The 42735-nt window shown below is 57.2% G+C and carries 29 protein-coding genes and 5 pseudogenes; 5 read left to right on the top strand and 29 right to left on the bottom strand.

What is annotated here, in order from left to right:
* Together EN780_RS38615 and EN780_RS01580 are read left to right on the top strand one after the other, a co-directional pair.
* Positions 1-359, top strand: a pseudogene (locus EN780_RS38615) (ABC transporter substrate-binding protein); the annotation flags it as partial.
* A gap of 240 nt (positions 360-599) precedes the next feature.
* Positions 600-1648, top strand: a pseudogene (locus tag EN780_RS01580) (IS5 family transposase).
* Positions 1649-1684: 36 nt separating this feature from the next.
* Here the strand turns inward: EN780_RS01580 and EN780_RS01575 are convergent.
* From EN780_RS01575 to EN780_RS01555, 5 genes are all read right to left on the bottom strand, one after another.
* Positions 1685-2956 carry an aminotransferase class I/II-fold pyridoxal phosphate-dependent enzyme gene (locus EN780_RS01575; protein WP_126080648.1) on the bottom strand — a complete coding sequence of 424 codons (1272 nt, stop codon included), beginning with the start codon at positions 2954-2956 and terminating at the stop codon, positions 1685-1687.
* Between the two features lie 524 nt (positions 2957-3480).
* A complete protein-coding gene (locus EN780_RS01570) occupies positions 3481-4320 on the bottom strand; it encodes a hypothetical protein (RefSeq protein WP_126080647.1) in 840 nt (279 codons plus the stop codon).
* Positions 4313-5569, bottom strand: a complete 1257-nt coding sequence (ectB, locus tag EN780_RS01565; RefSeq protein WP_126080646.1) for a diaminobutyrate--2-oxoglutarate transaminase — start codon at positions 5567-5569, stop codon at positions 4313-4315. Before ectB ends, EN780_RS01570 begins: the two co-directional genes overlap by 8 nt.
* An 870-nt stretch (positions 5570-6439) precedes the next feature.
* Positions 6440-7321 carry an SPASM domain-containing protein gene (locus EN780_RS01560; protein WP_245466457.1) on the bottom strand — a complete coding sequence of 294 codons (882 nt, stop codon included), beginning with the start codon at positions 7319-7321 and terminating at the stop codon, positions 6440-6442.
* 969 nt (positions 7322-8290) lie between these two features.
* The gene (locus tag EN780_RS01555) at positions 8291-9034 is read right to left on the bottom strand and encodes a LuxR family transcriptional regulator (RefSeq protein ID WP_126080645.1); all 744 of its coding nucleotides are present in this window, start codon (positions 9032-9034) and stop codon (positions 8291-8293) included.
* A 676-nt stretch (positions 9035-9710) separates the two neighbouring features.
* On the opposite strand from EN780_RS01555, the gene EN780_RS01550 reads away from it, so the two are divergent.
* Positions 9711-11513, top strand: coding sequence for an ABC transporter ATP-binding protein (locus EN780_RS01550; protein WP_126080644.1), 1803 nt, complete (start codon positions 9711-9713; stop codon positions 11511-11513).
* A 387-nt stretch (positions 11514-11900) separates the two neighbouring features.
* Here EN780_RS01550 and EN780_RS01545 read toward each other — a convergent pair whose 3' ends face one another.
* From EN780_RS01545 to EN780_RS38610, 6 genes are all read right to left on the bottom strand, one after another.
* Positions 11901-12608: an SDR family oxidoreductase gene (locus EN780_RS01545; protein WP_245468328.1), complete on the bottom strand. Its 708-nt coding sequence runs from the start codon at positions 12606-12608 to the stop codon at positions 11901-11903.
* Between the two features lie 1604 nt (positions 12609-14212).
* The gene (locus EN780_RS01540) at positions 14213-15421 is read right to left on the bottom strand and encodes an acetyl-CoA carboxylase biotin carboxylase subunit family protein (RefSeq protein WP_126080642.1); all 1209 of its coding nucleotides are present in this window, start codon (positions 15419-15421) and stop codon (positions 14213-14215) included.
* A gap of 591 nt (positions 15422-16012) precedes the next feature.
* Positions 16013-16774 (bottom strand): SDR family oxidoreductase, encoded by a 762-nt coding sequence (locus EN780_RS01535; RefSeq protein ID WP_245466459.1) that lies wholly within the window; start codon positions 16772-16774, stop codon positions 16013-16015.
* Positions 16775-16915: 141 nt separating this feature from the next.
* The gene (locus EN780_RS01530) at positions 16916-17923 is read right to left on the bottom strand and encodes a pyruvate dehydrogenase complex E1 component subunit beta (protein ID WP_126080641.1); all 1008 of its coding nucleotides are present in this window, start codon (positions 17921-17923) and stop codon (positions 16916-16918) included.
* 19 nt (positions 17924-17942) lie between these two features.
* Positions 17943-18926, bottom strand: coding sequence for a thiamine pyrophosphate-dependent dehydrogenase E1 component subunit alpha (locus EN780_RS01525; RefSeq protein WP_126080640.1), 984 nt, complete (start codon positions 18924-18926; stop codon positions 17943-17945).
* Positions 18917-19090 carry a hypothetical protein gene (locus EN780_RS38610; RefSeq protein WP_189343319.1) on the bottom strand — a complete coding sequence of 58 codons (174 nt, stop codon included), beginning with the start codon at positions 19088-19090 and terminating at the stop codon, positions 18917-18919. Before EN780_RS38610 ends, EN780_RS01525 begins: the two co-directional genes overlap by 10 nt.
* A 224-nt stretch (positions 19091-19314) precedes the next feature.
* Between EN780_RS38610 and EN780_RS40345 the strand changes: the two are divergent.
* Positions 19315-19942, top strand: a pseudogene (locus EN780_RS40345) (transposase); the annotation flags it as partial.
* Positions 19943-20096: 154 nt separating this feature from the next.
* On the opposite strand, the gene EN780_RS01515 reads toward EN780_RS40345, so the two are convergent.
* From EN780_RS01515 to dddP, 5 genes are all read right to left on the bottom strand, one after another.
* Entirely contained in the window at positions 20097-20315 is a 219-nt protein-coding gene (locus tag EN780_RS01515; protein ID WP_245466460.1) for a transposase zinc-binding domain-containing protein, read from the bottom strand.
* A gap of 364 nt (positions 20316-20679) precedes the next feature.
* Complete coding sequence (locus EN780_RS40340) at positions 20680-20904, bottom strand: tyrosine-type recombinase/integrase (RefSeq protein WP_245466461.1); 225 nt, start codon at positions 20902-20904, stop codon at positions 20680-20682.
* Between the two features lie 16 nt (positions 20905-20920).
* The gene (locus EN780_RS40335) at positions 20921-21118 is read right to left on the bottom strand and encodes a hypothetical protein (protein ID WP_245466462.1); all 198 of its coding nucleotides are present in this window, start codon (positions 21116-21118) and stop codon (positions 20921-20923) included.
* Positions 21106-21309, bottom strand: a complete 204-nt coding sequence (locus EN780_RS40330) for a hypothetical protein (RefSeq protein ID WP_245466463.1) — start codon at positions 21307-21309, stop codon at positions 21106-21108. The genes EN780_RS40335 and EN780_RS40330 overlap by 13 nt, the downstream gene beginning before the upstream one ends.
* 1114 nt (positions 21310-22423) lie before the next feature.
* On the bottom strand, positions 22424-23755 hold the full coding sequence (dddP, locus tag EN780_RS01505) for a dimethylsulfonioproprionate lyase DddP (protein WP_126080638.1): 1332 nt from the start codon (positions 23753-23755) through the stop codon (positions 22424-22426).
* A 283-nt stretch (positions 23756-24038) separates the two neighbouring features.
* Between dddP and EN780_RS01500 the strand changes: the two are divergent.
* Positions 24039-24650: pseudogene (locus EN780_RS01500) on the top strand (hypothetical protein); the annotation flags it as partial.
* A 1227-nt stretch (positions 24651-25877) separates the two neighbouring features.
* Here the strand turns inward: EN780_RS01500 and EN780_RS01495 are convergent.
* From EN780_RS01495 to EN780_RS01430, 13 genes and pseudogenes are all read right to left on the bottom strand, one after another.
* Entirely contained in the window at positions 25878-26882 is a 1005-nt protein-coding gene (locus EN780_RS01495) for an ABC transporter ATP-binding protein (RefSeq protein WP_126080637.1), read from the bottom strand.
* Complete coding sequence (locus EN780_RS01490; protein WP_126080636.1) at positions 26879-27892, bottom strand: ABC transporter ATP-binding protein; 1014 nt, start codon at positions 27890-27892, stop codon at positions 26879-26881. The genes EN780_RS01495 and EN780_RS01490 overlap by 4 nt, the downstream gene beginning before the upstream one ends.
* Positions 27889-28782: an ABC transporter permease gene (locus EN780_RS01485; protein ID WP_126080635.1), complete on the bottom strand. Its 894-nt coding sequence runs from the start codon at positions 28780-28782 to the stop codon at positions 27889-27891. The genes EN780_RS01490 and EN780_RS01485 overlap by 4 nt, the downstream gene beginning before the upstream one ends.
* Before the next feature lies 1 nt (position 28783).
* Entirely contained in the window at positions 28784-29722 is a 939-nt protein-coding gene (locus tag EN780_RS01480; protein ID WP_126080634.1) for an ABC transporter permease, read from the bottom strand.
* Positions 29723-29737: 15 nt separating this feature from the next.
* Positions 29738-31321, bottom strand: coding sequence for an ABC transporter substrate-binding protein (locus tag EN780_RS01475; protein WP_126080633.1), 1584 nt, complete (start codon positions 31319-31321; stop codon positions 29738-29740).
* Positions 31322-31627: 306 nt separating this feature from the next.
* Positions 31628-33655 carry a CocE/NonD family hydrolase gene (locus EN780_RS01470; protein ID WP_126080632.1) on the bottom strand — a complete coding sequence of 676 codons (2028 nt, stop codon included), beginning with the start codon at positions 33653-33655 and terminating at the stop codon, positions 31628-31630.
* An 818-nt stretch (positions 33656-34473) separates the two neighbouring features.
* The gene (locus EN780_RS01465) at positions 34474-35247 is read right to left on the bottom strand and encodes an SDR family oxidoreductase (RefSeq protein WP_126080631.1); all 774 of its coding nucleotides are present in this window, start codon (positions 35245-35247) and stop codon (positions 34474-34476) included.
* Between the two features lie 391 nt (positions 35248-35638).
* Positions 35639-36709 (bottom strand): 2-oxo acid dehydrogenase subunit E2, encoded by a 1071-nt coding sequence (locus EN780_RS01460; protein ID WP_126080630.1) that lies wholly within the window; start codon positions 36707-36709, stop codon positions 35639-35641.
* A 128-nt stretch (positions 36710-36837) separates the two neighbouring features.
* On the bottom strand, positions 36838-37581 hold the full coding sequence (locus EN780_RS01455) for an SDR family oxidoreductase (RefSeq protein ID WP_126080629.1): 744 nt from the start codon (positions 37579-37581) through the stop codon (positions 36838-36840).
* A 135-nt stretch (positions 37582-37716) separates the two neighbouring features.
* The gene (locus EN780_RS01450; RefSeq protein WP_164762741.1) at positions 37717-37956 is read right to left on the bottom strand and encodes a biotin/lipoyl-containing protein; all 240 of its coding nucleotides are present in this window, start codon (positions 37954-37956) and stop codon (positions 37717-37719) included.
* Positions 37949-38905, bottom strand: a complete 957-nt coding sequence (locus tag EN780_RS01445; RefSeq protein WP_206516850.1) for a transketolase C-terminal domain-containing protein — start codon at positions 38903-38905, stop codon at positions 37949-37951. Before EN780_RS01445 ends, EN780_RS01450 begins: the two co-directional genes overlap by 8 nt.
* A gap of 23 nt (positions 38906-38928) precedes the next feature.
* Positions 38929-39963 (bottom strand): thiamine pyrophosphate-dependent dehydrogenase E1 component subunit alpha, encoded by a 1035-nt coding sequence (locus EN780_RS01440; RefSeq protein ID WP_206516851.1) that lies wholly within the window; start codon positions 39961-39963, stop codon positions 38929-38931.
* 1651 nt (positions 39964-41614) lie between these two features.
* A pseudogene (locus EN780_RS01430) lies at positions 41615-42541 on the bottom strand (IS630 family transposase).
* Positions 42542-42735: the final 194 nt, after the last annotated feature.

Genomic DNA, 42735 nt, shown 5'->3' with positions numbered 1-42735 from the left:
GCCAAGAAGTGCTATCCTTCAACATCGAGCAGGTGCTGGCCTGGAACCCCGATATAATCTTGGTCCCCCAACTGAAAAATGTCGAGAAGGTCTTCGGCAACCCGCTGCTAAAGGACGTTCGCGCGGTGGTGACCCGGCGCGTCTTTCCGCTTCCTGTAGTCGCGCATACATGGGGCAATCGCACGGCGGAGCAGCCGCTGACCGTGCTGTGGGCGGCAAGGACGATCAACCCGGAGGTTTTTGGTGAGATCGACCTAAAGGCCGAAGTGGAGCGCTTCTACGTTACTATCTTCGCCCATCCGCTCGACGATGAGATCGTCGCGGCCATTCTGGATCCAACGACCGAGCCACCCCACTAAGCGGTTGGAAACGAGCTGGTTAGCTCAGACCGTATGTTCTCGGCGTGAATGTGGCCTCCCTGTCGGCCGGGAAGAATACGGAAGCCGCTGATATCGTATAGGAATAGTCTACTTTTTAGGCTTCCGAATTGCAGGTAAAGGCCAGTTTGTGGATAGTTTTCTTGCAATTCCAGTTTGCGATTTCGCCGCCTGGCGTAGCGTGATTCACTGCTTTCATCGCAGTGAATCGGGAGCCAGGCGATGGGCAGACCACGCGAGCGGCGCGAGACTGGAGAACAGGGATCTTTTCCGCGCTCGCCTTGATGATGGCGGGGCTCCATATCCTCAAGCACACCTTCAACCTGTCGGACGAGGCGCTGTGCGCACGCTGGATCGAGAACTCGTATTTCCAGTATTTGTGCGGCGAGGAGTTCTTCCGCCATGACCTGCCGTTCGACCGCTCGTTGATGACGCGTTGGCGCAGCCGCATGGGCGAGGAGCGGATCGTGGCGCTGTTGCAGGCGAGACTCAGCCTTGCGGTCAAGACCGGGGCGATGAAGCCGGCCGACACGCGCCAGGTGATCCCCGGATCAGTCCGAGGACCGACACCACCGTGCAGCCGAAGAACGTCATGTTCCCGACCGACGCCAAGCTCATCCACCGGGCGCGCGAGCGGCTGGTGCGGCTGGCCAAGAGGACGGGCCTCCATTTGCGCCAGAGCTATGTGCGGGTCGGCAAGCTGGCGCTGATCAGCCACCAGCGCTATGCCCACGCCAAGCAGTTCAAGCGGGCCAACAAGGCGCTGCGCAGGCTCAAGACTATGTCGGCCGGACCATTCGCGACATTGGTCGCCAGATCGCCGGCAATGCGGGGCTGGACGCGCTCTTCAAATGGCCGCTCTACCAGGCCGCCACCGTTCTCCAGCAACGTCAGCGCCAGCGCGTCCGCAAGATCTACTGCCTGCACGCGCACGAGGTGGAATGCATTGGCAAGGGAAGGCGCATATGCCCTACGAGTTCGGGGGGAAGGTGTCGGTGGCCACCACGCTGAAGCGTCCGGGCGGCCAGTTCGCCCTGCATGCAAAAAGCGCTGCCCGGCAATCCCTATGGCGGCCACACGCTCGCAAGCCCATAGAGCATCGGCCACATCAAGGCTGAGCACCGGATGAGCCGCAACTCCTCGCCGGCCAGCAGGGCGACGCCCTCAACGCCGCCGCCGGCTACAACTTCTCCCTCCTGCTCAACTGGTTCACAGGTTTTGTGGCTTCTCATCGCAGCCCAGTCAGCCGAGAGGACTCGAAGCCTGACTAATCTCGTTGTTCACGGACGACTGACAATTCTTGGTGTTCAGTGAGGCTCCTCTGTTGCGGTAAACACGGATTGTCCGTGGATCTGAATCTTATTACAGAGCCGCGCCAAGTCTGACAGATCGTGACTCGCTGTAAGACAGATGCGTATGCCCGCATGGCCCCGAGCGACCGTCGGAAAGAACGTGACGGAAGTGTAAAAGCCATCATCGAATAGGCGTGCTGCGAAATCAATAGCCGCAAATTCATCGCCCACATTAATCATGCGAATTGGCAGAGGAGCGCCTCGCTGATCTGTGTTGATGAGATCGTCGAACAGGGCGATGCGGTCGATCAATTGATCTCGGCGAACCCTGAGCTCGCTCGTGCGGTGGATTTTCGCCGAGGCCATAGCGGCACCGACAGCTGCAACGTTGGGCGAAGCCGAGAAGGCATGCGGAATGGAGTAGCAACGAAATAGCTCTTCTTGATATGCCGTTCCCAGCATGAGCATGCCGCCCGACGCGCCGAAGCCCTTGGCGAGGGACGCCGCGACGATCGTGCGCTCACCTAGCTCGTTGGGTAATTGCGAGCGCGCAAAACCTTCGCCACTTTCGCCAAATAGTGAAATTCCGTGTGCGTCGTCGATGTAAAGAAAAAGGCCATACTTTTCCTGCAACTCAAGAAGCCCTTCGATCGGCGCGAAGCCGCCCATCGAATAGACGCCATCGCAGACGTAAGCGACGATTGGATGCTTGCGGCAAAGCTGCTCCAAAGCATCGAGGTCATTGTGAGGAATTGTCTCGACTTGGGTCTCCTCGGCCACAACTGGCTTATGAAAGGCAAGCGAGGCATGTGCCAGACGGTCGAACACCATGACAGGTCTTTGACCTCCCGTTAAATGTCCGGAGGCGATGATTGGCAGTGCGCCCATGTTGGCAATCATAACCGTCGAGTAAGTAATAATCCGCGCCCCAAAGAGTTGGGAAAGCAATCCCTCAAGTTCACCAACGAGTCCGAAATTCAGGCGCGTGCGTGCACAAGACCAGTGGAGTGATCCGTATTCCTTTATCGCGGCAACCGCGCCTGCAACGATAGCTGGATGATTGTCCAAGCCGAGGTAGCAACAACGTACGTAGTCGGCCATGGTATCGCCTCGACGCTCGCCCTCCGTGATCATGACCGCCCTCCCCTCTAAAGACCGCCCGTAAACACCCATGAGACCACGTTGGTGAGCCCGTTCGAAATGCATTCGCGTCCGATCAATGACCGAAGCGGTGTTGCGGAAATGACTGGCGTTTGCAGCGCCCGCTGTGAATTCCACCGGAGACATTTGGACGTCCTTTCAAAAGTGCATATTTGCGGTAAATTGGCTCCCCAGTCTCACGTGATCCAAATTGCGAACCGCCGAATTCCGATGCGGCTGATGGCCGTCTGATATGATCCCGAAGACACCTTCAGTCTGTCGGATGAGGAGCTGGCGCGCCCTGGGTGGAGAGACCCGAATACCCAGTTCTGGGGTGAAGAGTTCTTCTGCCCTGAGTAGCCGGCGCATCCTGGCACAACGTGCCGCAAAGCCCAGGTTGGAGTTTTCAGCACTAGGTGGAACATGACACCGGAAATGAATCGCGAGACAAGGGAACCGCCACGCGGTCGAGCCCGTCATCGGCACAATCAAAGCTGAACACCGGAGGGGCGGCACCTGTATCGCCCACAATCAGGACGACGTCGGCGGCGCCTCCCTGGCCACCGCCGACTACTTCCCGCTCCTGCTAGACGGTTCAGGAGCTTTTGTGGCTTCTGTTCGCCGCGGCGCTCCCACTCAGGCCGATATGACCCGCGGTCGGGGACATCCACTCAGGTCCACCAGAGAACAAGATCTGGCCGCGCAAATCCGAAAAAGCAATTCAGCAGCACGCGACGCTTTCCGTTGCCTGATTGACCGGTAACCCCGTGAACGAAGCCGCCATCGATTAGGGCGATATCCCCAGTTTTGAGCTCGAACTCGCGGCAAGGGACGGCCTCCAGATAGGCTGCCGAATAGGGGTATCCAGTGGTCTCCACACCTTGCGATATCCGGTCCGCAACCGTCGGCTTGTGGCTCCAGAGCTTCAGATTGCCGCCTTCCTCAGGCATGCTGGGATAGAGGTTGAGCGCTGCGACCGTATTGTGCGCCACCGCAGAAAGCTCGTAATCATCGCCAGCACGTAAGACTTGAGCGACGTCGTCGTGGGGATCCAAGGAAAACGTGCCTGTGCCCGACCAACTGAGGCCGCGACAAACATTGGCCTGGCCGTGTTCGGAACGCGCTAGCCGCAATTCGATTCCCTGGTTGTGAAGCTCTCGCTTCAACGCCCCGAATACTGCTCGAACCGGGTCAACCAAATTCTTAAAAAGGGCATCGACGTACGGCCGCGCGTTTTCGGCGTCTGCGAAATAGGTGGCTGCATCCTTTCTGTAGTGAGATGCACCGACATATTGTCCGGGCACACCATCTTTACGCTCTCTGAGACCGGAGCTTCCAATAAAGTTCGTAGTGATCTCCTCTGCTACTTCGGTGCTGAAAGCTTGCTTGATGTGCAGAGCGGTGAGCTCACCTTTCAGGACCGAGATGATCTCCGCCGTGTTGATCGACCCGGTCCGTTCTTTGATCGAAACCGGCGAGATGGCTGGCACTTGAGATATCTGACTAGGCATTGTCTTGCTCCTGTAGTGCGTGTTCAAGGATGGTGATGCCACGATCGAGTTCGGCATCGGTGATGGTTATCGGCGGGAGGACTTTGATAACGTCGCGATTTGGCCCCGAGGATTCGATAAGAAGGCCATTTTCGAATGCGACATCGTGCACGCGGCCGACAACTGCCGGTGAACGGCATTTCAGGCCGGCCATCAGACCGCGGCCGCGCTTCTGTTCGATGTATCTTGGAAATTTCGCAACCAGGCGATCGAGGTGCGTTTGCAGCCTGACGGCTGTCCGCTCGACACCTGCAGTAAATTTCCTATCCGACCACATCTTGCACATGGCTCCTGCCGTCACGAAGGCGAAATTGTTTCCTCTGAAGGTCCCGCTATGTTCTCCGGGCTTCCATATATCCAAGTCGGGTCGAATCAGAACGATGGACAACGGACTACCTGAACCGCTAAGGGACTTAGAAAGACAAACAATATCCGGTTCGATTTTTGCAGACTCGAATGAGAAGAAGTCGCCAGTTCGGCCCGCACCTGCCTGGATGTCGTCGACGATAAAAACAATGCCATGCGTGCGGCAAATGCGCTGAATTTCCGTGAGCCACGCTGCGGATGCGGCGTTCATGCCGCCCTCTGCCTGGATGGTCTCCAGAATGATTGCGGCAGGCTTTTCTATGCCGCTCCCCGGGTCGCTCAAAACGCTGTCGATGTAACTGGCGGAATCGAAAGCTTGGCTCGGATAGCCGTCATAGGGAACACGGATCACATCGTGGCGAGCGACGCCTCCCAGTTCCCTGGTTGAGGCCGAGCCCGACACCGCTAGAGAGCCGAGCGACATGCCGTGGAACGCATTCGTAAAGGCCATGACGCTCGAGCGGCCGGTGTATTTTCGCGCCAGCGCCAGAGCCGCTTCGTTGGCGTTCGTGCCGGTCGGCCCAGGAAACTGAATCTTGTATGAAAGGCCTCTGGGTTTCAGGATCCAATCGACGAACCCTTCAATGAAGTCACGCTTTGCCGCCGTATGCATATCAAGCGACAGAAGAATGTTCTCACCGACGAGATATTCAATCGCCGGCGCCATAATATCCGGATTGTTGTGCCCGTAGTTGAGTGCGCCGGAACCCACCAGGAAATCGATAAAGGGCTTACCCGTCTCGTCCCAGATCGTCGCCCCAAGGGCCTTCGTAAAGACGGTGGGGAACGCCCGGCAATAACGACGAACGCTAGATTCATGAGCCGTGAAAGCGTCGGTGTCCATATTAAGTCCTCTGCACATAGTCGTCAAAGAAGAGAGCTGTTTAATGGCTAGTGGTTTGCGGCATATGTTCGTCGTTTAACATTGAAGCAGAATGCCGGAGGCAGCTTTGTTTGGTCTGGGTTTGGTCTGGTGGTGCCGGGATCCTCATTGAATATTGTTGGTTGCGTTGCCCTCCATTCGGATGTCTTCGGGGAATGTGCTGCAACAAGATGGCTTCTAAACCTTCCGCGAAAGCACCGATACTATGGCATCAGGTAGTTGACGTACCCACCCATCGCTGCCCATAGCGCCTCCGCACAAATGAATGGGTCCAAGGAGATCAGCAGGGTCGCGTCGCCAGAGGTTGTGTCGCTCGGCGGTAGCGAAGCCGCTCGCGAGCGCGCTCCTCGATGGCGCCGTAGCGAGCGAGCGGCTTCGCGGCGGTCATCAATATTCGCCGTTCAACCTCGGGCTGCGGACACCAACCTGATTCAAGAAACTATTTGATGACCGATGACACAGCGAAAGCCACGCTCTCTTTGAGAAGAATGCGGATTCCGATCTCTTGCGCGATAACTGGCCCGAGCCGCCGGATCAAAAGGGCGGGGCCGCCGTGGACCCCCTTGACGGAAAGCCCGTTCGTAGGCCAGGCGGAAGCAACCGGGAGACGCGCTGGCGAAGGGCCGCATCGGTTTCGAGAGCGTCAACTACCGCGACGGCAACCATCCCCGGCCGCAGCTGGGGCTGCTGCCTTCAGGCGAGTCGAACAGGAGATCGTCTGGGAGGCTGAAGGCGTTGACGAGGTGGGCCGTGAGTAAGTAATCAAGCGCTGATCGGGATCGACGAACGCTGTTTCCGTCCGACCGAGGTTGACCTGTGATCGGCGTTACCTCAAGGCAGGCAGGCCGACAAGCTCGGTTGGAAGCCGAAGACCCCTTTCGATGTGGTCGAGGCCCACTGCCGCGCCTCACGCGAAAACACGATGGCGTCGCGAGCAGGTGCATTTGTCGTGGGGCCATCCGCATTGCCAGGCACGCCCTCTCGGCCGGCATCCGCCCAGGTCCGGTCGTTTGGATCGGCGAATTCACACATTCTGCAAAGCAGAAAACCATCCGCTCCATTCATGCGGTCGACGATTTCGCGAAAAACTGGCTTTTCAAACAGATCGGAGTAACCCTCATATAGAAGGTTGCCCAATACGTGACTCCGTTCAAAATCCATGGAGCACAGGGTGACGTCGCCGTTTGGAAGAAGAACATTCCGATACTGTCGTTCGTCCACGCAGGTTAGGGCTCCGAGCACTGGCTGACGTGGTGCAACGATCTTAGGGTCGACGCTTCCACCCCTACTGCTCACCGGCCGCGCTTTTATCAGTGCTTCGGTAGGAATAATGTCGGCTATATCTGGGTGGGGCTCGCCCAAGGCCACGAATCGGATCAAGGGGATGTCCGCGTCGACGAGTTGACGAACCAGATCGCGATACTTGTCTCCGACCAGGCGGCTGTTCATGTAGGTGCCGTCATCGAAAACATGGACCACGAATACGCCCAAGCGCAAGGCTTGCAATCGCTGCAGGTCCTGCCCGTTCATTCCCACCAGCGTCGTAAAAATCCTGATGCCATGGCCTTTGGCGAAGGCGTGCTCCACCATTTCGGTGCAGTCCGGATTGAGCCAAGGTTCGGAGTATCCCGCAAAACCAATGTCGACGGAAGTCGGTACGCGGGCCAGACACCGCTTGAAATCTTCAAGACCCAGATGACTCGCATGAGACACTTTTCTTTGCCGGACCGCGAACTTGTCCTGGGGACAATATGAACATCCTACGACACATCCCGTGGTCGTCGTTATCTCCAAAACCCTGCCGGCTGTGTTTGCTGAGCGAAGTTCCGGTAAAATCACTGGTGATTACTCCCATCTACCTCCTGCGAAGCGCCACGATAGTGTACGTGTGCCTTTGGCTTTCTGACACCGCCTGTTGATCCACCGCGGCAACGCGGCCATCTACCCTTTTTCGCAGCCTAAGCCGACCGGTTCGCCGATTTGCCGGGCCGACTCTTCACAAACTTCCAGCGCGTCGGACCAGAGACAGCATTGCAATTTTCGAGGCATCACTCGCTCCGGAGATGTAGCCTCAATCGTCGATCGCTGGCCCGTCGCCGAGATGCGCGCGCAGCACCCTCGAACCCGCCGGAGAGAAGCTTTCTGGATGAGGTCGATCATCCCTTACGTCGAGCGAGTTCCGTGTTCTCATGCGGCTTAACCCTCACACTATATTGCCGCACCTCGACCAGCAAAGGCCGTGCCAGTGCCCTTGGCGCGCAGTTACTGCGTGATAGGCTTCGAAAAGCCCGACAGGCCCAAGACGCTCCGCTGTTTTGAACCCGACATGTTTTCTGACGGCTGTCAGATTTTGGACACACATCACTCATGCGTCAGTCGCTTAAGACAGAATGGCGTGCTGAGTTCTGCAAATTCGCTGAGAGCGGGCGGTCATGACAGGGTGGTGCTCAACGTCACCGATTCCCTGGAAGGAACGCCGCCATGATCAAGACGGAAAGTAAGACCGCCAGCGCTGCCGTCAAAGACATTCTGCTTTGAAACCCGGATAGATCGAACGAGGTGGGTGATGCAGGAGGTGCTCGAGGCCGAGATGGACGAGGCGCTGGGGCTTCGAAGAGCGAGCGCACGCCGGAGCTCTCGGCTATCACGCGCGCTACTACGGGCGGAGAACTAGCTGCGCACCTACGGCGGTTCGATAATCCCAAGTTTCAAAGCTTTTACAACAGCTACCGTTCTGCTGGTCGCATCCAACTTCCGCATTACATTTTTTAAATGGAAATCTATCGTATTTCGTGATCTGCCTAAAATAGTTCCTATTTCCCATGACGATTTTCCTTTCGACACCCAATCAATGCAATGTATTTCTCTCGGAGACAGGTTATGTACTCGTTCCGACGCAGTCGTAGTGTCGAACTTCGTAACCATCCGATGAAACCGCAGCGCGGCCATTTGCAGGTAGGTGATCGTTCTATTCTGCAATTCGCAGTCCGAGGATTGAGCAAAACTCACAAACCTAAAGCTGTCACCAGGGCCATGTAATGGGACGGTAACGCCTGACCTCAAGCCGAATGTTGCTGCTTCGTCCAAGACGCGGCGTCCATCTTCAGTTATGCTTTCATCGGTATACACCTCGCTCCATCGAAAGGGCCCCGCCTCCTTTCGACCTTTCTTGATGAGTGGGTCTATTTTGGCATAGCCCATTCTCGAGTAGCGCTCCTGCCATTCAGCAGGATAATTCCACATCACCACAGAACCCTCTCGGTTCGGCTTGAAAACCCCCTGTTTTGATGCGAGCGGGCCATAGGCAATCCACGGGCAATCGAACTTCAGCGCAAACGCAGACATCCGTTCGAACAACTGTTCGGATTGAGCGATATCATCAGTCATCTCGAGGAATAGGTCTAACTCCACCTGCGGGAGTTCCATGATGCCTCCTTCATTGCGTTCTCATCGGTGCAAAGTTTGCTCCAGCCCAGCCTCGCAACATCCGAAGTCAACGGGACTCGAGCCGGAGTTCCTTTCGCCACCTGGAGTACCCTCAAGAGTCGTGCCAGCTTGCGAGCGAAGCTTCTTCTTCAGGTCGTCAATCGACTGGGGGAGGTACCCAGGAGGCGAACCGAACAGCACTGTGTCGGGGAGCGCACAATCCGACAGTCGAGCATTCGATTGACGGAATATGGGCAGGAACGTATTCGCGGCGCGCTTTTGAAATCAGCACCTAAGTCCCGGGCCTGAGAAAGCTGCATGGCAACTGTACTTATTTGATCGAGGCAACGTGATGCACTCACTCCGCTTATCGGATGGAGAAAGAACAAGTTCACAATTCAATCGATACGTCGACCTTCTTTTCCAATCTCCCGAGCTGGGCAGCCGTAGCAAAAGTATTCGACTGGATCGCGGCTGACTTTCTCCAGGCTCGGTAACCTGCTGAATTTGTCCTTCGGATGTTCCCGCTCAGTTGGCACGACTTTTGAACATCACCGTCGTGAGGCGGCAGGAGCTGCCCGCCAAAATTGATGCTGTTATGGGGGAGGTCGAAAATTCTAGTTTTGTCTTTTAACGTCTTTGGGACCGAGCGTGTTGATGCGCCCGCTTGGAAACTATGAAACGTTTCCCCGTCCATGGACGCGGCGCCACTGGTCGCCACGTACTCGCCTTCACTGTCCGCCACTGGAGCCGGCAGCCGGTGCGGCTCGCGATCATCACGGCTGCGATGCTTGCCTCCACGCTGGCTGACGTGCTGATGCCGGTCTATTCAGGTCGTCTCATCGATGCTGTTGCAGGCGGCGCTGCTGTGGCAGCACCAGCCTGGCATTCGGCCCTTGCAGCCTTCTCTGTACCGATTGCGCTTGCGCTCGTTGCCATCGCCATGCGCCACATCGCCGTCATTGGCCTGAACGATCTTTTGCTGAAGATGATGTCCGATGTCGCGAACGAAGCGTTCTATCATGTCCAGCGCTTTTCGACAGACTGGCATGCGAACAGCTTCGCCGGCTCGACAGTGCGCAAGATAACGCGCGGCATGTGGGCGCTCGACCCTCTAAACAGCACAATATTGGTCGCGCTGTTCCCGTCCTTTATCATCTTGGTAGGTTCGACGGCGCTGCTCGGCTGGCACTGGCCGGTCATGGGCGTGATCTTTGCTTGCGGCTCTCTGATCTATCTAGCGTTTTCGATTTCGCTGTCGCTCAGCTATGTCGCGCCGGCGGCGAGCCTTGCCAACCAATGGGACACAAAGCTCGGCGGCGCGCTTGCGGACGCGGTCAGTTGCAACGCTGTGGTCAAAGGCTTCGGCGCCGAGGTTCGCGAAGACCAGCGGCTTGAAAATATCATGACCAAATGGCGGCACCGCGCGCGCCGGAGTTGGGTGCGCGGAACGATCGTCGACTCAACCCAAGGCGTCACTTTGGTTGCGCTCAGGGTGGCGGTGGTCGGATATGCCCTGCTTCTGTGGTCGCATGGACAGGCAACGCCGGGCGAGATAGCCTATGTTCTCACGTCCTTCATCGTCCTGAAGGGCTATCTGCGTGATGCCGGCATGCATGTCCGCACCGTGCAACGCTCGGTTAATGATATGGAAGAACTGGTGGCCATCCACAATCAGCAGCTGGATGTTGCGGATCGTCCAGAGGCCAAGCCGATCCGGATCACGACGGGCCGCATCGATTTCGAGAACGTCCACTTCCGTTACGCCAACCATCCCCTGCCGATCTATAGCCAATGTTCGCTGTCGATTGAGGCTGGCGAAAGGGTTGGGTTGGTTGGACCTTCCGGTTCCGGCAAGTCAACATTCGTGAAGCTCATCCAGAGACTCTACGACCTGAGCGGCGGCCGGATCCTGATAGACGGCCAGGACGTCTCCGAGGTGACCCAAGAGTCGCTCCGTTCGCAGATCGCGATCGTGCAGCAGGAGCCTATCCTGTTTCACAGGTCGCTTGCCGAGAACATCGCCTATGGCCGGCCTGGCGCGAGCCAGGCCGAAATCGAGCAAGCGGCACGGCTGGCCAGTGCGCATGACTTCATCGCGCCCCTGCCGAAGGGCTATGGGACATTGGTCGGCGAAAGAGGTTTGAAGCTCTCCGGCGGCGAGCGCCAGCGCGTGGCGATCGCGCGCGCCTTCCTGGCGAACGCGCCGATCCTTATTCTTGACGAGGCCACATCGAGCCTCGATTCGGAATCCGAGGTGCTCATTCAACAAGCGGTGGATCGGTTGATGGTGGGTCGAACCACACTCGTCATCGCACACCGGCTGTCGACGGTCCGCTCGCTCGATCGGCTGCTCGTCTTCGACCGTGGCCGCATCATGGAGGACGGCGATCATGCCGCGCTGATCGATCTCGATGGTGGCATTTACCGCCGCCTCTTCGAACGGCAGGCGTTGGAACTAGCGATGGGCCTGGCCTGAGCGCCAAGTATCAGGATCGAGTGCCCGACCGCGAGAGCGCCCATTCCCGGTACAAAATGTATCGCCGTCTCACGACATCCCAAATCTAGCCCGGTCGACGTATATTGGGAAGCACATGGAGGTGTCCGCTGAAACCGACTCCCATCCAAAAAAACATAAGGTACCGTCCATCATACTCCTGTTTCGCTTGCATTGCGCAGAACTTAAGCTCGTTAATTTTCGCTTAGAAAATTCTAGAACTATACTGCAAGAGATCCTCCGAAATCCTAGACCTCTTTCATACCGGGCACAACGCAAACGTTTCGCTCAGGTTGCAACCTAAGCTGTCAAACACCTTTTAAGAGAGCGGTGTCCAATGAAGTCCGGCTTGGCAAACCTGCGCAGGTTCTACTGTGGCAGACTGAGCTTCGCCATTCGGCCTCCATCGATCGTCCACACCTGACCGGTGATAAACGAGGATTCTGGCGAAGCCAGCCAGACTACGAGGTTCGCGACCTCCTCCGGCTTCCCCGTTCGCCCAATTGGATGGATATTACCGATCTGCTGGCGAAAGCGCTTGGGGTCCGGCATGCTCTCGATGAAATCCAAGTTCAGGTCGGTGTCGATCCAGCCAGGCGCGACAGCGTTGCAGCGCACACCTTCGGCGCCGTGGTCGATCGCAACCGCGCGGGTGAGACCGTGGAGACCAGCCTTGGAGGCGCAATAGGCCGCGTGTTTCGGGTTGGATCCCAGCCCCTCGATCGATCCGACATTCACGATCGCGCCGCCAGTGGACCGCAGGTGAGGCATCGCCGCCTTTATCAGCACGAATGGGGTGGTCAGATTTATGGCGATCGTCCTCTCCCAATCTGCTAGGCTCATATCTTCGACGAGCGCCTCCTGCATGACCCCGGCGTTGTTTACCAGGACATCGAGCCGTCCCGCCCGTTCGACAACCGCTTTGATAGCATGAGCCGCCTTGGTCGGAGCTGTGAAGTCGACCGAAATGGCCTCGAATTCCCGGTCCTCACCACGTTGAGCGGTGAACACGCGAGCGCCCTCGTCCCTTAGACGTCGCGCAGTCGCAAGACCGATGCCGCTACGCCCGCCCGTCACGAGAGCCACCTTACCTGCAAACCTTTTATCCAACTGCCTTTCCACCCTTCACTTCGACGAGCGACATGCATAGGCAGCGGGACATCGCGTGAGGCACGATGGTCTGGGCGATGCCACCGCCTCTGCGATCTGCCGAGCGGACTAGCTTGCCAAGCTCTGCCCCTATCCGCAGGATCGACGGGGAAGCGGTGAAGACGCTTCCCCGGTTCTGCTACCTCAAACCCAGATGCCATCCCGCTGATCGAGACCCGCGGCTTCCTTCCCCCCGCCGAAGTTCCCCCCGACGACTGGCTTCTGCAGCGGCGGAAGCGGAGTATTACATACTCAGGATCCGGCAAGCCGAGCCTTGCTTGTGTCATTCTAATCGTAAGCACCAGCAACTGCCCTGAGAATGCACAAAAGGTTTCGCTAGGGTTAAAACCAGTTTATGCCTCGCGCAGTCGTGCGCAAGCTGTTCGGACCTGCGACATCGCCTTATTTCGGAACCAGCTGGCGGTTTGGTGAGTACCGGCACACGGGCTCCTTGTCCGGGTGCAGCAGAACTCGTAGGCCTCCGTTGCCTTGCGCCAAGCTCCTGGAGTAATGCGGGCATGGCTGTTCTAAAACATCCCAGGACGTACCCCCGGGCCTCGTAGGCGTATGCGCGGTCTGCAATCAGGTCGATCGTTCGACGACCTTCGAACGATCGCAGCCCGTACGTCTCTATTTCGCGATAAGCCTCTGCTTGACAGCGCCTTGGCGGCAACCTCAGCTTTGAACGCGCTCTGTTGGGGTATGAATGCGGCCCACCGAGAGCGCTGGCTGGCGCTTGCCGAGTAAACTCTGCCATGCAGAATCTCAGTCTCCTGCGACTGGCAGCCAACCAGCTGGGCCGGTATTGATTCGGGCCTGGCCGAGCTCGACGCGGGTGAGATCGTTGAGCGGGCGATCTTGGCCGTGGAGCTGACGCTCGAGGAATTGCCGAACCCGCGCAAGACGACCTGGAGAGCGAGTATGCCAGGCTGGAAGTTAACAGGCTGCCCAGCAATTGAGGGGGACCCGACGGGTGCAACACCTGTTTTTTCTTCCAGGGGGAACTCGGCCCTGCTATGGCCGATCCTACCGCACGTCGCTGATCAGCGACCGGACTTTCGAGAAGCGGCAGTGCGCCTTTCGTCCGGTCAGCCTTTCTCCTGACGCAAACACATGCGGATCGCCGCGGACGGGGAAAGTCGTCCCGCGTCCCGTCCTGCGGCCTGCGCTTTGCTGACGCTCCTACGGCTGTCCCGTTCACCGCCCGAGGCAGGGGCGAATTTCCTCCGTCCTACGCACGACAACCGTCCGCTGTTGCGGACGCGCGCGGGACTGCCGGTTTCCCTGTTGGAGGGCCGACAGTCGCTGGCTCGGAGGTTAACCGGAAACGGGTGCGTCGAGGACCAGCGATCCTGTGCGCCATCCGCTGATCGTATGGCTCCCTGGCGGTTCTTCTTCGCTGCGCTAGCGCTTCAGCAGCTTCAACAATGATGCACGTCGGCTTCATCATCTTCAGCGGCTGGCGCTTGAACCCGGCAACACCACACGGTGGACACAAGCGCCGCTCCGCCAGGTAGCAAGGGAAATCGAACCTATGTAACCGACCACTCAATTAAGCCGACGGCCCGCTGAAGTATCGCCTCCGTCCGAGCGATGTCAGGCGAGCTGGCGGTCACATATCCGATTAAGTCTCGGTGATCGCCTCTCCTTTTGATCGTGGTGTTTGGTTCAAGGTAAAGCTTCACTTTGGCGACGCCAGGTACAGCAGCCGCCCGGCTGACGCCATCGATCCAATCGAGAACGCCGTCCCGTTCAGGAACTAGGAATTGCGCAGCAGCAGTTTCTGAACGGGTTCCGCGCAAATCGCCCTCATCGCCGATCACGAGTTTAATGTGCTCTCGGATAAGATTGATACCGCAAGCTAGCTCAACTAGCTCAACACCGGGCGAGCCCGACATACGCGGATTTACTTCAATGACGACCGGCCCATGTGCCGTCCACCTGAGTTCAACGTTGGTCGGACCCCAGTGAAGGTCGAGAGCCTGTAAACACCTCAGTGAAACATCGGCGATGCGCTCATCCTCTTCATTGGTAAGCAAGGCCGGATAGGCGCATCTATTATATACGAAATGCGGCGAGGGACCGAATTCGAGAGAGGCGATTCCAATGACGTCATCTCCCATCATCTCCACCCAATAATGAAAGCCTTTCACAAATTGTTCCACTAATATTCTTGCTGGGGACTGCCATGTACTCCACCTGCTTGATAGATAAGCAGTATGCTGGATTAGCTCCTCGCTACTGCCGCACAATCGGACCCCCTCGCTGCCGCCGGTGTCCGTGGCTGGTTTTACAATTACAGGAAAGCCGATTTTAGCGGCAGAGCTTACAACCTCGCTCGCATTCGTTGCCAACGCGTAGGCAGGAATTGGAATGTCGGCTTGCCCAAGCAGCTGACGTTGAGTGAATTTATCGCAGCATCGTTCAACCGATTCGGCGTTCGGACCTGGCAGATTGAAATGTCGACAGAGCATGCCGACTGTCGCATATGCAGCTTCCTCCGAGCTCGTAATCCCAGCAATATCATAGGTCGCATGCAGCCGAACACACTCGCAAATCAGCGCATCGAGATTGGATGTGTCCACACAGATTACCTCACTGTCTTCTGCGGCATGATAGTAGTGCCTAAGTGGATCAGCCGCCAGGGTAATCGAGTGCAGGCCAAGACTTCGGGCCGCTTGGACATATAGAGGACCATTGTTCCTTGTACCCTCGATCAGGATAAGCGCTCTTCTTTTCATGTTTGTCGACTCCGAATAGCTTGTCTGGTTTTTTTCCGCGCGTGAGTTCGTCCAACATACCACTGCTCGTGGTTTGCGATTGGTAAATTCTTGTGAAGTAGTTGTATTTATCTGTTGCAGGATGTGACGTCATGACCACCAAAAAGAGTGTCTTGGTTGCCGCAATATAGGCCTATTCTTCTCGCGCAAGTCGGCTGGGGAATGAGAGGCGCGATGATGGGATCCGTTACCGCCGCACCGATCCTGGTGAAGGACCAGAGATCCCATGGCAACGGGTGATGACCGGTGTCTACATCACTCAGCTGGCTGGGGAGCGTCTGGGAGAAGGTACGATGCACGAGCTTCTGCTCGTCGCGCGAACTGTCATTCAAACGAGCTTGGTGAACGGCCTTACACCTAACCTACAGCGGCCTCAAGAACGCACCGCCAAACTGCTGGATAGCTTCATCGATTCGGTTGACGTTCACCGTGCTTTTGACTACGAAACTATGGATCAAGTAGTGCGACGCACAGAAACTTCGATGGGTAGATCATCTTGCTTTGTCACCCCAGGCAGCAGGATGGCCCACCAGAATTAACCAATAGAAAATCTCACCAGCAAGTGTAGCCACCATCCACCAACAATACCGTTCCCGTGATATAGGTTGACGCGTCGCTAGCAAGAAATTGGACGGCAGATGCAATCTCATGAGGTTGGCCGAAGCGGCCCATTGGCGTCCGATCAGACCATGCCCTGACCACTTCTACAGGATACTGGTCGGTCATCTCTGACTGTACGAATCCAGGCGCCACTGCGTTCACCCGAACCCCAGATCTTGCCCATTCGCAAGCAAGGGTTTTGGTTACCATAGTTACCCCCGCCTTGCTCGCATTGTAAGCCGTGACTACGGATTCCTGTCGGGTGACAACATCTCCACATATCGAACTGATATTTACAATCACGCCGGAACCGCGCTCCGCCATGAGAGAGCCGAAGGTGCGACTGCAGTAGAACAGGCCGTCCAAGTTGACTGAAAGGACAGCTCGCCAATCCTCGTCGGTGGTATATTTCGTCGGCGCCGCGCGGGACACCCCGGCATTGTTAATAAGGATGTCAGGGCAAACGGCGATGCCATCGGCGAGATCGCGTACCGCCTGCGAGTCCCTAACATCGAGCTGATAGACTTTAGGCTTGACTGGAAACTGATCTGCCGCCGCGGCCACGCGAACCCGATCCCTTCCAGTGAGAATTATATCGGCGCCAGCTTCTTGTAATGTAAGCGCGACTTGCAATCCGATGCCGCGTGCTCCGCCGGTCACCAAAGCGGTCTTCCCACTCAGACCGAATCTGCCATCGATGAATGATTTACTCATGTATAAGCCCTATCCCTTCTGGAATGTTTCCCGCCTATCGTCTGATGGCCTGCCTTCTTTTTCTAAGCGCGTCTTATCACCTCCTACTGCGACGATAACGGCAGTTGCTGTGTTACTTCCATTCATGCGTTTTTTGGGAACTCAGAGTAACTGTCGTATGGCGCCAACAATGCTGTCCCGTGTTGGAAAAAAGTCCTTCTCAAGAGCCGGACTGAATGGGACATGAATATCTGGAGCACTCAGCCGCAAGATAGGTCGCTTCAAAAGATCGAAGGACTCTTCCGCCATCACCGCTGCGATTTCACTTCCGACGTTGCAGATACGGTGTCCGTTCTCGACAATAATCAGCCGTCCGGTCTTCTCGATTGACATCTTGATTGCCTCATAATCGAGCGGCTTCAATGTACGTGGATCGATCACTTCGACCGAAATGCCTTCCTCGATGAGGTAGTTGGCAGCTTCCATGGTCGGCCTGATAGCACCGGCGATGGCAACGACGGTAACGTGCTCCCCCTCGCGCTTCACGTCCGCTTTGCCAATTGGGATTAAATGGTCCGGATCCGTGGGGACGTCGCCTTTGAGAGGCCAGAGGCGGGTGTCCTCGAAGACGAGCACAGGATCGCCGTCGCGAATGGCGGATTTCATGAGGCCTTTGATATCGGCAGCGCTGGTCGGGCTGATAATCTTAAGGCCCGGCACGTTCATAAAAAGCGGGTAAGGCCGGTCGGCATGCTGTGCCGCTTCGGAGCCCGTCGAGAACATACAGCAGCGAAAGACGATTGGGATGTCTATCTGGCCCCCAGTCATATACCGCAATTTTGAGGCCTGGTTTACAATCTGGTCACAAGCGAGATAGATGAAACTGGCAGTTGAAATGTCTACAATCGGTCGCAAACCATTGATGGCAGCCCCGATGCCAAGTCCCGTAAAACTGCCTTCTGAAATTGGCATGTTCCAAACCCGGTTCTTGCCGAAGCATTCGATAAGCTTGCCGCCGCCATGAACTGAGACGTCCTCTCCCAACAATACAACGCGCTCATCCCGATGCATTTCCTCTAGCTGGGCCTGCACGATTGCCTCAAAATAGGTCATCTGAATATGGGGACCGGGCGTGGCTGCGTCTCTGTGGGTATCGTCTTTCACATCCATTAATCCCTCCAGCCCACCCTTAGCGGGCAATGGTCGACACGAACATATAGTCGGGCAACGTTTCGGGCCGGGGCATGGGGCTAGCCAAAGCAAACTGTACGGCCTGTGTGACGGCTTGGGCCACTTCATGCTCGATGGTTGCTAGAGTCTCTTCATTTACACCCTCTTCGAGCAGCACAGTGCGATATAGCAAAATTGGGTCCCGGTCGCGTTTGTGTGCCTCGACTTCTGCGACCTGTCGATAAGGCTCCCCAGAAACGGCCAAGCCTATATTGTGTTCATCGAACCGATAAGTGTTGGCCACTATGAGAGTGGGTCCCTGCCCCGCGCGTGCTCGCGTGACCGCATATGCCGCAGATTGATAGACGGCACTGACGTCCTGTCCGTCTACTATTTCTCCTGGAATTCCGTAACCTGCCGCTCGTAGGGCAATGTCCGGCTGTCCGTGGCTTGTTGCTACGGAGGTGGTCATTGCATAGCCATTGTTCTCGCAAAGATAAATGACGGGAAGCCTCCACAACGAGGCCATGTTGAGGCTCTCGTGAAAAGTGCCCTGGTTCACTGCTCCGTCGCCGAAAAAGCAAAGGGTAACCTGATCGACGCCGCGCACCTTGGCGCTAAATGCGCATCCTGTGGCAAGAGGAATGCCCCCTCCGACGATTCCCGATTCACTGATAATCCCCACTGAACTGTCCGCAAAATGCATCGAACCGCCACGCCCCTTACAAACGCCGCCCTCCTTACCCATCAGTTCTGCCATAAGCGCCTGCAAATGCGCGCCCTTCGCAATCGGATGGCCATGCGAACGGTGTGTTCCGGTCATGGCGTCATCGTCCCGGAGGGCGAGGCTTGCTCCGACGATAGCGCCTTCCTGACCCACGGTCGTGTGAAACCAACCAGGGATCTGACCACCGTTGAACAGGCGCCTACCTTCTTCTTCGAATCGGCGGATGCGAAGCATCCGTCGAAAAGCCTCTAGCCTACGATCGCCCTTCAACTGCATGACCCAACCCTGCCCGTCAGCAAGGGGCGATCGCCTGCATTCCAACAGCGCGCATCGGCTAAATCCTCGTGCTCGAGCTCCGAAGGTACGTGGCGGGTCTCTTCGGCATTCTCCTGGCGAGGCACGATCTCGGCAGGCACTTTCATCTGGTTCTCTGTCAGCATGGCCTTGTTCCTTCCGGCTCGCACAACCCTGTGCATGCGTCATGCCATTTGACCTGAAGGCTCGCATTACACTGTTCTTCATCGAAGAAAGGCGTCGTGAAAGAACTGCACAGACCTCCTTTGTTCGAAGTTCGCCAACAATGTCGGATCCTGAACTGGCCCCCATTTCGGCCGGACAGTCGGCCTAACGCGGGAGGCTTGGGGATATCCTCAAGCACAGGCTTATGGCTGACGACTGTCGACGGATTGAACTGATCACCGGGGAGGTACGGCGCCGACACTGGACGACGACCGAACAGAAGCTGCAGATTATCGAGGAGAGTTTCCTTCCGGGTGAGACCGTGTCCTCTGTCGCCGCACGATGAGGCGTGGCGCCAAATCTCTTGTATCGTTGGCGCCGTTTATTGAAGGAAGGCGGAACGGCTGCGGTGGGATCGGACGAATCTGTGGTCGGGAGTTCGGAAGTGCGGCGGCTTGAAGAGCGCCTTCGCGACCTCGAGCGGCTTCTCGGCCGCAAGACCATGGAAGTGGAGATCCTCAAAGACGCGCTGGCCAGGTCGGAGTCAAAAAACCGAACTTGCGGCTCTTGTCGCAGCCGAGGGACGGTTCCCGATGAAGGCCGTTGCCGAGACCCTCGGGGCGGCGCGTTCCCATCTCCATGAGTTGCATCGCCTGGCGAAGCCGCGCGGGCCTTATCGCAACCCCGATGACGATGGGCTCTTGGAGCTGGTCGCCGCCTGATCGACGAACGCCCGACCTATGGCGATCGTCGCATCACAGCCCTGACGAACAGGGAACGCGAAAGACGGCGAACCGGCCGTCAATCACAAGCGCGTCTTCCGTGTCATGCGCCAGCGAAACAGGCGCGACAGCACGCGCACGAGTAAAAAGAGCCCGGCCTGCACGAGATCCAGCGTGTGCCGTCGGGCGAGACACCACCACCCGGTACGATACAATCAGGCGGGATGGTAGATGAGAGCTATGCAGCGCCGCGATGAGGCCGATCTCAGCTCCCAAATGCCTGAGATTGGCTTCGCGCGCAGGCGTTTCGGCCGCGTATAAGGTGCCGCCTTGTGAAAGGGATCGCAGCAACCTCAGCCGGCAGCATGAACACTGCGTGATAGAGCACCGGCAGCAGTTCATTCTGGCGTGCGGCAAGCCAGTCCCGGCAGGCCTGACCCTGGCATTTGGGACTGTGCCGGCTGCGACAGGAATTGTAGGCCACGCGGATCGACCGCAGGAGCGGCAGCCGTAGACTGGCCGCCCAGTTCGGCGGTCCGGCAGAGCTCGATCGCGCTCATCACACGCCGCTCGATGCGAGCCTAGATAGCCGTCATGAACCTGTCTATATACTTCGCCATGGCGGCGGAAGATATCCGCCACCTTCAGTCTCGCCGACATGGCGGTACCACTCACCCTGGCGGCACCTCGATGTTCAGCCGGGCTTGTCGTGCGTCGGATGAGGCTGTTCGAGACCTTAGCGTAGCGCGCCGCCGGACAGATTGTTGTGGCCGAGTAGAACCTGGATGGTGCGGATGTCGGTGCGTTCTGAAGATGCGTGGCGAAGCTGTGCCTGAGCGTGTGGACCGTCACCCGCTTAGGCGGCCGCACGCGCCGAACGACAAGCCCAAATAACACCCGCGCGCGGGAAACAGCCAGTCCCGCGGCTTCGCCAAGCCGCCAGTAGACTCGCAGATGCGCAGAAGCTGCGCCGACAGCATCACGGTGCGGTCCTTGTCGCCCTTGCCGTGCTCAACACGGATCACCCCGCGACCGCTGTCGATGTCGCCGACCTTCAGCCCGACAGTCTCCAAGCACTGAGACCTGCTCTTAGGCCGTCGTCAGGGCCGTACGGCACTTCAGGCTCGGCACCGCCTCTAGGAAGGCCACGACTTCGTCGGCGCTCAATACCACCGGCAGCGTGCGTAGCGAGCGAGCATAGACGATCCGCTCCGGACTCTCGGCATGGCCCAGCGTCACGCCGTAGAGGAACCGCAGCGCGCACACCGTCTGGTTCAGCGCAGCCACGAGATTCCGGTCGACATCAAATGAACTTGGAAGGCGCGCACGTCCTCCAGACCGAGCCGGTCCGGCGAACGGCCAAGTAGCGCGAAAACTTCGCCGCGGCATGCACGTGGGGATCGCTGCGTGGCCGGCGGCAGATTACGGATCGTCATATCCTCGATCATGCGCCGGGGAACTGGGGTCAACTTGGCCATTTCTGTAGCTCCTGTTCTCAGATTGCGCTTCAACAGCCGCGATCCTTCAAAACAGAAGCGTTCCTGCAAACCGATCCGCCAAATGCCGCGTTAGCGGCTTCGTTCAATCCTCAAAATGCCCACATCGCCAAAAATCTGCCAAAGTAGCACTAGGCTGCGTCGCGACGGATCGCCTCTGGTGGACTCCGACAGGCAAGTCAGAGAAAGCTCGAAAAATCAACACTGGGGCGTTTCCGTCGGACGCTCAGCTTAGCTACATCCGTGGCAGACTTATTGGACTTGCTCAGCGCGGCGGCAGCACGATCGAAGAACTCTGGAGGAAGGCCCTCTCCGGGTTAGTAGAGTCAAAAAGATTTGTCCCCTGTGACGCAAATGCGAAAAGCAAGCCGACCAGGGGAGTCGTGATCAGTAGGGCGGAAATCGCACAGCATTTCTCTTCCAACAAACGCCCAGCCTCGGCATGTATATCTAGGGAATAGTGCATATTTATCCTCCGAGATAGCGTTCCGTCACGACAGGAGGGACTTCTCATAGTATCGCGCTGCCTCAGGTTTCTTGTCAAGCAGGTCCCGGCTGTGACGTAAGCAGATGAATTGACCGCCCCATGGAGCACCGAACACGCCGAACGATGACGACCGATCCGCGCTCCATACACCGAAGCTCCACATTGTTGTGTCCCCAGCCAAGATCGAGAGCATGCAAACCACTCAGCGAAATGTCTGCTACACGAAAATCGTCGTCACGAAGCGCCAACCCAGTGTGACCTGACACTGACCGGCTATTGCCTGCAATTCGACCAATATCCTTGGCGGAATGGCCACATGCGCCACCCCCAACAGAGACCGTGTGTTCGGAGGCTAACAGCGGACTTGCTGCAAATCTGACGCCACAGCTGCCACTGCCCGACTGCTGGTCAGAGTATCGACAGCACTCGCGGGTCAGGGCGTCGACCATGGACTTGGATGCCTCCACCCCCCTTTCTACGAATGTAGGCGGGCGAGTTGGACCAACGAAAAGCCAACTTCCGCAAAAGTGCTGAGCCAGATGCGCAACAAACAGCTTTTCCGCGGATCTCTCAAGAATTGGACAATTTGAAGAGACTCGGCCGAAATCCCTAGGCCACCAAAGCCTCATCAAACGGGCATCTCGTGAGATTTTCAACTCCGCTCTCGGTCACGAGCACCTGCTCTTCCAGTTTTACGCCTTCCCGCCCACCGACGGCACCGATATAAGCCTCGACGCACAGGGTCATTCCGGGCTCGAGAACATAGTCGAATGCTCCCGGGATGAAGTCTTCAGGATAGAGAATCGCGGGATATTCGTCGCAAAGACCAATGCCATGCATCATGACGCCATATCGCTGCTTGACGAAATCCGCGGGAAGCTTGTGGCTGCGCTGAGTGAGTTCGGTGAAAGAGACGCCCGGCTTTAGCATAGCCATGTTTGCAGCTACGTGCTCGTAGGCTATGTCGTGCAGCCTTCGCTGTGCTTCGGTGGGTCGGCCGTCACCGCAGTGCCAAGTGCGGGAGAAGTCGGCACACATGCCGTACGGGCCCACCATATCGGTGTCGAAGGCGACGAGGTCTCCTGAGACAATGCGACGGGGGCCGGCCTCCTGCATCCAGGGGTTCGTGCGCGGGCCGGAAGTTAAAATGCGCGTTTCGATCCACTCGCCACCACGTGCGATGTTTTCGGCATGAAGAACCGACCAAAGTTCCGTTTCGGCTATGCCGGGCTGCAAACGTTCTCGCATTTTGGCAACGGCAATCTCGCAGGTCGCGAGAGAGCAGCGCATGGCGTTGATCTCGTCGATTCCCTTAATGGCCCTGGCGTGCTCCATGAGCTGCATGCCGTTGCAAACCTCGATGCCAACTGCATCTAGCGCACGAAGGCCGGGGATTTCGATCTTGTCGACGGCAAGACGACGGTTTTTGCCACCAGAGCGGCGCAACAGTTCGTCAATTTGTCCGGCAAAGTCCTTGGCGACTGCTTCTTCTTGGTCGCCGGCAACGAAATAGTAAAAGCCGGCCCCGCCATCCCGGGTTTCGTTGATGAGCGGCAGATAGGTTGACAGGTGGCTGCAACGATGGAAATCCCAGAGAACGACATAGCCGTCGGCCGATACGAACACAGCTCGTGACGGATTGTGCATGATCCATATGTGCATGTTCGAGGAATCTGAAGCGTATCGTATGTTCAGCGGGTCGAAGCAGAGCACGCCCGCATAGTCTCTTTGGCGGAGTTGCAGAACAATCCGATCAAGACGGGTCTTGCGCATACGATCTAGGTTGGGCGTGGTCAGGCCCAAGGCTGCCCACTCCGCAAAGGCGACGTCCGTCGGCCCAATTTCAACCCGATCGTTGTCATCCATGCTCCCATCCGGCTTAAGTGCTTTTGCCACTCGCGTGGGATCAATTTTGTGGTTCACAATCGAAAACGAGGACATGTTAAGGCCGCCCTAGTGGCTCACTCTTACGTGGATCTAAGACCGGATTTCTTGGATGCTAAAGGCGGAAAAAATATTGCTCGATATAAAGTCAATTCATCTGCATTCGTGCTCTGGGGTGCCTGCGACCACAACTGGAACCAGGTAGCCTTCCAGCGCGCCGCAATGGGCAATCTGTCGATCCCAGAGCTTTGCCGGGAGCCCTGTCGTGCTAGTGGTTTACGCCTGACATAAGAGTTCGGCTGAGGATTCCCTTTTGTGAGTGCGCATGCGAGTCTGGTACATGCGCACAGGAATATACCTCACCGTTTCTTCGATTGATCGTCAGCCTCTCTCTGATCAGCGCGCCCATCGCAGTGCGCTGCAGAAGCACGTTTGGCGCGCAGAGATCATTCTGTTGAGCAGCGACGGCGTGGGCACCCTCGAGATCATGCGGCAATCTGGTAAGTTCAAGACTTGCGTGTGGCGCGCCAGTGCAAGCTCTGCAACGATCCGCAGTTCGTCGACAAACTGCGCAACGTCGTCGGCCATGCCACTAGTTGATCCACCGGCTCACGCTATCCTGTTGTCGGTCGACGAGAAGAGCCCAGATCCAGGCGCTCGACCGCACCCAGCCCGGCCTGCCCATGAAGGGTAGGCTCGGCACCACGACCACGACTACAAGTGCAACGGCACGACCACCCTGTTTGCCGCCCTTACCGTGCTCGATGGCACCGTTATCGGCAGGAACATGCAGCGCCATCGTCACCAGGAATTCATCCGCCTCACTCAACGCTGTCGATGCCGAGGTGGCGGCCAGCAGGGCCATCCACGTCGTTCTTGACAACTACGCCGCTCACAAGCACCCCAAGGCGCGTGCCTGCTCGGCCGCCATCAGCGCCTCACCTTCCGCTTCCACCTTAAGCGTCACGAGCACCGCACGGCTGTCCTTGGTTGACAGAGGCAGGGTCAGATGCGGGCCGCTTTGACTCGCTGCGGCATGGTACGAGCGGATGGCGACGACCGCCTTTGCAACGGCGGCGACGCCCGCGCCGTCGAGACGGGAGTTCACCCCCTTTGTGTCCCGGATTAGGACGGCGTCATCTGGGTCTACGGCGCCAATGATGACGACGGGATCTTCACCGATGAAGGCTTCGAGGAGGTCAAACTCCTCCTCGAAGAACATCATCGCGTCTCCCCATCGAAAGCTTGACCCCAGCACTCCGGTGCTCAGGTTCTCTGGCCACCAGATACGCACGTCTGCGGTCTTCACCGGATGCGTACCACGCAGGCTCAAGTTGGCGTTTGGAATTGGCAACGCTTCCGGAGCGAAACGTTATGACGAACTGAACGTCAAGGGACTCTCCATCGCTGACCTAATGAGCGTGGAAAGCTCTACGAGGAGATGCTGGACCTCATGGAAGAATCCGGGGAATTTCCGATTCCTGACCCACGGGGCCACTCCCGTCGTGTATCGCACAACGAAGGTGCAGGCGGCAATGCGCCCAGATGGAACCCCACTATATCTCGATTGCAAGCCAGTTTCGGGCTGAGCGACATCTGTGGCTTTCGTCCCAACAAGAAGCGTTCCAGGACCGCTATTCTAAGCCAGAACGATTCGGCGCTCGCGAAATACGTGTAGAGGAGCGCCGCCACTTCATAGGCGCTTACTACATAGCGGACACGGACACCGGTTGCCCGAGGTTATCGGTCCCTGGATGCCAGATTCAATCATTGAATTTGATGCGCAGCATGATGTTGATGCCCCATTCGTTATTAGCGCGCCGGCGGGAACAGTGGGCGCCTCCGCCTTACCCCCATAAGCCGTACCCTCATAGGGCGCGCGAACCGGGCACTGCTTGTGCGGCACAGCTGAACCATGGACGCCTGCCGAGGGTGCCCACCAACCGCAGTTCCCCAGTTGCGAAGCCCTCGAGGCCACCCCGTTTTTATGTTACGCCGTCGCAATCGCCGGGTTCGGCTGTTCGGCCGGAACACCCCAATTGCTCGCCATGGAATGCCAATGCATTACGCCAGACCCGCGGTCTGTTGCGCTGATGAAAGGCTTCGCGCCTGACAAATTGCCTAAGCCCAGCCAAGATTTTAAACAAATCGGCCCCCAGTTTCCGCGAGGGATGAACGTTCAGCAGGTCAACGATTTGGAGCTTAACGGGAAATGGCATCTAAAGCTGTGCTCCGGGTCCTGCAGGCTCACTGAGGATGGGGGAGCGACGCGGCCACAGATGCGATCTTGAGCGTAACGACACCGGGTGTGGAACTCGCAGCCGGATGGCCGGTACATCACGCTTGGCACTTCGCCCTTGAGCTCAATCCTGTTGAGCACTGCGTCTGGGTCCGGTTCGGGATTGGCCGCAAGCAGCGCTTCGGTATAGGGATGGCTTGGCTGATGGAAAATACTCTGCGTCGTGCCGACTTCAATGAAGCGGCCGAGATACATGATTGCCATGCGGTCAGTTATGTGGCGCACTACATTGAGGTTGTGCGTGATTATCAGGATCGCGATGCCTAGTTCGTCCTGCAGGCGAGTGAGAAGATTTAGCACCTCGCCTTGCACCGAGACATCCAAGCCCGCGGTCGGCTCATCGGCGATGATCAAGTCCGGATTGAGCGCTAGGGCGCGCGCCACGCTGACGCGCCTGGCTTGACCACCGGAGAGTTGATGAGGATAGCGGCCAACAAAATCGGCCGGCAAGCCCACCATCCGCAGGAGGCGCGTCGCTTCAGCTCCTAAATCGCGATCCTTCAGCCCATGGATGCGGAAAGGCTCGGTCAAGATCGATCGCACCGTCAGCCTGGGCGAAAGTGAACCGATCGGATCCTGAAACGTCATCGCCATGCGTCGCAAGTAGGGCTTGCGTTCTACCGCACTGAGGTCCGTGAGTTCCTGCCCATCGAAGCTGATGCTGCCGCTCACCGCCCGCTGCAGGCCAATCATCGTGCGAGCGACGGTGGATTTTCCGGAGCCGCTCTCGCCGACAAGGGCCAGCGTCTCACCCTTGTGAATTTCAAAAGAAACACTGCATACCGCGTCGATGAAAGGCGCATTTGTCCCGGTCGCGAGCGCTTTAAGCGGCCCCATCGTGCGGAAGCGGACGCAGAGGTCCCGAACACTGACAAGGGCACTCATGCCGAAACTAGTCGATTTTCTTCGAGCAGATGGCATCGTGCCGTCTGCCCTGGGCTGATCGGGCGATCGACTGGCTGTTCCTCGAGACAGCGATCATATGCCTGCGGGCATCGCGCGCTGAAGATGCACCCCTTCTTCAAGCCCAGGAGGCTGGGCACCTCGCCGGAAATGGTCGGCAATGTGCGTGTGGTTCGTTTAAGCCGCCCCGGGTCGCACTCAAGCAGGGCGCGGGTGTAGGGATGAGCGGGATTGCGGAATATGCTGCGCACATCGCCTTGTTCGACCACTTCGCCGGCATACATGACGACGACCCGGTCGCACAACTCAGCCACAGCTCCAAGATGATGGGATACGAAGAGGACGGAGCAACCGATCTCCCTTTGGAGATTTTTGAGCAGATGGATGATCTGGACTTCAAGTGTCGCATCGAGCGCAGTCGTCGGCTCGTCGGCGATGAGGAGCACGGGTTTTACAAGCAGCGCCATGGCTATACATATCCGCTGACGCATGCCGCCGGAAAAGTGGTGCGGATAGGCCCCGATCCGGTTTTGCGGATCCGGAATTCCGACCCGGTGTAGCATGTCGATGGCACGAGCACGCTTTTCACTCCGGCTTTTTTGCTGGTGGTGCTGGATGTCGATCATCTGGTTCTCAACGGTGCGCACAGGATTAAGCGCAGTCATTGGATCTTGAAAAACCATGGAAAGTCGATCGCCAAGCAGGCTACGCTGCGACTGAGCCGGCATCTTCAGCAGGTCTCGCCCTTCAAACAGGATCTCGCCACCTGTGACATCGGCATTTTCCGAAAGCAGACCCATCACCGTATACGCAAGCGTCGACTTTCCAGATCCGCTTTCGCCGACAACGCCGACCACCTCTGCGGCTGCGACATTAAGCGACACGTTTCGCAGTGCATGAATGCGCCCCTCTGGTGTCCCGAAATCAAGATGGAGGTGACGTATCTCCAGGAGGGGTGTGGTCGATTGCGATGACCGATCGTGTGGTATCATAGATCTTTCCGCAGCTTTGGATCGAACATGTCGCGTAGCGCCTCACCCAGGAATGTGAAGCCCAGCGTTGCGAGGACGATTGGAATACCACCGCCAACCACAAGCCACGGCGTCTGCTGGATGTAATTATAGCCGTCGTTGAGGATTGCTCCCCAATCGGGCGTGGGTGGACGTACGCCCAAACCAAGGAAGCTGAGACCGGCCTCCACCGCGATTACCGCGGGCACGTCCATGCTCACGAGGATGAGAAGCGGGCCGATAACATTAGGCAGTACGTGCACTGCCAGGATGCGCATCGTGCCAGCGCCCAGAGTGCGTTCTGCGGCGATGTATTCACTGTTGCGTAGCGCCTCTGTCTGGGTCCTCACGACCCGTGCATAAATGGGCATAGAGGTGATTGCGATAACAAAAATCATGCTGGCCAGGCTGGGTCCAAGTAAGCCGATAATCGCCAACGCGAAGATGATGCCCGGAAAGGAGCGGATCGTATCGAATAAAAGAAGGAGCAAATTGTCCAGCCACCTCGGTCCGAAGCCTGCGATCAGACCAAGCACGAGGCCGGCTGCCAGCGAACTGCCTAGCGAGGCGAAGGCGACAAGCAGCGGGACGCGGCCGCCCATCATGACGCGCGAGAATGTGTCGCGGCCCAGTTGATCGGTGCCCAGAAGAAAAAGTAGTGACGGGTCCGCCAAGCGCGGCCCCACCATGATGCGGGTCGGATCATGTGTAATGATGATCGGGGCGAAGATCGCGCTTGCGAAAACGATCGCGACCAGCGCGGCTCCAAGGACGCCAAGACGGTTCTTGCGCAGTTGCCGCACCGTCTTACGGAAGCTGCCGGGTGCTAGCTCTGGGCCAGTTTCGCCGCGGAGCGCTTCAAGGCTCGCCATGCTAAAGTTTCTCGCGGGTTCGAGGATCAAGAGAGGCAGCGATCAGATCGGACGCCGTCGTCGCCAAGACAGTAACAACAGTGGTGACTAGCACGGCCCCTATTACGACTGCATAGTTGCGCGTGTTGACCGCCTGTACAATCAAGGCACCGATACCTGGTCTTGCGAAAACGACCTCGATAAAGACAGCTGACGAAAGCAACCACGCTATGCCCACGCCGAGGATCGTCACTGTCGGCAGGATCGCAAGCGGCAGCGCGTAATGCAAAACAATGCGCCATTCGGAAATGCCGAAGGAACGGGCCATTCGCACATGGTTTTCACCCAGGATCTCCATCATGGATGCCCGTACCAGCCGGGAGATGTATCCAACCCAGCCGATCCCGACGGCGAAGGCTGGCAGAATGAGATGAACAAGGCCGTCCAAAAAACCCTGTCCGGCTCCGACTGCTGGTAACCAATGGAGCGTGACAGCGAAGATCAGGAGTGCGTAGACAGCCATGACGAACGAAGGAATCGCGATCGTGGCGACTGCCATGATCGCGACGATCTGGTCGATGACAGAATTACGCCTCATGGCCGAATAACAACCGAGCGGCACCGCAATCGCCACCGCCCACAAAATCGAGACGAAGATTAGTTCGATAGTATAAGGAAGTTGCTCGAATATTATGTCCGCAACCGGACGTTGGCTCAACACATCAAAACCAAGATTGCCTTGCAGCAGCCCTTCGAAGAAAATGACGATCTGCACGGCAAGCGGCTTATCCAGCCCCATCTCCCGATGAAGGTGCGCTATCATTTCAGGCGTGGCGCGGGGACCTAGCAGAGCAACGGCTGGGTCGCCAGGCACCGCATGGATCATCATGAACACAAGGGTCACCGCGATCACCGTAATGGCGACCGCGAGGAAAACGCGTTTCAGTAGATAGATCCACACAGTTCACGCTCAAGCTTAAGCCGGCTGGAAATCGATATATAATGGGGTTCCATCTGGGCGCATCGCCGCTTTCATTCGCGTCTTCCGATATAGGATTGGATTGGTCTCATTGGTCAGGAACCGAAATGCGCCAGAATCTTCCATCAAGTCCTGCATGTCCTCGTAAACCTTTGCCCGCTCGTTGGGATCGTTAATGGACAGTCCCTTAGCGTTTAGCTCGTCAAAGCGTTGGCTGCGGAAGCGTTGCCAGTTCCATATACCCACTTGATCTTGCACGAACCAAGTCACGTAGTCGTACGGATCCGGCAGTCCGGAGAAGGTCATAATAAAGAGCTGCACGTCCTTCCAGCTGTCTCCCTCAGACTCCACGCCGAGTGACCAGAATGTCCCGGGATCTCGGGCATTAACCACCAGAGAAATTCCGACTTGGGACAATTGTGCCTGCACCGTCTGAGCTATGGCTGAAGTCTGGCTGTCGTTTGTACAGTCGAGGCTCAATGTCAAACCATTTACCCCAGCCTTCTCGAGAAGCTCTTTGGCTTTTGAGAGATCACCTTCCGGCGGAACCAGAGTCTTTGCGCGATGCCCAACGATACCTGGAGGAATAATACCCGTGGCCGCAATTGACTGACCGTCATACGCGGTATCTAAAACCTGTGGTACATTGATCGCCCATTGGATCGCCCTGCGGACATTTATGTCCTTCAGTTTGGGATGATCCATGTTCATGCCGATCCATGTATAACGGGTCGATGCCCTTTCCGCGATCTCCGTGTTGGCGGGCGGATTGCTCTTGAACGCCGCGAGAGAGTCCAAACCGACTACGGTGAAATCGACGTCGCCCGCCTGATAAGCACGTTCCGCTGCCTTAGCGTCCGGAATAGGCAGGATACGGATTTCGTCGAAGCCCGGCTTGGGGCCTGACCAGTCCGGATTTCTCGTGAGAAGTGCGTACTGGTTGGGCTTCCAGTCAGCCAGCACGTAGGGACCTGAGAATGCTGGCGGCTTCACACCGAAATTACCGCCGTCCTTGGTGGCTTTCCTTACCGCAGCCTCAGAAACGATTTGGCCGACGGCATAAGGCAGCGGAACAAGCCAAACAGCCGCAAATGGCGCGTTGAACACGATAACACCACTGTAGTCGTCCTCCACCTCGACGTGATTTAACGAGCCCCATTGGGGCTTGATGGGTGAATTGAGCTTGATGACGCGCTCGAAAGAGAACTTAACATCCTTGGCCGTCAGCTCGCCGTAATCGCCACTAAATTTTATGCCTTTCTTGAGGCGAAATCGGATATGCGTGGGATCAACCTGCTCGATCTTGTCTGCAGCCTCTAACTCCCAGCCCCATTCGGTGCCGGGCTTATATCGCGTGAGCTTTGAATAGATACAGTTTGTTAGGTCTACTTCCGCCGCCTGCCCGAGGAAAGCGGGATCCAGCGTGACCAGGTCTCCACTGGAACGCACCTCGAGCACCTTGCCTTCGGCCGCCCAGATGACTTGAGACAAGGGCATGCCAGCAGAGATTATGCCACCGCTTAGCGCGGCTCCTGCCCTAAGAAAGGTGCGGCGGCTTACACTTTGCATCATGTCCTCCATGGCTGTTCCCCTTGCCGAGCGACTTGCCGAGGCGTCTTGCCGTGGCCGCGGCGCCCGCGTTCCTTGCTCGGGTGTGTTTCTCTTTGGAATATACTATGGGGCAGCCAAGCCGCAGGCGGAAAAGATACCGTCAGGCATAAATTCTGTTTATGTCATGAGCTCTCGGCCTAGTTGCCGACGCAGCACTCTTTCCTTCAGAAGTTGCGGAGATGGCGTGAACCTCACTGCTGGTTGGAACGCGTCAATACCTACTATCTCGTTGTAAAAAGCGACATTTGAACCCCGGCCGAGCGGGACCAGTACCGGTCAGTTTAAGTCCCGAGCGAACTCCTTGACGTCGTCTCGTTCAAGTAAAAGCTTGTCGCCTTCCTTCGCCACGATATGTGTCTCGATGCGCCATACGTCGCGCAGCGCGCGGACAGTGGCCGAGAGCGCAATATGCACGTTCCAGTTACCGCGGGCGTACGACTTTTCCCAGTTGGAGGTTCCGCGCGCCGAGCTCGGATCGTCGGGATGCATGGTAAGTGTGTCACTGTGCTTAGCCGAAATGACCATTCCGGTGTGCGGATGCACCACGGTCCCCGCGTCGCTCGCCATCCGGAAAGTTGTCTCGCCCGTGGCTTGGTTGGTGATTACCTCGCGACAGAAAGGTTTACCAGGCTTAATAGTCTCTGTTGCCATCGGCCGAGCACTCTCTGGCTTCAGAAACGGTACAAGTTTGGAGTCTACGGCATTCGCTTTGCGCACCGGCAAGATAAGCCTGCTGGCCGCACAATGTATTGATAGACTTGCCCTCTCTGGACTAGGAAAGACAATAGGCCAATGGCTGGTGGCGATGGCGAGCCTTATGCGTTGCCCTTTTTCAAAGCGTTGCCCGCAAGACCGCAGCTTCAGGCGTATTGCTTCAGCCTTACCGGGCGTCATTGGCTTCAAATCGAGGTCGTCGTGGCGATGGGTCAAATTCAGAATGCCATAGCTCACACGGGTGGCCGAGCCGTCCTTAAACACGAGCGAAAGCGTGGCCGATAGGATTGCCACTGCTTTGTCGGAAGAGAGGGTTACCTCAAGCTCGGGGAAGCCGAGAAGGTCTACCTCCTCCAGAAGAGGCTCGGTTTCGAATACCAAGGCGTTTCCGGCTTCCATGCGCTGGTCGATGGGCTGGTCCGGCACTGCGCCATACGCGCACCAAACACCGGATGATAGCCCCGAAGTGGACGGTGAACAGATCGTAAGAACAGCATCACTGCCATCTCCTTCGGCAAGAAGTCCCGGTGAGAGCGACAGCCGTCTTTCGACAATGCTCGCCGTCGGCCAGGAAGGCTCAGCGATCCAACGGCCTGGCCGCTCGTCGTAGATGGCGGCGGGGGGCAAAGGATCCTGAATCCACGCGCGCAACATCGGCTCGTCCTCAACGCCGGTGTGGATGGCTTTAAGATGCTGGTCCCACCAGCGCAAGCATTCCTGGAGAAAGCCGATGCGAGGCCCGGGCATGGCGATGTGAGGATACTTATGAGCCCAAGGGCCGATCAGGCCTTTGCGAGGTCCCGGCAGGTTCTCGAGCATGCGCAAGATGGCGTTGGGATAGGCGTCCGCCCAGCCACCCACCGCGTAGACAGGAATCTCGATGTTGGAATAGTCCTCGCAGATAGAACCATGCTTGTAGAAATCGTCCCGACGCTGGTGCGCGAACCAGTCTTGCAGCCAGATCCCGTTGCCGTTGAGCCGCTCTTCCCAAATCTCACGCCAGCGTTCTCCCACAAGAGCTGGATCGGGCGGGGTCATGGCAATCGCCCAAGCCGCTGCCCCCCACATCAAATTTTCGCACATAAGCGCGCCGCCGAAATAGTGACATTCATCCCGGTATCGATCGTCGGTCGAACACAGCGAGATTATCGCCTTGAGGGCTGGCGGACGGCGGGCAGCAACCTGAAGGCTGTTGAACCCGCCCCAGGAGATGCCAATCATACCGACACTGCCTGAGCACCATAATTGCTTCGCCAACCATTCGATCACGGCAAGACAGTCGTCCTGCTCTTGTTTGAGATATTCGCCCCTGCAGACCCCTTCGCTATCACCCGAACCGCGCATGTCCACGCGCACACCTGCATAGCCATGCCCGGCGAAGTATGGATGGGTGAGTTGGTCGCGCTCCACAGTCCCATCCCTCTTTCGATAGGGCAGGTATTCGAGGATGGCGGGGACCGGGTCCGCCTCGGCGTCCTCCGGCAACCAGAGGCGGGCAGCGAGCTTTACCCCGTCCGGCATCGGGATCCAGACATTCTCGATCTCGCGCACTTTGCGGGGGAAGTCGGTAACAACGCGGATGTCATCCATGGTCCAATCCTCATATGCGTTCGCGCTTGCCGAACTGCCCTTGAGGTTCAGCAAGAAGGCGGCGGGTAACCTGCTGGAACAAAAGCGGTGGCAGGGATACCCGTGTTCGTCGAAGGGGGACCGGCGACCAAGTTGCGAGCGCCGTCCTCGTCCTCACCTCGAATAGACGACGAGGCTGAAGAGTCGCAGACTGAAAAGCTCGCGACTGGCATAAAGCCGATTCATATCAAACGTTGCGCTCGCTAGCCTTAGTCCCGAGTGACAGGTTTCGCGCAGACTTAGGTCAACTTGGCTCTCGCATGGAGCGCGTCAAGGCTCGGCCCAACACCCGAGCGGCGGGATGTCATGGTGGCGTGAGACCGGTCGCCTCACCGAGCCTAGTTTGCCATCAACTTCCCATCAGCCTATCTGGGGCACCTCTCAGCCTTTAGTGATAGCCCGACAAATCTCGCAATGGAGATCCGTATTCCGCGGTTGCGCAGGATCGTCACGCATCGTCCGGCTATACGACTTTATTTGACTCCGGCCAGCCAGCGGATGTTCTTCCCGCAACCGCGACCGGCCGGCGGATGCAGGCGGATCAGCGGCGGTTAATGCGCCAAATAGCAGGCCATGGCCCGTTTTCCCCAACGAGATCTCTCTCTAAAACCCGAACGTCCAAGTTATCCTTCACGCCACGATTTTAAGCTCTTAGGTGGCTCCGCACCCGACGCACCTGCACCAACATTCCACTCCCCCAAATCGATACGCTTATATTGATTCTGAAGTGACATCTTACTGACGCGGCAGTTAGTCACTTCCAATGAATTATCCGTCGCTCACATACATGTATAGCCGCCATCAACGGACAGGATGGCTCCCGTGCAATAGCTTGATGCAGGGCTGGCAAGAAACAGCACCGCGGATGCAACTTCATGGGACTCGCCCATTCTTCCCAGCGGAGTCTGCTCTAACCATCGATCATACTGAAATGAGCTTTCATTCCTCGGGGAAATTGTCATCTCTGTTGTAACATATCCTGGAGCTACCGCATTTACTCGCACATTATGCTTTGCCCAGGCACAGGCCAGCGACTTCGTCATCATGTGAATGGCGCCCTTACTGGTAATATAGGCGGTGTTGTTCTGTGGCTGCGTCACTATCATGCCGCACATGGATCCGATGTTCACGATGTTGCCCCAGCGACGGGCGATCATGTGCCGGCCAAAGGCCCTCGCACACCAAAATGCAGCATCCGAATTGACCCGCATCGTTGCCAGCCAGTCCGCGTCGGAAGTGTCGAGGGCCTCGGTTATCCGGGCTATACCGGCATTGTTAATAAGGACGTCGATCGGCTGTTCGGCATTCAGTTCGTCGGCGAGCGCCGTAACCGCATCCGGCTTTGCCACATCGATGCCGCGATGACTTGCCGCGATACCGCATGATGCGAGTTTGGCCGCAGCGGCAGCAGCGCTATTCGCGTCCAAGTCCGCGATGACAATTGACGCGCCCGCTTGGCCGAGAGCGTGAGCGATTTCAAGCCCGATACCGCGCCCCCCTCCGGTTACAATTGCACGCTTGCCGGACAGGTCGAATTTCTTCAGATAATCCATGCTGCCTTTGATCCAAGTTTGTATGTTGGCCTCGCCCCAATAAATTGACCGGGATCATGATCCCGATACGGGTGGCGCCCGTTGTTGCTTTTGCGGGTCTGTGCCACTCTGCCGGCTATCATCACTAAAACGGCCCCGCGACACGGATACGGAATGACATTGTCCAGCACCGTCCGACAGGGATCAACATTCTGCCGCAGAAACAACCCGTATAGGCAGCCTGGCCAATTGGCTTGCAATGATAGGCGCCAGCAATTGTCCTGAGAATGCGCAAAAGGATTCGCTGGCCGTAAACCCAGCTTATGTCCAGCCGCTCATGCGCAAGATCGCGAATACGCTACCTTCGCCGGCCATAACGCAAGCGTCTAGTTGCCAAACTTGGACCTCATGCTCAGGCGACCATGCTCATAGGATTTTCAATATAGCTCTTAAATATCTGCAGCAACTTTGCTCCGAGCACGCCGTCCACACAGCGATGGTCGATGGAAAGGGTAACACTCATCACCGTTGCGATGGCCATTGAACCGCTCTTGACGACTACATGCTGTCTGCCCGCACCGACTGCCAGAATCGTAGCGTGGGGGGGATTGATCACGGCAGCGAACTCTTTGACCCCCATCATGCCCATGTTCGAGATCGATGTCGTGCCGCCTTCATATTCTTCAGGCTTTAGCTTGCGATCTCTCGCGCGTTTGCCGAGGTCCTTCATCTCGGCGGAAATGACTTGAAGTGTTTTCTGTTCAGCCTTGCGTATGATCGGCGTGATCAGACCGCCTGCGATCGAGACAGCTACCCCTATGTCGACGTGCTGGTGTTTAAGAATAGCGCCCTCGGTCCAGGAGACATTCGCGTCCGGAACGTCACGCAGCGCAAGCGCCAAGGCCCTTATCACCATGTCATTGACGGACAACTTGTAGACCGGCAGTCCGTCCGCGGCCCTAGGCGCCGCACCGTTGAGTCGGGAGCGCAGTCCTAGAAGCTGATCGATCTCGCAATCCACTGCGACATAGAAATGCGGAATGGTTTGCTTCGAGGTCAGCAGACGACGTGCAATCGTCCTTCGCATCCCGTCGTTAGGTATGCGTTCATATGATCCGCCCTCAAACAGCTTAAGAACAGCGTCGTCCTTGGCACCTTTGCTTCCAGACGACGCTGCAGGAGCAGGGCCTCCAGGCGCGTCGGACCGTTGTCCAGGGGCTGCGGCAACCGAACCAGCTTCAGTCTTTATGGCAAGAACGGCGACCAGGTCCCTGACTTTTAGACCGTTAGCGCCTTCCGGAACGACAATCCTTTCCAGAGTACCGCCGGCAGCGGCCTTGATCTCTCCTGTATCGCTACCGCTTGATACTTGAGCCAAAACATCTCCGGCCTTTATGTCGTCCCCCTCGTTGAACATCCATTTTACAATGGTGGCTGCTCCCATATCGGAAACGAAGGCCGGCATTCTGACGTTGATAGGCATCGGCTCTACTGTGGCTTTTGAGGTATCTAGCGGGCTAGCGGTTTGCGGGTTCGGGCTGCTCTGCTTGGGGTACGAAGCGGAAAAATCTTCGAGCTGAACGGATGTTGGGGCTAAGAAGGCTCAAATGCTCACAGCAACAGTCCTCCGTCGATCGCGATCTCCGCCCCGGTAATGTAGCGGCTCTCGTTCGAGAGCAGGAAGAGAACGAGGTCGGCCACCTCGTCGACCGTCCCGGCCCGCTTGAGCGGAATGAGCGCGTACTGGCGCTCTCTGTCGGACGGATCCTCGGCGAGCAGCATGTCGGTTTCCACCCACCCGGGGTGGATAGAATTGACGCGGATTCCTGCTGGCGCAAGCTCTAGGGCCGCGCATTTTGTCATGCCTCGAAGGGCCCATTTCGTCGCGGAGTAGGCCATACAAGTTCGACTTCCGCGCATCCCGGCGACAGACGAGATGTTTACTATTGCGCCACCGCCGGATGCCTCGATCAGAGGTGAGACTTCCCGCATACCGAGGAAGCAACCCAACTGATTCACACGGAAGTGCTTTTCGAAGAGCGCGACGCTCGAATCCCTCATTGGCACGGGTTCATAAATCGCCGCGTTGTTGACCAGACCATGAAGTCCCGTCCCCTCCCCCTCCAGACAGCGGATCAGGCTTCGCCAGTCTTGCTCGCTAGTGACGTCGAGATGCACGTATGACGCTTTTTCACCAATAGTCGCTGCAAGTTGTTCGCCCTGCTCGTCTAGGAGGTCGCCGATGACAACCCGCCCTCCCTCCGTTGCGATTTGGACGGCTTCCGCCGCACCTTGACCTCGAGCTCCACCAGTAATCAAAACCGTCTTGCCTTCGAAGCGTTTGTCCCGCGTCATGGTAGTCCTACAGCAACGAGCAGTTGACTCCGAATACTAACCAATGGGTATGCAGACGTAAGCAGCCAGGAGTGGCACTTAAATCGCCGGAGGTTCTGAAGTTTAGTCAGATAAGTAACGAACCGTGATTCTTTTCTACTGCCCGGTGTTGATGCGACAGATGACGATTCCGACTTCCGTCGCTGACCCTTCATCAACAAGGATTTCGGCAACCACGCCTGCGGTCTCCGCCTCTATCTCAATGTTAGTTTTTTCCGACTCCACTTCGGCTAGAATCTGACCCGGAACGACCGAGGTGCCGACCGAAACATACCACTTCGTAAGATCAACCTCGACCGTCGATGCACCCATCTTCGGGATACGAACTTCAAACATGAGCATAGCTCCTTACGGCTAAGATCGCGTCTTCCAGTTGCTGCGGCTTCGGCAGAACAGCAGCTTCGAGCGCAAGATTGAACGGCATAGGAACGTCAGCTCGCGTGACACGCTTGATCGGGGCCTTGAGAGATGAAAACGCCAGCTCCCCTATTATTGCGCTCAATTCGGCGGCGAACCCACAAGTACGGTTCGTGTCGTCGTAGATTACGACGCGGCCAGTTTTCTTGACGGACTTCAACAGCCCTTCCCTGTCAAGCGGCAAGAGAGACCGAGGATCCCACACTTCGACGCTGATGTTTTTCTCCTGGGCGAGGCGCTCAGCGACAGCTAGAGCCTCGGGCACTAAATGCCCGATAGCAATGACTGTGACATCGGATCCTTCACGCTTAACGTCACCGCAACCGAAAGGGACGGCATAGATTTCCTCCGGCACCGGACCCTTTTGCGGAAGCGACATGGCTGATGCTATGAAAACGACGGGGTCGTCTTCGCGGATCGCCTGGATCATGAGGCCCTTGGCGTCGTAGGCATTCGAAGGGCAAACAACCTTGAAGCCAGCGTGTAGGAGGTACGGATAGGGATTGTCTGAGTGCTGGCCCGCGTTTCCACCCCGCGATCCAGACACCATAAGCGTGTAAGTGATTGGAAGATTTGCTTGACCTCCTAACATCAATCGCATCTTCGCCGCTTGATTGACTAGCTGGTCGAATGCGACGTAAATCAGTGAGGGAACTTGAAACTGAACGATTGGGCGCAAACCGGCCAAAGCCGCCCCCGTAGCGAAGCCGGTGAACGCTGCCTCGGAAATGGGTGTGTCGAGTACGCGGAGATCGCCGAAAGCGCCATGGAGGCCTTTCGTCTCACCGCGAATTCCACCTCGAATGTCCTCCCCGATAATCATGACACTCTCATCTGCCCCCATGGCCTGATGGTAGGCTTCGTTCATGGCCTGAAGAAATCTCAGCTGTCTCACGGCTCTACTCCCCATGCCGGAGTGTTCGGATACGGCACGGCATACATGCAATCGAGAGCCTCGGCCGGGTTCGGCGGGGGGCTGCTCCTAGCGAACTCGACGCCCCGATCGATCTCAATGTTGACCTCGGCATCGATAGCTTCAATGTCTTCTTGAGCGCACAAGCCACTTTCCATCATACGCGCCGCCCAGATCTTGATAGGGTCCCGCAACTTCCAGCGATCGACTTCCTCTTGAGATCGATAGTTCATCTTCATGTGACGCTCGCCTGTATAATGCCCAAAGTAGCGATAGGTTTGACACTCAATGAACGTTGGGCCTTTGCCGGTCCGAGCGCGTTCCGTAGCAGTGAGAGCAGCGTGATAAACGGCCTCGACGTCCATGCCATCGACGCACACACCAGGCATTCCGTAGGATTGGGCGCGAACGTAAGGGTCTAGGATCGTGACTTCTTTGAGAGGCGTCGAGATCGCGTACTGATTGTTCTCGCAGACGAAAATGACAGGAAGATCCCAAATCGCCGCGAGGTTCATCGCCTCGTGGAGGACCCCTTGGTTGATTGCTCCGTCGCCGAAGAATGAAACAGCAACGCGGTTTTCGCGAGCAGCTTTGAATTTGTGAGCCGCACCACAGGCTATAGGGGCTCCAGCGCCGACGATACCATTCGCCCCAAATATTCCAATCCCGACGTCAGCAATGTGCATGGATCCGCCGCGACCCTTATTGTATCCGCCCGTTCGCGCGAGCAGCTCAGCAAACATTCTGCCAACGTCGCCGCCCTTCGCCAGTGTGTGGCCATGCCCTCGATGGGTACTTGTGACGATGTCTGAAGTCGTGAGTGCGCCGCAAATACCAACCGCAACCGCCTCTTGCCCGCTGTACTCGTGACATACGCCGGCGATCTCGTTGTCATCGACTAGGGTGACGACCCGGTTCTCAAACTGCCTGATACGCGCCATGTCGTAATACAAGCTTCTCGCGAATTGAGCAGGCATAATGTTAGACGTCGACGCCTCTATTTTGTGTTCCAAGTTGATCTACTCCGGTCAAACCCGTTGTCGATGTGGCTACTCGATACCTATCGCCGACCAAGATTGTCGCGGCACGCAAGCCCAGAATAACTCTTTTCGAATAAACCATATTCCGGGCGTCTCGTAGACTGAAAGGATGGCGTCGGGTATAGACCTGATTGATATCAAGCCTCACAATCTTCACCCGAGGTAATCGCTTCTCGCCGTGGACCGGTGGCCGCGCATGAAGTACGAGAACGCGGCCAGCGAACTCAACGTGACGCGTTAAGATCCGCACATGACAGAACCTGAAAGGCAACTGTAGCAGTGCCGCGAACCGGGTTCCTCCCTATGCAGCAGCGGCGTGAACTGACCGCCCAGTTCTGTCCACCCAACTTTTACTGCCCGGATCGGCTGACGCGCCGGCGGTTGGCTTCGCGATAGGCCTGCTTAAAAGGCTTCCAATTGAGAGGCCGTCTCTCTCAAAGGGAGCTGTAGAGAGGATTTAACGTTTTCCAGTGTGTAAGCAAATGCAGTGGGCCTATCGAAGCGCCAATCCTTGTTGGCATACCCTCCAGAGCCCTCTTTAGGTTGTCCGCGGTGATCACCGAGCCTGCGTAAAGCCAGTTGGCCAAGTCAAGCATGGCGTCATATGCATCAGTTCAGTCGCGGTGCCGCAGGCATCCTTGAAAATCCTGATGCGGTAGTCGCGCGAAATCGCGTCTCACACTGTCGTTTCCAAACAAACCTCGCTTAAGCTCCGAACATTATAAGATGGTCCGCATTCAATCGGCGCAGCAAAATCTCCAAATTCGTGTTGTAGAACGCGCTGGGACGCTGCTTTCGTACAAGGCTAGCTTCCGGTTTCAGGTCCACGATGAATCTCGGCAGCCTGCCCGACGCTATGTGATGGGCGTCCGCCGTTCAAAGCCTCGTGACGTAGCGCGTCTACTCCTCTTGGATCATACCAATTCTGTGTATAGACAATAGGCAGCCCCGCTGCACGGCATGCATCGGAGAGCTGTCTTGGCACTCCGCAGCAGCTCTTCTCGATTGTAGATCGACCATGCCCCATCCGCTTCGATGCAGTCATGTAAATCCACCGCAATGACTACAGTGCGCTTGAACTGATCGGGCAACGTCATGTCGAGAACCTTTCCCCTTGTTCATAATTTACCCAAGGACATCTTCAAACAGCCGCGAGTCGTGATAGAAACGCTCCGAGGTCGATCGTGCCGATGCATGGGCGCACCTTCAATTGTCCGTCCAAACGGCTATTTGCCAATGAGGGCACGGAATGCGCAAGCAACCACGCCGCAATCGCGATTTGAATGCCACTTCCTGGTCAGATGGTTCAATTCTCAGGCCTGTTCGAAGAACTCTACTGCAATCAGCCGCTCTTTATTCCAGACGCTAGTGCTTTGACAGGCGAAAGATTGCTGCCCGACATAGACCATCTTCATGACAAGCTTAAAGCCGCTCGTAGGAGCATTCAATTTTTGCGCTGACACGATGCCCGCAGCGAGGGATCGCGAAAGTCCATCCCATACGCGCCTGGAAAGGGGGAGCCTAACGACCGTACGCGGCCGGCCCGGGCAGCATTAGTCCGAACGGCACGAGAGGAATAGCGGAACGACGTCCACAGGTTCTGCAGTCCTAGAGCAGTTCGCATTTAGGTTGACTTATAGCCTGCGCTTTCCATGTAGTTGTTGCATTCGTTTGGGCTGACCTGGGGTGTGGGCGATGGCGTTGTGATCGTTTGGCGGCACGGTCGGATGCAGTGCTTGAGCTTAGCAAACAGCTTCTCGATTGGATTGAGATCTGGACTGTAGGGCGGCAGGAAGAAGAGCCGCGCCCCAGCAGCTCTGACGATATCGCGGACGGCTTGGCCTTTGTGGGAACCGAGATTGTCGAGAATGACGATGTCCCCCGGCTTCAGGGCTTTGATGAGCTCGGTTGCGACATAGGCACGGAGGGCCTGCGCATTGATAGGGCCGTCAATGACCCAAGGCGCCTCCAACCCGATCATGGCGTAGCGCGGCGATGAAGGTCATGGTCTTCCAATGGCCATATGGTGCGTGGGCCATCAGCCGCTTGCCGCGCACACCCCAGCCGCGCAATGGCGCCATGTTTGTCTTGACCCATGGTTCATCCAGGAAGACCAAGCGCGTAGGGTCAATGCGGGTCTGGTAGCGCATCCATTGCGCTCGCCGGCGCATCAGCTTGGGCTTGAACTGCTCGGCCGGCAGAATGGGTTTTTTAAAACTCTTGCCCTCGCGATGCAGGAAGTGACCGACGCTCGCAGGGTGGATGATGAGACCACGTTCAGCCAGTGCCGCCGTCAACTGATGAAGCGTCACGTTGGCATCTCGCTCGACCTAGCCCAGGACGAAAGCACGATGCTCCCATCGATCAGATAGGGCCGGTGACCGCCCATCTTGCCAGGTGCCGCACTGCCAAGGCGACGCTTGCGCGCCGCCCACTTGATCACGCTCGACACCGCCACCCTCAGAGCCGCAGCTACCTCACGGCTCGTCTCGCCCTCTTCAAGTCGGGCCAGTGCTCGCTCCCGAAGATCCATCGAATAAGCCTTCGTCAGTCCCGACCTCCAACGGTCAGAACATCAAATCTGATTTGCTCATCCTTGGGAATCCCGAATCAGATAAAACGCGAACTGCTCTAGTGGTGTGATGGGATCGCAAAAAGCTTTCGCCCGAGGGACTTGGACATAAAGTGGGTTTAAGACTAGCGAAACCTTTTGCGCATTCTCAAGGCTATTGCCCGCGCCTATCA

This window comes from Mesorhizobium sp. M4B.F.Ca.ET.089.01.1.1 (assembly GCF_004022605.1).
Lineage (GTDB): Bacteria > Pseudomonadota > Alphaproteobacteria > Rhizobiales > Rhizobiaceae > Mesorhizobium > Mesorhizobium abyssinicae.
This window is presented reverse-complemented; position numbering and strand designations above follow the sequence as displayed.

Excerpts from the sequence above, each read along its gene's own strand:
- EN780_RS01575 (WP_126080648.1), bottom strand. The coding sequence starts at position 2,956 with ATGTCTCCGGTGGAATTCACAGCGGGCGCTGCAAACGCCAGTCATTTC.
- EN780_RS01570 (WP_126080647.1), bottom strand. The coding sequence starts at position 4,320 with ATGCCTAGTCAGATATCTCAAGTGCCAGCCATCTCGCCGGTTTCGATC.
- ectB (WP_126080646.1), bottom strand. The coding sequence starts at position 5,569 with ATGGACACCGACGCTTTCACGGCTCATGAATCTAGCGTTCGTCGTTAT.
- EN780_RS01555 (WP_126080645.1), bottom strand. The coding sequence starts at position 9,034 with ATGGAACTCCCGCAGGTGGAGTTAGACCTATTCCTCGAGATGACTGAT.
- EN780_RS01550 (WP_126080644.1), top strand. The coding sequence starts at position 9,711 with ATGAAACGTTTCCCCGTCCATGGACGCGGCGCCACTGGTCGCCACGTA.
- EN780_RS01540 (WP_126080642.1), bottom strand. The coding sequence starts at position 15,421 with ATGAAAAGAAGAGCGCTTATCCTGATCGAGGGTACAAGGAACAATGGT.
- EN780_RS01535 (WP_245466459.1), bottom strand. The coding sequence starts at position 16,774 with ATGAGTAAATCATTCATCGATGGCAGATTCGGTCTGAGTGGGAAGACC.
- EN780_RS01530 (WP_126080641.1), bottom strand. The coding sequence starts at position 17,923 with ATGGATGTGAAAGACGATACCCACAGAGACGCAGCCACGCCCGGTCCC.
- EN780_RS01525 (WP_126080640.1), bottom strand. The coding sequence starts at position 18,926 with ATGCAGTTGAAGGGCGATCGTAGGCTAGAGGCTTTTCGACGGATGCTT.
- EN780_RS38610 (WP_189343319.1), bottom strand. The coding sequence starts at position 19,090 with ATGCTGACAGAGAACCAGATGAAAGTGCCTGCCGAGATCGTGCCTCGC.
- EN780_RS40330 (WP_245466463.1), bottom strand. The coding sequence starts at position 21,309 with ATGGCCAAGTTGACCCCAGTTCCCCGGCGCATGATCGAGGATATGACG.
- dddP (WP_126080638.1), bottom strand. The coding sequence starts at position 23,755 with ATGTCCTCGTTTTCGATTGTGAACCACAAAATTGATCCCACGCGAGTG.
- EN780_RS01495 (WP_126080637.1), bottom strand. The coding sequence starts at position 26,882 with ATGAGTGCCCTTGTCAGTGTTCGGGACCTCTGCGTCCGCTTCCGCACG.
- EN780_RS01490 (WP_126080636.1), bottom strand. The coding sequence starts at position 27,892 with ATGATACCACACGATCGGTCATCGCAATCGACCACACCCCTCCTGGAG.
- EN780_RS01485 (WP_126080635.1), bottom strand. The coding sequence starts at position 28,782 with ATGGCGAGCCTTGAAGCGCTCCGCGGCGAAACTGGCCCAGAGCTAGCA.
- EN780_RS01475 (WP_126080633.1), bottom strand. The coding sequence starts at position 31,321 with ATGGAGGACATGATGCAAAGTGTAAGCCGCCGCACCTTTCTTAGGGCA.
- EN780_RS01470 (WP_126080632.1), bottom strand. The coding sequence starts at position 33,655 with ATGGATGACATCCGCGTTGTTACCGACTTCCCCCGCAAAGTGCGCGAG.
- EN780_RS01465 (WP_126080631.1), bottom strand. The coding sequence starts at position 35,247 with ATGGATTATCTGAAGAAATTCGACCTGTCCGGCAAGCGTGCAATTGTA.
- EN780_RS01460 (WP_126080630.1), bottom strand. The coding sequence starts at position 36,709 with ATGCCTATCAACGTCAGAATGCCGGCCTTCGTTTCCGATATGGGAGCA.
- EN780_RS01455 (WP_126080629.1), bottom strand. The coding sequence starts at position 37,581 with ATGACGCGGGACAAACGCTTCGAAGGCAAGACGGTTTTGATTACTGGT.
- EN780_RS01450 (WP_164762741.1), bottom strand. The coding sequence starts at position 37,956 with ATGTTTGAAGTTCGTATCCCGAAGATGGGTGCATCGACGGTCGAGGTT.
- EN780_RS01445 (WP_206516850.1), bottom strand. The coding sequence starts at position 38,905 with ATGAACGAAGCCTACCATCAGGCCATGGGGGCAGATGAGAGTGTCATG.